Below are 55,979 nucleotides of genomic sequence, written 5' to 3' on the forward strand. Positions count from 1 at the left end.
AACGCTGTGTTACTGCGGGCGCGCGGCCGCCGCGCGATGGCGTCGCGGGCAAGTGGTACGCGTAGCGTTGGCGCCAGCCTGGTAAAAACTACATCGACGTGGGCAGCACGTCCGCCGTCATGTCAGCCGCATATGGCGCGGGAAGCGGACCGCGATGCAAACGCTGACCTTGTCGCTGTCGCAGCCATCGCTCTCCGCGCTCAGCACGGCGCCGTGCATTTCCACCATGCGCCGCGTCAGCAGCAGTGCGCTGCTTTGCCGGGACGGCGTCTCGCCGCCCTGCGGCGGACGGCGGCCGAAGAAGTCGGTCAGCGCCGTCAGCCGGCTGGCGCTGCGCTGCGAATCCAGCGGCGGGCTTTCGGTAATGCGCAGCTTGACGTAGTCGGGCTCGCTGAACAGGTGCACGCTGACCGCGCCGCCCGTCGGTGCGCGCCAGATGCAGTGCACCAGCAGGTGCCGCAGCAACGGCGCCAGCCGCATGGCATCCCCGTCGATCCGGTAGGTGGCGGCGTCCGCCGTGTCCGCAGCGGCGCCCGGCGCGCTCGATGGGGCGGCAGCCTCCGACCATATCGCGGAGCCGTCCGCGCTCAGCGGCGACAGCAGCACGCCGCGCGCCTCGGCCGCATGGCGCCGGTCGGCGATCGCCTGCAGCGCCAGCGTGCGCAGGTCCAGCTGCTGCCAGCGGGGCGGGGCCTCGTCGGCAAGCAGCCGCACCCCCTCTTCCATTTCCTCGATCAACGCCAGCTGCTGCTGCATGCCCGAGCGGATGCCGTCGAGCGCGCGCTGCGCCGGCGCCGGCGTGGTATCGAAAGCGCGGTCCAGCACGTAGGCCCAACTCTGGATGGCGTTCAGCGACGAGCGCAGGTCATGCGCGGACTGCTCGATCAGCGTGCTGACCTCCTGCACGCTGCGCACCGGCTGGGCGCTGCCGCTGCCGGCCAGCTGCGCGTTCGACGCCTGCGGAGCAGGCGACCGCGCGGAATCTGGCTCAGGGGTGCCCGGCAAGCCGGACGGCGGAAATAACTGCGTCATGTGCTAGTCGGCCGCAGGGGGCAGTGGACATGGCAGGCCGGATCGGCCGGGGACGTTGCCCTGCTCGGAAGCAAGAAACGTGCTGCGCGCGTCCCGGCCGGCAGCGCGCACGCCGCGCATGCCCGCCATCCCCGTGGTCCCAAGCACTGGTGCACGCCGTCATCCGGTTGCGGACGGGCCCGAGTCGTTGCGCGAGGCCCGCAGCCACTCTGGCAATTCGCCACGGGCGGCATAATCTTCCAGCCGGTTGTACAAAGTCTTCAGGCTGATGCCGAGGATCTCCGCCGCGTGCTTCTTGACCCCCGCGCACTGCTCGAGCGTAGCGAAGATCAGCTGGCGGTCGGCGTCGGCCAGCGACATGCCCACCGGCACCGACACCACCGCCGCGCCCGGCGCCTGCGTGGCCGCGACCTGCAGCGGCACCTGGGCTTCGGTAATGAGGTCGTCGTCGGCCATGATGAAGGCGCGCTGCACGAAGTTGCGCAGCTCGCGCACGTTGCCGGGCCATGCATGCAGGCGCAGGCTGTCGAGCACATTGGGCGCGAAGCGGCGCTGCAGGCCCTGCTCGGCATTGAGCTGGTCCAGCATCATGTTGGCGATCTGGATCACGTCGTCGCCGCGCGCGCGCAGCGGCGGCAATTCCACCGGAAATACGTTGAGCCGGTGAAACAGGTCGGCACGCAGCTTGCCGTCGGCGACCGCTTCCTCGGGGTTGCGGTTGGTGGCGGCCAGCACGCGCACGTCGGCATGGCATTCGCGGTTGGTGCCCACCCGCATGAAGGTGCCGGTCTCGAGCACCCGCAGCAGCTTGACCTGCAGCTCGGCGGGCATCTCGGTGATCTCGTCCAGGAACAGCGTGCCGCCGTCGGCGCGCTCGAAATAGCCCTTGTGCTGGCGGTCGGCGCCGGTAAAGCTGCCGCGCTCGTGGCCGAACATTTCGCTTTCGATCAGGGTGGGCGAGATCGCGCCGCAGTTGACCGCCAGGAACGGCTGGCGCCGGCGCGCCGACAGCTCGTGCACGGTCTGCGCGGCCAGTTCCTTGCCGGTGCCGCTTTCGCCGATCAGCAGCACGGTGGCCTCGGTGGGCGCCACGCGTGCAAGCTGGTCGTACACCGCCTGCATCACCTCGGAGCTGCCCATCAGGCGCCCGAAGCGGCCGTAGCGGCGCAATTCGCCACGCAGCGAATGGATCTCGGCGCGCAGCTCGCCGGTGGTGGCAAGGCGCTTGAGCACGGTCTGCAGGCGCGCGACGTTGATGGGCTTGACCAGGTAATCGGTGGCGCCGGCGCGCAGCGCTTCCACCGCGCTTTCCACGCTGGCGTAGCCGGTGGTCAGGATCACCTCGACGCCGGAGGCGCCGACCTCCTCGAACAGTTCCATGCCGTTGCCGTCGGGCAGTCGCAGGTCGGCGACGATGGCCTCCGGCATGCGCCAGCCGATCTGCAGCCGCGCTTCACGCAGCGTGCCGGCGGTGGCGGAGGTGAAGCCTTCCATGGCTACGATCTCGGCCAGAGCGGCGCATGCGTTTTCGTCGTCATCGACAATCAGGATGTGGGGCATACGATCCGTCAGTGAGACCTAATGGGAACTCAAGGCAAACCCCCGGGCGCCGCCTTCCGCAACCGCAACGCCGACCGGCATCTGGGTCGGCGGAACTCCGCCGGCGCGCCTCATGCGTGGCGCGTACGGCAGCCATGGCAGGCACAGGAGGGCACGGCCCTGATTGCGGATTCTGGTCCGCGGGGGCGGTTCCACACTGCGTAATGCCAGTCTAAGCCCGGGCAGGCACGGTCGTTGCCGGTGTCCGTCTGACACAGCTGTCGGAAGTTGCCGCGCAGGCGCGCGCCGCTATGGCAAGCCCCCACGCCAAAGGCTAGCATAGGAACTTCTCCCGGCAACCCGCCACCTGCAACCCTCGATCGGCCGATTTCGGGCCAGCGACCCCGTGCCAGTGACCGCCAGCACTTCGCGGCGCAGCAACGCCGCCTCTTCCAGCCACGCCGCCAGCCACGCTGCCGGCACCGCGCCGGCCAGCGAGCCGGCGCCGCGCCGCGCCGTGCCGTCGCAGGTGTCGCTGCTCTGGGAAAGCACCGCGCCCGCGATGCAGCGCCTGCTGGCGCAGATCGAGCGCGTGGCGCCCACCGATGTCACCATGCTGGCCGTCGGGGAAAGCGGCTCGGGCAAGGAAGTCGTGGCGCGCGCGGTGCATGAACGCAGCGCCCGCCGCAACGGCCCCTTCATTGCCGTCAACTGCGGCGCGATCCAGCCCACGCTGATCGAATCCGAACTGTTCGGCCATGAAAAGGGTGGCTTTACCGGCGCCATCGAGCAGAAGGCGGGCTACTTCGAGCAGGCCCAGGGCGGCACGCTGTTTCTCGACGAAGTCACCGAGATGCCGCTGGAGATGCAGATCAAGCTGCTGCGGGTGCTGGAGGGCCGCACCTTCCACCGCGTCGGCGGCGACACGCTGATCGCCACCGACGTGCGCATCCTCGCGGCCACCAACCGCGACCCGGTGGAAGCCGTGCGCGGCGGCCAGCTGCGCGAGGACCTGCTGTACCGGCTGGCGGTGTTCCCCTTGCATATCCCGCCGCTGCGCGAGCGGCCCGACGATATCGTGCCGCTGGCACGCCACTTCCTAGCCGAGTACAACGCCATGGAGCGCACCGACAAGAGCTTCTCGGCGGGTTCGCTGGACCGCCTGGTGCGCTACGACTGGCCCGGCAATGTGCGCGAGCTGAAGAACGCGGTCTACCGCGCCTTTATCCTCGCCGACAAGGTGGTGGAAATCGGCAACCCCAACCTCGCCACGCAGGCGCCGCGGCCGACCACCGTCGACGGCGTGGTCAACGTGCGCGTCGGCACCACGCTTGCCGACACCCAGCGCGAGATCATCATGGCGACGCTGGCGCGCTTCGACGGCGACAAGCGCCAGGCCGCGCGCGCCCTCGGCATCAGCCTGAAGACGCTCTACAACCGCCTCGACGCCTACCGCTCCTTGTGAGGCGGCGGGCCCGCGGGTCGTGCCGGCACCGGCTCGGCCAGGGCACGCGACAGGGTCTCGATCGACAGCGGCTTGGTCAGGTGCGCATCGAAGCCGGCCTGCCGGCTGCGGTGCTGGTCCTCGGCGGTGCCCCGCCCCGACAGCGCAAGGAACCGCACCGTGCGGCCGCGCAGGTCCTTTCGCAGCGCCTCCAGGACTTCATAGCCCGACATGTCAGGCATCTGCAGGTCCAGCAGCACACAGTCGGGCCGGAACGCCACAGCCACGCCCACAGCCTGCTGGCCGCTGTGCACCGCCTGGGCCTCGTGGCCAAGCAGGGTCAGCAGTTCGGCCATGCTGTCGGCCGAGTCGGCATTGTCATCCACCACCAGCACGCGCCGGCGCGGCGCCTTGCCCGGCGCCAGCGTGGCGGGCAAGGCCGGACGCGCGCTGGCGCGCGGCAGGATCACGGTGAAGGTGCTGCCCTTGCCCGCGCCAGCGCTGTCGGCCTGGATCGCGCCGCCATGCGCTTCGAGGATGGCCTTGGCCAGCGCCAGGCCGATGCCCAGCCCGCTGTGGCTGCCGGCATCGCTCTCCTGCGTGAACAGGTTGAAGATCCGGTCCATCGCCGCGGGTTCCAGCCCGCGGCCGGTATCCGACACCGCGGTGATCACGCGCTCCGCCTCCACGCTGACATGCACGCTGACGGTCCCCCCGCGCGGCGTGTACTTGGCCGCATTGCTGAGCAGGTTCAGCAGCACCTGCCCGAGCCGCGCGGCATCGGCCCGCACAAAGGGCGAGACCTCCGGCAGCGCCACCACCAGTTGCTGGCCAGACGCTTCCAGCGTGGGACGGATCGCTTCCAGGCTGGTGGTGACCACGTCGTTGTAGGACGTCGGCGTCAGCTCCATCTTGAGCTTGCCGGCGGTCACGCGGCCCACGTCGAGCAGGTCGTTGACCAGCCGCTCCACCTGGTGCAGCTGGCGGTCGATGATCTCGGCGCAGCGGCGCACGCGCGGGCCGGTGTCGGGGGTCAGCACGATCACTTCGACGGCATTGCGCACCGGCGCCAGCGGGTTGCGCAGCTCATGGGCGAGGATGGCGAGGAAGGACTGCAGGCGGCGGTTGCCGGCATCGAGCATTTCCAGCCGCAGCGCATCGCTGAGGTCGCGCGCGGTCCACAGCAAGCCTTCGGGGCACCCGGCCGCGTCGCGCACCAGCACCATGCGCGTGGCGCAGCGTACCACCGAGCCGTCCTTGCGCGCCAGGCGTTCTTCGCCGGCCCAATGGCCGCAGGCCCGCGCCGCCTCCAGCGCGGCCTGGGGGCGGCCCGCGGCGGCATCCTGGCGGGTATAAAGCCAAGCCAGCGGCTGGCCCGCCGCCTCTTCGGCGGTGTGGCCGGCAAGCGCACGCGCGCCGGCGTTCCAGCTGCGGATGGTGCCGTCGAGCGAGAGTTCGCAGACCGCGGTGCAGGGCAGGTTGTCGACTAACAGGCGCAGCTTGTCGGCGGCCAGGTGCGCATGGTCGGCGGCGGCCTGCTGCACCGTGGTATCGCGGCACGACACGATAAAGCCTGCACCCGATGCGCTGTCGGCTGAGGTGCCCGCAGCGCCCGGCACAGCGGCGGGCAGGCCGGCCGCGTCGATGCGCCGCAGCTCGCAGCTGGCGCGCAGCAGGCTGCCGTCGCGGCGCACGCGCCAGCCTTCGTCGCGCGCCTCGCCGGCCTGCGCGGCCGCATCGAGCCATTGCTGCGGCAGGCCGGCGGCAACATCCTCGGGACGGTGCAGCCGCGACAGATGGCTGCCCGCGATCTCCGCGGCGCTGTAGCCGAACAGCCGGCGCGCCGGTTCGGGCCACGCCACGATCACGCCGCGCGCGTCGAGCTCGAACACCGCGCAGTCCTGTACCGCGTCGAGCAGGCGCCGATACCGTTGCACCTGCGCAGCATCGCCCTGCGGCGGCACGCCGTCGCGGGCTTCCAGGGAGGTCGAGCGAACTTCGCTTGCCGCGTGCAGCCCGGACATGAGGACCTTGGATAGAGGTTGGATCGAAGGGCGACCTGGCCGGTGCGGCACGCCGCCGGCGGCCCGGGCCGCCGCACAGGGCCAAATGCCCGCGAGTGCGGGCATCCCAGTCAATGATAGGCGCTCGCGGCCCATGCGCCACCCGATATGGTGGCGCAGTGCGCGCAGCTCGCGCCCTGGCGGAAGGAGTTTGGCGGCCGGCCGCACGCATGCCGTCTCGGGCAGCGCGCGGCGCGGGCGCGGGTGGGCGCTAGCGGCGGCGCAGCTGGACCATCGCCGCGACCGCGGCCGAGGCCCCGACCACCAGCGCGGTGGTCAGCATGGGGTAGCGCGCGGTGGTGGTGTACGGGCAGGAATGCAGCGCGGCGTGGGCGCCGGTGCGCTCCTGCAGGCCGCTGCCGCTGCCGTAGAGCGCGTTATCCTCGAGCGGGCCGGCCGGATGGCGGGTCTGCTGGGCGCGGCCCATGAAGCGGCGCATGAAGCGGTCGAAGGTGTGCGGCGCATGGTACGCGGCAGCCGAGAAGGCCTTTGCCGCGGCGCCGACGAACAGTTCGCGGCGCGGGTTTTCCGCGGCGAACAGGATCGCGTCGGCAGCCAGGGCCGGGTCATACAGCGGCGGCGGCAGGCGCGGCTCGACGTCGAGGAAGTTCTTGGCGTGCATGGCCAGCGGGGTTTCCAGGCCGGCGGGCTTGATCAGCGTCACGCTCACCGGCGCCTGCTCCTGCTCCAGCTCCAGCCGCAGCGAATCGGTGAAGCCCTTGATCGCATGCTGCGAGGCCGAGTAGGCGCTCTGCAGCGGCATCGGGCCGTCGGCGGCCTCGCTGCCCATGTTGATGATGGCGCCACCATGCTCTCGCAGGTGCGCCGCGGCCGCCAGCGAGCCGTGGACGGTGCCCCAGTAGTTGGTATCGAACAGCCGCCGCTGGTCTTCCAGCGGCACGTCGCAATGGCGCCCGAAGATGGTCACGCCGGCGTTGTTGATCCAGGTGTCGAAGCCGCCGAAGCGCTCGATCGCGGCATGCGCCACCTTGCCGATCTCATCGTGCCGGCCGACGTCAGCGACCACGGTGATCACTTCTGTGCCCTGCTCGCGCAACTCTTCCGCCAACTGGTGCAGCGACCCCTCGCTGCGCGCCACCAGCACCAGGCGTGCGCCCTGCTGCGCCGCCTTGCGCGCGGTGACCAGCCCAACGCCGCTGCTGGCGCCGGTCAGCACAATGACCTGCGAGCTGATTTTCTTCAAGGTGGGTTTCATCTGCCGCTTCCTCCAGTGGGGAGGCCCGGCCCGGCGCCGGGCGTATCGGTGGCAAGTCGCAAGGAGCGTTCCCGTCGCGGACCCGCCCTGACCGCGGCGGCGGGGCATGACGTCCACGGCAGATTTACAACGCCTGGTAAGAACCACATGGCGCCGGGGGCGCATCGCGTCTGGCCTGCCGTGCCGCCCCGGCTGGTGCGGACGATGCGGTATGTAGGACGGGCGCCGATTTCAGCCCGGCCAGGTGCTGCCTAAGCTGGATGCATCCACGCAACCGGCGACCGCCATGGCCAAGACCACTTCGCAGGACTCGCGCGCGCCGCGCGCCGCTGGCAAGCGCGCGGCGAAGCCTGCCGCCAGGACGGGCAGCAAGCCCGCCAAGACGCCCGCGGCAAAGCCCGCGAAGCCGGCAACCCAGCGCGCCGCGAGCGCCCGCCCGGCGGCGCGCGGCTCGACGCCGGCCCCGGGCATGCCCACGGCACTCGAAAAATACCGCCGCATGCGCGACTTCGGCGCCACGCCCGAGCCCAGCGGTGCCGCCGCCCGCACCGCGCCGCGCAAGCGCGCCGCGGCGTTGTCGTTCGTGATCCAGAAGCATGCGGCACGGCGGCTGCACTACGATTTCCGGCTGGAGCTGGGCGGCACGCTGAAGAGCTGGGCAGTGCCCAAGGGACCGAGCCTGGATCCCGCCGACAAGCGCATGGCGGTCCATGTGGAAGACCATCCGATGGACTACGCCGGCTTCGAGGGCGTGATTCCAGCCGGGCACTATGGCGCCGGCACGGTGATCGTCTGGGACCGCGGCACCTGGGTCCCGGTGGGCGACCCCGAGGCAGGCTACCGCAGCGGCAAGCTCAAGTTCGAGTTGCGCGGCGAAAAGCTGCACGGGCACTGGACCCTGGTGCGCATGCACGGCAGCCGGCAGAAGGAGCAGGACGCGTGGCTGCTGATCAAGGAACGCGACGACGCCGCGGTGCCGGCGTCGGAGTTCGACGTGGTCGAGGCCCTGCCCGACAGCGTGCTGGGCGGCACGCAGCGCAAGCCCGCGGCCAAACGCGCCGGCGCCGCCAAGGCCGCCAAGGCCGCCGCCGCGGCCGAAGCGGCTACACCGGCCACGCACGATGCCATTCGCGCGCTGAAGCCGCCGCCCGGCGCAACGCGCGCGGCGCTGCCGCTGGCGCTGGCGCCGCAACTGGCGACGCTGGTCGAAAAACCGCCGCCCGACGCCGCGGCCTGGCGCTACGAAATCAAGTTCGACGGCTACCGGCTGCTGGCGCGCGTCGACGGCAAGGACGTGCGGCTGTTCACGCGCCAGGGCCATGACTGGACCAGCAAGCTGCGCGCACTGGCGCGCGATGTCGGGGCGCTGGGCCTGCCCGACGGCTGGCTCGACGGCGAGATCGTGGTGCTCGGCAAGCATGGCGAGACTGACTTCCAGGCCTTGCAGAACGCGTTCGATACCGCGCGCGTCGAGGCCATCCAGTACTTTGCCTTCGACCTGCCCTACTTCGCCGGCCATGACCTGCGCAAGGTGCCGCTGGTCGAGCGCCGCGCGCTGCTGCGCCGGATCTTCGAGCACAACGCCTCGCCGCGCCTGCAGTTCAGCGAAGACTTTGAAGCCAGCGCGGGCGACATGCTGGACGCGGCGTGCCGCATGAAGCTGGAAGGCGTGATCGGCAAGCGCGTGGACTCGGGCTACATCAGCGCGCGCAGCAATACCTGGATCAAGCTCAAATGCACCCTGCGCCAGGAATTCGTGGTGGCGGGCTTCACCGATCCCAAGGGCAGCCGCAATGGCATCGGCTCGCTGCTGCTGGGCGTGCACGACAGCGGCGGGCGCCTGCGCTATGCGGGCAATGTCGGCACCGGCTTCGACACCCGCACGCTCGACGAGCTGCGCGCGCAACTCGATGCGCTGCGTGCCGATGCGTCGCCCTTCCACACGGTGCCGGCCGGCGTGCGCGGGCATTGGGTCAAGCCCAGGCTGGTGGCCGAGGTTTCGTTCGGCAGCTGGACTCGCGAAGGCCGGGTGCGCCATGCAGTGTTCCATGGCCTGCGCACCGACAAGCCCGCCGCCGCGGTCTCGGTGGAGCAGGCGGCGGCGCCAGCCGGCAAAGGCAAGGCGGCAGCCACGACGCGGGACAAGCCAGCAAGCAGGCCGGCGCCCGGCTCAAAGGCGGGCGCGGCAAAGCGCCAGACCGCGGTGGGCGGCAAGGTCTCGATCAGCAACGCCGAGCGCGTGATCGATGCCGAGTCGGGCCTGACCAAGGGGGAACTGGTGCGCTACTACGAACGCGCCGCGCCGCTGATGCTGCCGCATTTGCGCGGGCGCCCGATCGCGATGGTGCGGGCGCCATCGGGCGTGGGCGGCGAGCAGTTCTTCCAGCGCCACAGCGACACGCTGCGCGTGGACGGGCTCAACGTGCTGGACCCCGGCCTGTGGCCGGGACACCCCGCATTGCTTGAAATCGCCTCGGCCGAGGCGCTGGTCGCGGCCGCGCAACTCAACGTGGTCGAGTTCCATACCTGGAACGCGAGCAAGCGCAGCATCGACCGGCCTAACCGCATCATCTTCGACCTCGACCCCGGCGAGGGCGTGCCGTGGACACAGGTGCAGGAAGCGGCCGCGCTGGTGAAGGCGCTGCTGGACGAACTGGGGCTGGCCAGCTTCCTCAAGACCAGCGGCGGCAAGGGCCTGCACGTGGTGGTGCCGGTGACGCCGCGCGCGGGCTGGGACGAGCTGAAGGATTTCGCGCGCGACGTGGTGCTGCATGTGGCCGCGACGCTGCCGCAGCGCTTTGTCGCCAAGAGCGGCGCGCGCAACCGGGTCGGCAAGATTTTCATCGATTACCTGCGCAACGGCATGGGCGCCACCACGGTGGCGGCGTTCTCGGCGCGCGCGCGGCCCGGGCTGGGCGTATCGATTCCGGTGGCGTGGGAGGAACTGGACACATTGACCAGCGCCGCGCAGTGGACCGTCGCCAACGTCGAAGCGCGGCTGGACGCGCTGGAGGCGGCTGACCCGTGGGCCGACTACGCTGGTACCCGGCAGGCCATCACGCGCGCCGCGGCACGGCTGGCGCGGGCCGGATAGTCCGGCTGGCCCCTGCCCCGCCGGGCTGTCGTGGCCATGGCCGGCGGCACATTTCTTGCCCCTTGGTGGCGAGCGCGTCCCGGCGTTATCCACGTAGCAAACCGCGCAGCACGCACGCCGGGGCGGCAACACCCTACGGAGACAGACCATGCCCCCACTCAAGATTGTCGCGAACCTGCGCGCCGCCGGCACCACCGGCGCGGCCCCGCACAACCGCCGCGGCCTGCGCCGCCTGCTGGTGTCCTGCGCCATGCTTTCCTGCGCGGCAGCACCGGTGCAAGCCAAGCTGCCCCCGCCCACGCCTGAGCAGCAGCAGGCCGCCGAAGCCAAAAAGGCCAAAGAAGCCGAAACCGCCAAGCAGCAAGCCGACGCGCTGGCCGTGGTGCAGGACCGCATCGCCGCGCGCTTTGGCAAGGGCACCGACTACAAGGGCTGGACCGAGCCGGGCAAGATCCCGCAGAAGGCCGCCGAAGCGCCGCGCTCCGCCGGCCCGCAAGGCGGCACCTCGCCCAGCGCCGAGGCCCACAGCGGCGAGGCGGCGCGCCGCTAGCCTCGCACGCCGCCGGTCCGGCGTGCCCTGCCCCGCTGTCCGCGACGTTGCCCAGCCGGCACGCGTCTTGCCACTGCGAAGCGGGACGGCCCGCGTAAAACACCGCGGCCATGCGGATCAACAAGGGGGACGGCGATGATCTGGGGGATGGGGGATTGCAGGATTTTCAAAGGCAGTGCGGGCCACCGTGGTAACTCTTACACGCGTCGGGCGCGGCCCAGCGCGCTTTTACACGGCGCGGCGGCCCTGCACTGCCCGTCAGTGCGGGTGGGCAACGGTGTACCCCGCAAGGTGCAGTCATGAAGCCGCAAGCCAACCGCACCCCGTTGATCCTGAATGTCGAGGATCGCGAAGGACCGCGCTACGTCAAGAGCCGCATACTCCATCGCGGCGGCTTTTCCGTGATCGAGGCCGTCACCGGCCACTCGGCGTTGTCGCTCGTGCGCCAGCACGCGCCATCGCTGGTGCTGCTGTCGGCAAAGCTGCCCGATATCAGCGGCCTGGAAGTGTGCCGCCTGCTGAAAGAGGACCCGCAGACGGCGCGCACGCTGGTGCTGCTGACCTCGCCCGGGCTGGCCCAGTCGCGGCAGCGGGTCGAGGCGTTGAATTGCGGCGCCGATGGCTACCTGGTGGAACCCGCCGAACCCGAGGAGCTGCTGTCCAGCATCCAGGCGCTGCTGCGCCTGCGCGGTGCCGAGGACGCCTACCACCGCACTTCGCGGGCCCTGCACGAGCATGAGGACATGTTCCGCCAGCTCGCCGAATCGCTCGCCGACGTGGTGTGGATCCTGGATCCGGCGACCCGGCGGCTGCTGTTTGCCAGTTCGTCACTGGCGACGGTGTGCGGACACTCCGCCGAGCAACTGATGGAGGACCCGCGCCTGTGCCTGGAGCGTGTGACCCCGGCCGACCGCGCGCGCGTGGAAGCCGCCGTGCAGAATATGCTGCGCGACGGCAGCATGGACATCGAGTTCGGGCTGACCCTGCCCAGCGGCGAGCCGCGTGAAGTGCGCGCGCGTGCCTTTCCCGTGCGCAGCCATGGCAGCGCCGACGGCACCGACAGCGCGCAGGCTGCCGCGGGCAGTCCGCCGCTGCGCATTGCCGGGATCTGCCAGGACGTGACGCTGCAGAACCGCGCCGGGCGCGCGCTGCACGACGAGGAACGGCGCAAGGATCAGTTCCTGGCGATGCTGGCGCATGAACTGCGCAACCCGCTGGCGCCGTTGCGCAGCGCCGCGGACCTGCTGCAGCAGCTCGCGCCCACGCGCGAGGACATGTTCCGCGCGCGCGACATCATCGGCCGGCAAGTCCATCACCTGACCCGCCTGGTCGACGAGTTGCTCGATATCGCGCGCTTCAACCAGGGCCGCATCACGCTGCGGCAAGACCTGGTGGAGCTGCGCACCGCGCTCAATACCGCCGTGGAAGCGGTGCGCCCCGTACTCGATGGCTACCGCCACACGCTGCGGCTGTCGCTGCCCGAACAGCCGCTGCCGGTGCGCGGCGACCTGGTGCGCCTGACGCAGATCTTCAGCAACCTGCTGCAGAACGCGGCCGCCTACACCCCCGCCGGCGGCGTGATCTCGGTCGAAGCCGGCTTCGACGACAGCGCGCCGGAAACCATTCCGGATGCCGTCTCGGGCGGACAGGTCACGGTGCGCGTGCGCGACAACGGCACCGGCCTGTCGGAAGCCCTGCAGCGGCAACTGTTCGATCCGCTTGCCCCGCCTGACCCGGCCGCCCCGGCTGCCCGCACCGGGGAGAGCGACATCGGCGCGCACGCCCGGAGCAGTGCCTTCCCGCACGACGGGCCGGGCATCGGCCTGACGCTGGTGCAAAAGCTGGTGCAGCTGCACGGCGGCACCATCCGCGCCTTCAGCGCCGGCCCCGGCCAGGGCAGCACCTTCACCGTGACGTTGCCGGTCGAGCCGTGGCAGAACTGGCATCCCGGTTCAGGCAAGGCCGGGCCGCGGCGCAGCGTGCCGCGCCGCATCCTGGTGGTGGACGACAACGTCGACGCGCTCGAGGCCATGACGATGGCGCTGCAGGCCATGGGACATACCGTGGTGACCGCGCCCGACGGCCCCAGCGCGCTGGCGCGCGCCATCGATGCGCGCCCGGACCTGGTGCTGCTGGATCTCGGCATGCCGGCCATGGACGGTTTCGAAACCGTGCGCCGGCTGCGCGCGTTGCCCGAACTGCGCGGCGCCAGACTGGTCGCGCTGACCGGATTCGGCCAGCCCGAGGACCGCCGCCGCGCACTGGCCGCGGGATTCGACCAGCACCTGGTCAAGCCCGCCGACCTGGACGCGCTGACGCGGCTGTTGGATGAGCTGGACCAGCAGCAGGCCTAGCGCCCTGCCTGCGCCGGCCGAAGCCTTCACCCAAGCATTCAACAAGGAGCTATCCGTGCATACCACGCCCGATCCCGACATCCCTCCCCGCGACCCCGAAGTCCCGCCGCCGGAGCCGCCGCCGGGCCCGCCCCAACCCGTGGAAGACCCGCCTCCGGGCGACATGCCGCCACCGCCGCCACAACGCGCCGGCGCGCGTGGCAAAGGAGCGATCAAGTGTCTCGCATCATCTGGAAAGGCGCCATTGCCTTCGGCCTCGTCAACATCCCCGTCGTCCTGCGCCCCGCGTCGCGCAGCCAGTCGCTGGACCTGGACCTGCTAGACGTGCGCGACATGGCCCCGGTGGGCTACCAGCGCATCAACAAGAGCACCGGCAAGCCGGTCGACAAGGAGCATATCGTCAAGGGCTACCAGTACGCCAAGGACGAGTATGTGCTGCTCAACGAGGAGGATTTCCGCCGGGCCAATGTCGAGGCCACGCAGACCGTGGACATCGTCAGCTTTGTCGATGCCGAGAGCATTCCGCCGTACTACTTCGACACCCCGTATTACCTTGAGCCCGACAAGCGCGGCGAACGCGGCTATGCGCTGCTGCACGAAACCATGCGCCGCACCGGCAAGGCCGCGCTGGCGCTGGTGGTGCTGCGCGCGCGCCAGCACCTGGCGGCGATGCTGGTGCACGACGATGCGCTGGTGCTGAACACCATGCGCTTCGCCGACGAGGTGCTGCCGATCGCCGAGCTGCGCCTGCCCAAGGCCGCCAGCGGCAAGCCCACCGGCGCGCACGCGCGCGAGCTCGAGATGGCCACCAAGCTGGTCGACGACATGACCGAAGACTGGGCCCCGGAGCAATACCGCGACACCTACCGCGACGACCTGATGGCGCGCATCGAGGAAAAGATCGAATCCGGCAAGACCCACCAGCTGACCCCGCCCGCGCAAGAGGAAGAAGCGCCGCGCCAGGGCGCCAAGGTCATCGACATGGTGGCGCTGTTGCGCCAAAGCCTGGGCAAGCGCGGCAAGGGCAAGCAGGAAGACGAGAGCGAGGCAGAAGCAGAGCCCGCCCCCCGCAAGACCCCTGCGCGGCACGCCGCGGCGCGCAAGCAGCCGGCCGCAAAGCGCGCCAGCGCGACACCGGCCAAGCGCGCGGGCAGCACCGGCGCAAAGACTGCCGGCACCAAACGCGCGCCCGCCAGGCGCGCGTCGCATGCCCCCGCCGCGCGCAAGAGCGCCGGCACGACCGGCAAGAAGCGCGCGGCCTGACCCGTTTTCCCGGGGCGTGGCGACACTGCGGCAAGAAGAATCCCGCCTGGGTACTCCCTCTCCTGCTTGCGGGAGAGGGCCGGGATGAGGGCGGGAGCCTCAACGAAGTGAAGCGTCGAAGATGTCAACGGCTGCCCTCACAGCCGTGAGAGCAATCCCCGCTCACTCACTCACCGCGTCGACACCTTCAGATTGTCATTCACCGACGTCACCCCCTCGACGCTGCGAATCGTCTTCAACGCCAGGTCATGCTGCTGCTGGGTCGGCACCGTGCCGCTGACTTCCACCGCGCCCTGCTGCGTCTTCACATGAATGCCGGTGGACTTGAGGTCCTTGGTGCCGAGCAGCCGGGTCTTGATCTTCGTGGTGATGGCGCTGTCCTCGATGCTTTGCCGGGCCTCGCCGACCCCGGTCACCGCGCTGGTGTCCGGGTCGGGCCGACCGGGCATGCCCGGCGCCGAGTTGACCGGTGCCACCGGCGCATTGTCCGTCGCGGCGAATATCAGTCCGCTCTTGTCGAGTGCCAGCGCGCTACCGGCGGCCGCTGCCAGTGCCGCCGCCAGCCAGGCCCTGCGCAGAGCGCGCGCGGTGGTTAGGGAAAATTGCATGGCGTCCTCCTTGATGGCCCGGCGGGCTCCGCTGCCGGGCTGGCAGCCAGCGCCACGGGTAAGGCATTTTTCAGCAAGCTCCATACCTGCCCTGGCCGCCCTTGCCAAGGCCGCCGCACCGAGCCGGCCGCTGTGTAAAACGGGCCACGCGTTGTAAAAGCGCCGCGGCGCGCGCGTGGCGCTTTGCGCGCATCGAGCCGGCCCAGGCGGCGTGGCGGCGCTGTCGTGCTTGGCATGGCGATTGCGAAGCAAGGTCTGCGGCAGTTCGCCGCGTCAAGGAGCTAGCAATGGGACAGCAGCAACAGCCGGGTCAATCGCAGTCGGGCCAATCGCAATCGGGCCAGAAGCAGCAGGAACAATCGCAAACTGGCCAACGCGGCAGCCAGCAGCAACCGGGACAACAAGGCGGCGGGCAAATGGGTGACAAGGACCGCATGCAGGACCAACAGCAGCAGCAAGACCGCGGCAGCTCGCAGCCTGGCCAGCAAAGCGGCCAGCGCAGCGGCCAGCAAGGCGGCCAGGGTGGTCAGCAGGGTGGACAAGGCGGACAAGGCGGACAACGCCAGCAGTAACACCCAGCCGCGACAACAAGGCAGCTATCCGGGTATGTGCGTGAGCAACATGCGGTGCTGACGCAGGGGCATACGCCGGAGATTGGCAGGCCGGAACCCTGAACGGGGCTCCGGCCCTTTTTACGGGTGGGGTGCGGCGGCGCGTTGCGCGCGCAGGTCGCATCCCGTGTATGCTGGCCCTGACCCCATCCCTTTTCGTTCCAGGCAGTTCCCGCCTTGTCCAGCGTCACTGACCCCGCCCCGGGCAGCGCCACGCCGCAGCGCCGCGGCCCGCTGCATCAGCTCTCCGCAAGACTGCGGGAGCAGGCCGGTGCGCACGTGCGCGCGCTGACCCGCAGCAACTCCGGCCTGCGCCTGGACTATGACAACCCGCCCGGCGACCCTGGCCTGTTCGGTCCGGAAGCGGTCTGCTGGCGTGTACATGCGGATTTCCCGGCGATGCTGGCCGGCGGCGTCAGCGCACTGCTGCTGCAGACCCTGCATCCGCTGGCATTGGCGGGAGTATGGGACCACTCCAGTTTCCGCACCGACATGCAGGGGCGCCTGGGCCGCACCGCGCAGTTCATCGCGGGCACCACCTATGGCAGCCGCGCCGACGCGATGGCGCTGATCGAACGCGTGCGGCGCATCCATACCGGCGTGTCCGGCGTGGCGCCGGACGGACGACCCTACGCGGCATCGGACCCCGCGCTGCTGACCTGGGTGCACGTGGCCGAGGTATCGAGCTTCCTGGCGGGCTACCTGCGCTATGTGGGCCCCCTCGGCGCCGCCGAGCAGGACCGCTATTACGCCGAGGTGGCCCGCATCGCGGAGTTGCTCGGCGCGGCCGAGGTGCCGCGCTCGCGCGCCGAAGTGGACGCCTATCTCGAATCCATGCGGCCCGCGCTGCTGGCCAGCGAGCGCACCCGCGAAGTGGTGCGGCTGGTCAGGAAGATGCCGGTGGCCAATCCCTTGCTGCAGCCGGCGGTCAGCATCATGACCGACGCGGGCATCGCGCTGCTGCCGCCATGGGCGCGCCGCCAGCTCGACCTGGACGGGCCTTCGATCCGCCGCTCCGCGGCGCTGGCCGGCATGCACGTGCTGGCGCCGGCACTGCGCTGGGCGCTTGGCGCCGGCCTGGCGGCTCGGGCCCGGCGGCGCGTAGCGCGCGGCACGGACCCTCAGACGGGTTGAGGGATTCAGGCCGGACAGCCCTGCGAACGACGTGCGCTGCAGCCGATCAGGCCGATCAGGGCCGATCAGCGAACGCTTCCGGCGAGCAAAGCGGAAATAGCACCAGATTCCCCCGCATTTCAGGGAATCGGGCGTCGGTGAAGTGGCGTTAAATGTGGCTCGGCATTCCGAACGGCCGGTCAGGTTATTCGACCGCCCGGCCACTGCGCCGCAGAGCGCGATCCAAACGACGCGGGCAAAAAAGAAGCCCACGCGCGGGGTGCTCGTAGGCTTTCCAGGACTGCTCGAGCCAAACAGCTCTTGTTACGAATATAAACGCGCTTACATGAGGTGTAAATCCCGCTTCTATCAGGGGATTCCCCTAGCGCGAAACGCGCACCTTTGCGCTTTTCTGGCATTTTTGCCCCTGAAATCATTTTCAGGACACTTCTTGCAAAGGCTGGCAAATTCCCGCCAGCCCAATGCCCGCCTGGCCTTGCCGGCCAGGGGCGCGTGTTGCCACGCACCGTCGTGGCGCAACTTCCTACATGAATCTAGAGTAAAAAGCAATCAAATTAGTAGAGCATTGCCTCTAGATCACGAGCGCCGTACCGTCCGTCAACGCTTGTAAAACTTTGTTACTCTCACCCCTGAAGTATTCCCCTTCTCTTCTGGCAGCGCCAACCGCCGGCCATTGCACGACATCGCGGTACCCGCATGCAGGGCCGGGGCTCGACGCAATCCAGGCGGCCAGTCCGGTCGCCGTTACCGAGAGCGGATGTTTCCCCCGCCGCCCAGGCCGTGCCGCACCCCAGGCCGCCGGCCAACGGACCGTTATCAGCCGCCAGAACCCTTGCGGGCTCTTCCGGAGTCGTTGTGAAGAAGAAGGAAATCCGGCCCAGGCAAGCCAGCCGACGGCAACTGCAGTCCCAGCAATTCGCCGCGTACCGCATTACCCAGTCCCCGGTGATCGTGCACCTGTCCAACGGCGCCCGGCTGCACGGGCTGGTGCTGGCCGCCGACGATTTCGTGCTGCTGCTCGGCCGCGGGCCCGACGATATCCAGCCTACCGTGGTCTACAAGCGCGCCATCTGCCTGGTGACGCCGGCCGATGCACCGGAGGTGATCGGGGTCGCGCCGGAAACGATGGCCGCGCCGGATTTCGTGCCGCTTTTTATCCCGCGCACCCGCAAGCGCCGCTAGGCCGGCGACCGGACCGGCACCCGTCCAGACCTCGCCGCCCGTCGCCGTACGGCGCGTCCCACGTCCCGCCACCACCCCGCGAAACTATCGCGGAGATCACTCTAAACCTTTGCCTTGCCCGGTCGATAACCCAAGCAACGGAGGCACTCTACGCCCTGCAAAGCAGGCCGCCAACGTTACGGCACTAGCCGGAATGCCCAAAACTTTGCATATAGGAGTCGTACCATGGCGCAAGTCATTAACACCAATTCGTTGTCTCTGATGACTCAGAACAACATGAACGCTTCGCAATCGTCGCTGAACACGGCGATCCAGCGCCTGTCGTCGGGCCTGCGCATCAACAGCGCCAAGGACGACGCCGCTGGCCAGGCCATTGCGAACCGCTTCACCGCCAACATCCGCGGCCTGACGCAAGCCCAGCGCAACGCCAACGACGGCATCTCGCTGGCGCAGACCACCGAAGGCGCGCTGACCGAAGTCAACAACAACCTGCAGCGTATCCGTGAACTGAGCGTGCAGGCCGCCAACGGCTCGAACTCGGCTTCGGACCTGAAGTCGATCCAGGACGAAATCTCGCAGCGCCTGTCGGAAATCGACCGCACCTCGCAGCAGACCGACTTCAACGGCGTGAAGGTCCTGTCGGGCAACGCCAAGCCGCTGACCATCCAGGTTGGCGCCAACGATGGCGAGACCATCACCATCGACCTGAAGCAGATCGATTCGTCGACGCTGGGCCTGAAGGGCTTCAGCCTGAGCAGCAACGCCCTGAACGTCAGCGAAGCCATCACGCAGACCAACACCGACGGTACGCCGGAAGCTGTCGACCTGTCGTCCGCCGCGACCTCGCTGGGCGTTGCCGCCAGCAGCCTGAGCCTGCACAACGTCAAGGACGCCGCCGGCGCCCCCACCGCCAACTTCGTGGTCAAGTCGGGCGACGACTACTACGCCGCTTCGGTGGACGATGCCACCGGCAACGTCGTACTGAACCGTGCCGACCTCGAGTTCACCGATCCGTCCAACGGCGTGACCACCGCGACCGCGCTGGCTAACCAGCTGGTCAAGGTCGGTGCCGACAGCACCGGCGCCGTGACCGCCTTCGCCACGATCCAGGGCCGCAACTTCGCCGTCGGCGCAGGCGCGCTGGCCAACGGTGGCGCCGCCCCGACCGACTTCGACAACACCGGCACCGACATCGTCCTGAGCGGCGCTGGCGCCACGGCCGAATTCGCCGGCGCGTCGACCGTTGACCCGCTGAAGAAGATCGACGCGGCCCTGAAGATCGTTGACGACCTGCGCAGCTCGCTGGGTGCCGTGCAGAACCGCTTCGACTCGACCATCGCCAACCTGGGCACGACCGTGACCAACCTGTCCTCGTCGCGCTCGCGCATCCAGGACGCTGACTACGCCACGGAAGTGTCGAACATGACCCGCGCGCAGATCCTGCAACAGGCTGGCACCTCGGTCCTGGCACAAGCCAACCAGACCACGCAAAACGTGCTGTCGCTGCTGCGTTAATCCGCACCCGCACACTGGCATACGAGGCTGGGCCGCAAGGCCCGGCCTTTTTGCCAACGCCCAGGAACACGCTGGAGCGTTTCGCAGGCAGACCGCTGCCCGCCAAGCGTTTCAACCTGAACCCGCCACACACCCACGGAGCACAGCATGGCGCTTCTTCCTACCGTGAACCCGACCGCAGTGCGCCTGCCGTCCGAGATGCCGGCCCACGGCACGACGGCAAGCCCCGCACGCGCCGGCCTGCGCGCGCCGGACGAAGACGTCGCCAAGGGCCCGGTACAGTCCGGCGCCGCCTCCGCCGCGATCGGCGAGCTGGTCGAAGCGTTCAAGACCACCTCGATCGGCCTGCGCTTCGAGATCGATGAAGCCACGCACCGCGTCATCACCAAGGTGGTCGACAAGGAAACCGGCGACCTGATCCGGCAGATGCCCACCGAAGAGGTGCTGCGCATCGCCCGCGCGATCGACAAGCTGCAGGGGCTGTTCGTCAGCCAGGCAGCCTGAGACCTGATCATCAGTTGAAGACGAGAACAATCACATGGCAACGATCTCCTCCATCGGTATCGGCTCCAACCTGGACCTGAGCAGCCTGCTGGACCAGCTGCAGAAGGCCGAGCAACTGCCACTGGACGCCATCAACACGCAGGCCAAGAGCTACCAGACCAAGCTGTCCGCCTTCAGCCAGGTGCAGAGCGTGCTCGACGCGTACAAGGCCGCGGCCACGAAGCTGTCGAACGCCGCCACCTTCGGCGCGGTCAAGGCCACGGTCGGCACGCCGGACGTGATGTCGGTCACCACCGCGGCCAATGCCGTGCCGGGCAACTACACCATCACCGTCAACACGCTGGCAACGGCGCAATCGCTGGTGAGCGGCAACGTGGCCGACCAGAAGGCCGCGATCGGCGGCGGCGAGCTGGTGTTCGACTTCGGCGCGGCGCTGGCCACCGGCGGCGCCCCCGCCAGCACCAAGAAGGTCACCATCCCGGCGGGCTCGTCGCTGGAAGGCATGCGCGACGCCATCAACAAGGCCGGCATCGGCGTGACCGCCAGCATCGTCAACGACGGCAGCGCCAGCCCGTATCGCCTGGTGCTGACCTCGGACAAGACCGGCACGCAGGCCACCATGCGCGTGTCGTCGACGGACCCGGCGCTGAACAACGTGGTCGCCTTCGACCCGGCCGCGGCGCCCGCCGCCAACAAGATGGAACAGAAGGTGCCGCCGGCCAACGCGACGCTGAAGATCAACGGCATCGACGTGGTCAGCCAGAGCAACTCGGTGGTGGACGCCGCGCAGGGCGTGACCATGAACCTGTCCAAGACCGGCACCACCTCGCTGGTGGTAACGCGCGACAACGATGCGATCAAGGCCTCGATTCAGGCCTTCGTCACCGCGTACAACAATATCAAGAGCACCGCCAAGTCGCTGACGGCATTCGATGCCGACGCGGGCACCTCGGCGGCGCTGACCGGCGATGGCACGCTGCGCTCGATCCAGTCGAGCCTGCGCTCGATGCTGGGCGGCGCCATGGACGATGGCAACGGCGGCAAGATCACGCTGATCGACGTCGGCATCACGTTCCAGAAGGACGGCACCATGAAGCTGGACGATGCCAAGCTGACCAAGGCGCTGAACGACAACCTCGGCGGCGTCACCTCGCTGTTCTCCAGCACCACCGGCGAGGGCGGCATCGGCAAGCGCGCCACCACCTATATCGAAGGCCTGAGCAAGACCGACGGCGCGCTGAAGGTGGCGCAGGACGGCATCACCAAGACGCTGAAGGACCTGGAAGACGACTATGACCGCGTCCAGGACCGCGTCACCGCCACCATCGACCGCTACAAGGCCCAGTTCACGCAGCTGGATCTGGTGGTGGCGCAGATGAACCGCACCAGCAGCTACCTGACGCAGCAGTTCAACGCGCTCAACAGCAGCATCAAGAAATAACCCGCCGCATCCCACCGCCACGAGGAACCCAGCCATGTTCGCCCGCGCATCCGCCAACGCCTACGCCCAGGTCGGCGTCCAGACCGGTGCCATGAGCGCCAGCCCGCACAAGCTGATCGCCATGCTGTACGACGGCGCCCGCGCCGCGATCGCGCGGGCCAGGTTCCACCTGGAAGGCGGCAACGTCGCCGAGCGCGGCAACGCCATCTCCAAGGCCATCGACATCATCGACAACGGCCTGCGCGCCGTGCTCGACCACGACGCCGGCGGCGAGATCTCGGCCAACCTCGAAGCGCTGTACGAATACATGGTGCGCCGGCTGATGCTGGCCAACCTGCGCAGCGACGCAGCGCTGCTGACCGAGGTCGACGCGCTGCTGGAAAGCCTGGCCTCGGCGTGGGCGCAGATCGATGACGCGGCCGCCGGGGCGGAGCGGCAACCCGCCTTACAGGACAACTGACATGGCTTTCCCTCCAGTGTTTTCGCCGATCGTGGCCTGCTACGAGGAAATCCTCGCCCTGTCCGCGCGCATGCATGAGGCGGCGCAGGGCGCCGACTGGGACACCGTCACCACCCTGCAGCAAGCCTACCTGGCCCAGGTGGAACGCCTGCGCCAGCTCGACCACGACGCTCCCTTCTCCGATGCCGAGCGCATGCGGCGCTACCAGCTGCTGGACCGCATCCTGACCTACGACGCCCGCATCCGCGACCTGGCGCTGCCGCAGCTCAAGCGGCTCGGCGACATGCTGACCAGCTCGCGCCGGCAGTTCGAGCTGAGCGCCGCCTATGGTGCGACGACGGGCGCCACGACCGGCGCCACCACCTGAGGCGGCCTGAAGGCCGCGCTCCTTTCCCACCGGCAGGCCGCACCCGCCGCCGACCCTGATCCATGCGACCCGTATGACCGGCATCCACCTGCCGCCAGGCCTGGCACCCGGTCAGGCCCCCGACCCGCAGGCCCTGCGCACCGCCATCGCCGTCGACCAGGTCGCGGCGCTGCAGCCGGTGGCCGAGGCCACCGAGTCGAACGTCCAGAACGCCACCGGCCAGGCCATCCGCCACAGCGCGCTGGCAAGCGGCCCCAATGCCATGGCAGGCCAGGGCGCCCTGCTGCCGGGCGCGTCGACGCAGGAATCGCTGAGTGCGGCGGCGCGGGCCATCCTGGCCGTGATGGACGGTGCCGAAGCCCAGCCGGTGCGCAGCAATGCCTCGTTGCTGCCGGCGGCGCCGACGGCAGCGTCGGCGCAGGCCACCGCCGCGGCGCTGGCCAATGCGGTCGGCCACAGCGGCCTGTTCTATGAATCGCACCTGGCGCAGTGGGTGGCCGGCGCGCGCGGGCTGGCGAGCCTGCGGCAGGAGCCGCAGGCGCAGGTTCCGGTGCCGGGCCGGCCCTTTGTCCCGGCCGGTGCCAGCCAGGGCGCCGCTGCCGCGCCGCCGTCGCTGCAGCTGGCCTATGCCGGCAGCGGCGCAGGGGCGGAACCGGCGCGGCCGTCCATGCCGCCGCTGTTGCCGGCCTCGCAGGTGCTGGCCGAAGCGCTGGCCTCGGCCGGCAATCCGCGCGTGGCCCACAGCCATGCGGCGGCCGAGCAGGCGTTGCGGCAAGGCACCGCGACCACGGCGGCCTACAGCCGCGGTGCCGCCGCCGAACCGGCCGCGCAGCGCCCGTCAGCGGCAACGCTGGCGACGCAGGCCTACCAATCGACAGCCGAAGCTGGCGCGCGCCTGGCCGCGCTCGACAGCCTGGCCAGCCAACCGGCGCGCGCATCGGATGGCGCTACGCCATCCGCTCCGGCGGATGCCGGCCGGCCAGCGCCGGCCGCCGGCCCGGCCATCCATCCCGCCACCGAAGGCGTGGTCCGCCAGCAGCTGGAGTTGCTCGCCACGCAGCAGTTTCGCTTTGCCGGCGAAGCCTGGCCTGGCGTGCCGATGGAATGGGAACTGCTGCGCGCGGAGGCCGACGCCGCCGCCCACGGCGAAGCCGCGCGGCCGTGGTCGAGCCGCCTGCGGCTGCAGTTGCCCAACCTGGGCGTGGTCGAAGCGGTACTCACCCTCGGCCCTGGCGGTCTCGACGCCCGCGTAGCCACGCCCGAAACCGACGTGGCGGCGCGCTTCATCGCGGCGCGGCCGCAGCTGCGCAGCCAGCTCGAGGCGCATGGCATTGCCGTGCAGCGCCTGAGCGTGCAGACGCAGGACAGCCTGGCGCAAGGCGCAACGCAATGAGCGACGCAGCACACGAACGCGGCGCAGCGATCGCGCTGTCGTAGCAGCACAGCGACAAGGCGCCGCGCGTGGTCGCCAAGGGCTATGGCGTGGTCGCCGAAGCCATCATCGCCCGCGCGCGCGAGGCCAACGTCTACGTCCACGACTCGCCGACGCTGGTGAACCTGCTGATGCAGGTCGACCTCGACAGCCACGTGCCGCCGCAGCTCTATGTGGCGGTGGCCGAACTGCTGGCGTGGATCTATCGACTGGAATCCGGACTGGATCCCGACGCGCCGGGTCCGGCCTGAGCGCGGGCCCGACGGAAAAAGCCCCCGGCCGCTTGCGCGTCCCGGGGGCTTTCTGTTCCAGTCAAGGCATTCGCCTTACACCGGCATATTCATCATCTCCTGATAAGCCGCCACCAGCCGGTTGCGCACCTGCACCCCGGTCTGGAATGACACATTGGCCTTCTGCAGGTCGATCATCACGTCGTTGAGCGCCACGCCGGGCTTGCCCAGTTCGAACGCCTCGGCCTGGCCGTAGGCGCGCTCCTGCGCGGCGTTGATGCGGCCGAGCGAGCGCTGCAGCTCGCCGGCGAAGCCGCCGCCGACCGGCGCCGCGGCCTGCCCGGCTGGGTTGCCGGAGGCAACCTGGGACATCCCGCGCAGTTGCTGCAGCATGCCCTCGATGGAAGAGATAGTGGTCATGGGTCGTGATCGGCCGGATGTCCGGCCCGGTTGGTCGTAGGGCGCGCCGTTGGCGCCGGTTGGCCGGTACCCGGCCTGCCACAGGCCCGCGCCGGGCGGATCCGCAGCCAGTTTCAGCCCTCGCAGCGTACCCGCCGCCCCCCTCGCCCGATGGACCGAAATCGGCCGGAAAACCCGGTCTATTCACCGGATTGTCTCGCTCAAGTCTGGCCGATCATTGCCACCGTGCCGGAAGAGCGCGGGCCGTGGTCCCGTGCGGGTGCCGGCAATCACCAGACAACCATCCATTCGGGAGTACGCGTGTTTTCTCTGCAGCGTAATGTGAGCCGTGCCGTGAGCCGTGCCGACGACCAAGGCGGTCAGCATCGCCCGTGCCGTCGCGAGCGTCGCGGCGCCGGATCCGGAGCACGCGCATGACCGCGGCAGTGGCACTGCCCGGGCGTCCGGCCGAAGTGCTGGAGCGCCTGAAGGCCAACCCGAAGCTGCCGCTGATGCTGGGCGGAGCGGCCCTGGCCGCCGCGATCGCGGTGGGCGTGCTGTGGTCGCGCGGCCCGGACTACAAGGTGCTGTACAGCAACCTGTCCGAGCGCGACGGCGGCGCGGTGCTGCAGTCGCTGCAGCAGATGAACGTGCCGTACAAGTTCGCCGAAGGCGGCGGCGCCGTGATGGTGCCGGCCGAGAAGGTGCACGAGACGCGCCTGCGGCTGGCCTCGCAGGGCCTGCCCAAGAGCGGCACCGCCGGCATGGAGCTGATGGACAACCAGAAGTTCGGCATCAGCCAGTTTGCCGAGCAGGTCAACTACCAGCGCGGGCTGGAGGGCGAACTGGCGCGCTCGATCGAATCGATCGCCGCGGTGCAGTCCGCGCGCGTGCACCTGGCGATTCCCAAGCCGACGCTGTTCGTGCGCGAGCGCCAGAAGCCGACCGCCTCGATCGTGCTGCAGCTGTACCCGGGCCGCGCCATCGATGAAGGCCAGGTGGCTGCGATCAGCCACCTGGTGTCGTCGAGCGTGCCGGAGCTGACGCCCAAGTCGATCTCGATCGTCGACCAGCACGGCAACCTGCTGTCGAACACCGGCAACGAGCGCATGCTCGACGCCACCCAGCTCAAGTATGTACAGGCGCTGGAGCAGAACTACCTGAAGCGCATCGAGGCGATCCTGACGCCGATCGTCGGCAAGGACAACGTGCGCGCGCAGGTCACCGCCGACGTCGACTTCTCCATCGTCGAGCACACCGACGAAAGCTACAAGCCCAACCAGGACCCGACCCGCTCGGCGATCCGCAGCCAGCAGACCAGCGAATCGACCCAGCAGGGCGCAACCCCGCCGGGCGGCGTGCCCGGCGCGCTGTCGAACCAGCCGCCCGCTGCCGCCGCCGCGCCCGTGACCACGCCGCAGACGCCGCGCGCGGGCCAGGCGCCGGGCCAGGCCGGCGCACCGGCAGCGGGGCAACCCGGCCAGCCTGGCCAGCCTGGCCAGGCGGCGCAGGGCGCCACCGCCACCGCGTCCAGCGGCCCGAGCAGCAATCGCCGCGACTCTACCGTCAACTATGAACTGGACCGCTCGGTGCGCCACGTGCAGCAGGCCCCGGGCGGCGTGCGCCGGCTGTCGGTGGCGGTGGTGGTCAACTACCGCCAGCAGGCCGATGCCAAGGGCAAGCTCGTGGCCGAGCCGCTGCCGCCGGCGCTGCTGGCGCAGATCCAGAACCTGACCAAGGAAGCGATGGGGTTCTCGGCCGACCGCGGCGACTCCATCAACGTGGTCAACAGCCCCTTCACCGCCGAGCGCGAGAAGGCCGAGCCCGAACTGCCGCTGTGGAAGCAGCCCGACATGATTGCACTGGGCAAGAGCCTGGCCGGCTACCTGCTGCTGGCACTGCTGGCGCTGTTCGTGTGGTTCAAGGTGGCGCGCCCGATCCTGCGCCGCTACACCGCGCCGCCGTTGCCGGCACCGGAGCCCAGGGACGAGACCGAGGCGGTGCTGCTGCCGCCGGAAGAGCCGGCCAATCCGGAAGTCCTGCGGCTTGCCGCGAAGTATGAAAGCGACCTCGCGCTGGTGCGCGACGCCGCCCAGCGCGACCCCCGCCTGGTCGCCAGCGTGATCAAGAACTGGATTAGCAATGACAACCGCTAAGGGCATCTCTGAATCCGGCCTGCAGAAGAGCGCGGTGCTGATGATGGCGATCGGCGAGGATGCCGCGGCCGAGGTGTTCAAGCACCTGTCGCAGCGCGAAGTGCAGGAGCTGGGTTCGGCCATGGCCACGCTCAGCTCGGTCACCCGCGAGGAAATGGCCGAGGTGCTGGGCGAGTTCCGCGCCGAGACCGAGCAGTACCTGGCGCTGAACGTCGACTCCAGCGCGTTTATCCGCAGCGTGCTGAACAAGGCGCTGGGCGAGGAGCGCGCGCAGTCGGTGATCGAGGACATCCTGGAATCGCGCGATCCGGGCGGCGGCATCGACTCGCTGAACTGGATGGATGCCACCGCCATCGCCGAGCTGATCCGCGACGAGCATCCGCAGATCATCGCCACCATCCTGATCCACCTGGACCGCCAGAAGTCGTCCGAAGTGCTGGGGCTGTTCACCGACCGCCTGCGCAACGACGTGATCCTGCGCATCGCCACCTTCGGCGGCGTGCAGCCGGGCGCGCTGCAGGAACTGACCGACGTGCTGACCAAGCTGCTGGCGGGCCAGAGCCTGAAGCGCAGCCGCATGGGCGGCGTGCGCACCGCGGCCGAGATCATCAACCTGATGAGCACCGCGCACGAGGAAGCGGTCATCGACGGCGTGCGCCTGCACGACGGCGACCTCGCGCAGAAGATCATCGACGAGATGTTCCTGTTCGAGAACCTGCTCGAGGTCGACGACCGCGGCATCCAGCGCGTGCTCAAGGAAATCGCCACCGAATCGCTTATCGTCGCGCTCAAGGGCGCGCCGCAGGAGCTGCGCGACAAGTTCATCCGCAACATGTCCACCCGCGCCGGCGAGATGCTGCGCGAGGACCTGGAGGCGCTGGGCCCGGTGCGCGTGTCGCAGGTCGAGGCCGAGCAGAAGGCCATCCTGCAGGTGGTAAGGCGCCTGGCGGATGCGGGCGAAGTGCAGATCGGCGGAGGCGACGATGCCTATGTCTGAGGCTGACCCCGAGCGCGGGGCCGGGCGCCGCGGCCTGGGCGCCGACCCGTTTTCGTCGCTGGGCGGCAACGGCGCCGCCGGCGCCGGCGCCTTCGCGCCGTTCGAGCCGCCGCGCCGCGCGCGTGGCGGTGCGGCCGGCTGGCAGCGCTGGCAGATGGGCTCGCTCGATCCCCGGCATGCCGAACCGCTCGAGACGCTGGCCGCCGTGCCGGCCGAACCCGCGCCGCCGCCGATCGACTTCGCCGCCCTCGACGCGATGCGCGAAGGCGCGCGCAAGGAAGGCTACGCCCAGGGCTACACCCAGGGCCAGACCCAGGGCTACGGCGACGGCCATCGCGAAGGCTATGCGCGCGGCCTGGAAGCCGCCCGCAACGAGGCCGCGCAGCTGCAAGCGCTGGCAGGCAACCTGCGCGGCGCGCTCGGCAGCGTCGATGAGCAGGTCGCGCGCGCGCTGGTGTCGCTGGCGCTGGACGTGGCGCGACAACTGGTGCGCTCGACGCTGGCGCAAGACCCCGCGGCCTTGCTGCCGGCGGTGCGCGAACTGCTGACCAGCGAACCCGCGCTGTCCGGATCGCCCAGCCTGCTGCTGCACCCCGACGACGTGGTGCTGGTCGAGACCCACCTGCATGGGGAACTCGCCGCCGCCGGCTGGACCGTGCGCGCCGATCCGTCCGTGGCGCGCGGCGGCTGCATCGCCAGCGCCGCCAGCGGCGAGCGCGACGCCACGCTGCCCACCCGCTGGACCCGCGTGGTGCGGGCGCTGGGCCGCGACGACCCGTGGGAGCCGCCGCATGCCTGACACCGCGCAGGACACCCGCGCCGCCGCGCCCGCGCCCGACGCGGCGCACGACCACGCGCAGCGCTGGATCGATGCGCTGAACGGCGCCGCGGCCGGCATCGCCGGGCTCGACAGCAAGCGCAGCTGTGGCCGCCTGACGCGCGCGGCGGGGCTGGTGCTGGAAGCCGTGGGCCTGCGCTTGCCGGTGGGCAGCGATTGCCTGATCGAGCTGCCCGCCGGACAGTTCACCACCGACAGCAACGCCCCGCGCACCGCCGAAGCCGAAGTGGTCGGCTTTGGCGCCGACCGCCTCTACCTGATGCCGCAGTCCGACGTGGTCGGGCTGCTGCCCGGCGCGCGTGTCTATCCCCTGGAGCCGTCGCCGCAACCGGCCGGTGCCACCGCGCCGCGCGAGCCGGGCTCCAAGCGCCTGCCGGTCGGCCCGGGCCTGCTGGGCCGCGTGCTGGATGCGGCCGGCCGCCCGCTGGACGGGCTCGGCCCGCTTGCCGCGGCGATGGAAGTGCCGCTGGCCGGCGAGCAGATCAACCCGCTGATGCGCGCGCCGATCGAAACCGTGCTCGACACCGGCGTGCGCGCCATCAACGGCATGCTGACCGTCGGCCGGGGCCAGCGCATGGGTCTGTTCGCGGGCTCGGGCGTCGGCAAGAGCGTGCTGCTGGGCATGATGGCGCGCTACACCAGCGCCGACGTGATCGTGGTCGGCCTGATCGGCGAACGCGGCCGCGAAGTGAAGGAATTCATCGAGAACATCCTGGGGCCGGAGGGCCGCCGCCGCTCGGTGGTGGTGGCCGCGCCGGCCGACTGCTCGCCGCTGCTGCGCATGCAGGGCGCCGCCTATGCGACGCGGCTGGCCGAGTATTTCCGCGACCAGGGCCAGCACGTGCTGCTGATCATGGACTCGCTGACGCGCTACGCCATGGCCCAGCGCGAGATCGCGCTGGCAATCGGCGAGCCGCCCGCCACCAAGGGCTATCCGCCCTCGGTCTTCGCCAAGCTGCCGACGCTGGTCGAGCGCACCGGCAACGGCCCCGAAGGCGGCGGCTCGATCACCGCGTTCTACACCGTGCTGACCGAGGGCGACGACCAGCAGGACCCGATCGCCGATTCCGCGCGCGCCATCCTGGACGGCCATATCGTGCTGTCGCGCAGCCTGGCCGAAGCCGGCCACTATCCGGCCATCGACGTCGAGGCCTCGATCAGCCGCGCCATGACCGCGCTGATCCCGCACGAGCAGTTCGGCTCGGTGCGCCGCTTCAAGCAGCTGATGTCGCGCTACCAGCGCAACCGCGACCTGATCAGCGTGGGCGCCTACGTGCCCGGCAACGACCCGGAACTGGACCTGGCGATCCAGCTGCATCCGCGCATGGAAGCCTTCCTGCAGCAGGACATCCACGAACGCGCCGGCTACGCCGACGCCATCGCCGCGCTGCACAGCCTCTTCGACAGGAGTGAACATGCTCAAGCATTCACCGCTCAACACGCTGGCTGACCTGGCCCAGACCGACACCGATGCCGCCGCGCGCGAGCTCGGCCGGCTGCAGGGCTTGCGCACGCAGGCGGAGCTGCAGCTCAACCAGCTCACGCAATACCGCCAGGAATACCGCGAGCGCATGCAGGTGGTGGCGGCGCAGGGCATCACCTCCAGCCGCTGGCAGGACTTTTCGCGCTTCCTCGATTCGCTGGACCAGGCCATCCGCCAGCAGGGCGCGGCCCTGGCCAAGGCCGAGGCCGACCTGCTGGCCGGCCGCAACCGCTGGCAGCACCAGAAGCGCCGCCTGAACTCCTTCGACACGCTGATCGCGCGCGCGGAAGCGAAGCAAGAGCAGGTGGCCGCGCGCCGCGAGCAGCGCGCCAACGACGAATACGCCGCCCGCCTGGCCCGCACCGCGGCCAGCCGCCTGAGCGAAGCCTGAACGATGCCTGGGCGGTAACAACCCGCCGGGCCATACCGTAGCGAATCCCCATGATCGATATCAGCCAGATTGTCAGCAGCGCCGCCAACGCGGTGGAAGGCGCCCGGCGCGCGAGCGCCGACGCCGCCACCAACGGCTTCCGCGACGCGCTCTCGCAGGCCCGCGACAGCCACAAGGCCGCCGCTCCGGCGCCCGCCGCCAAGGAGCCGGCCGCGCGCGACAAGCCCGCGGCGCGGCCGGCGGCGGCACAGGCCGACGCCGGCAAGCCGCAACACACCGCCGCCACCGGCAAGAAGGCCGCTGCCGGCGAGAAGGATCAGGACAAGGAAGACGACGCCGCCGCAACACCGACGGATGCCGCCGCCGCGGCGGCCGCATTGGCGCTGATGCTTCCCGCCGCAGCGCCAGCGAACCCCACGACCATGCCAGCCGGCGCGGCAGGCGCCGCTGTCGCCGGTATGGCCGACACCGGCAGTGCCGCGGCCTTGCAGGCGGCGCTCAGCAACACCGTGCCGAACGCCACCGCGCAAACCCAGGTCGCAACCGGCACCGCGGCAAGCCCTGCCGACGGCACCGCATTGGCCGACCCGTTGCAGGCGGTCACCGCCGAAGCGCGACCGGCGCAGCCGTCGGCCGCCGACACGCTGGCCACCATCGCCTCGCAACGCGCGGCGATGCAGCCCGGCGGCAGCGCCGGCACCGATGCAAAAGCCGGTGCCACACCGGCGGTTGCGGGCGACGTGCTGGCAGTCCGCCAAGCGGATCTGCCAGGCCAGGATACCGGCGCCTCCGCGGGCGGATCGGGGCATCGCCCTGACAGCGGTCTCGGCCAGCATCGCGCCGATCCCCTCGCCGCCAATCCTGCCGCGCCCGATGCCCGGCCCGCCGCCGGCCAGTTCGCTGCCGCGCAAGCTGCCGCGCGCGCCGGCGAGACCGCAGCGGCCACTCCCGACAGCACCCCTGCCGTGGCCGCCACGCTGGCCGGACAACCCACTCCGGCCGCTGCCGCCGCTGCAGCCAGCCGGCCCGTGGTCGCCCCGCCGCTGTACGATAGCCAGTGGCCCCAGGCCCTGAGCCAGCAGATGATCCGCCTGGGCACGCAAGGCCAGCAAAGCGCCGAACTGCAGCTGAACCCGCCTGACCTGGGGCCGCTGAAGGTGGTGCTCAACGTGGTCAACGACCAGGCCCAGGCGCAATTCGTCTCGCCCCACCAGGCCGTGCGCGCCGCGGTCGAAGCCGCGCTGCCGCACCTGCGCACCGCGCTGTCGGAAAACGGCATCCAGCTGGGCCACACCTCGGTCGGCGCCGATGGCTTTGCCAGCCAGGCCGGCAACGGCAATGGGCAGCAACAGCAGGGGCCTGGGCACGGGCGCACACAAGCCGGCTTTGGTGGCGCTGCGGTGGCGGCGGCAGATCCGGTGCCAACGGCCAGTGCAGCGGTACGGTCCGCGCGCGTGCTGGGGCTGGGGGAGATTGATACGTTTGCTTGAAGGACTCCGCCGCGCGGACTCGACCGCGCCCGGACAAGAGATCAAGGCCGCCTCAAGGGCGGCCTTGTCATGTCCGCATAGGACCGCGCACGGAAGCCGGACACCTTGCTGCAACAAGATTGGCCGTTTTACTGCTAGAATACGTAAACATTTTTGCTTACCCTATTCACCACTGAGCGGCAGGAGAGTTTGGGTGAAGCAGAGTGAATTTCGGCGATGGCTCGCAGGACAAGGCGCGACCTTCATTGAAGGCGCGAAGCATGTCAGGGTGTATCTCAACGGCAGGCAATCGACCTTGCCCCGTCATCCCAGCCATGAGATCGGTGAGGGACTGCGCAAGGCGATCCTCAAGCAACTTGGCTTGGGGTGAGCTGCAAGTCTGGACGTATCCTGCCCTCGTCGCCAAAAGGAGTTCAAATATGCTGCGTTTTCCCGCCAACATCGTCCCCGACGGCGACGGCTTTGCGGTCTCGTTTCCCGATATCCCGGAAGCCCTGACCAGCGGCGATACTATCGAGCACGCCCAGGAGATGGCCGCTGATGCGCTGGCCACGGCCATGGAGTTCTATTTCGAAGACGGCCGCCCGGTGCCGCTGCCGTCGAAGGCCGTGCGCGGCCAACACCTGGTCGAACTGCCGGCAAGCATGTCGGCAAAGGTGCTGCTGCTCAACGAGATGATCGCGCAGGGTGTGACGCAGGCCGAGCTGGCACGCCGGCTGCATACCCGCAAGCAAGAAGTCCAGCGCATCGTCAACCTCGATCATGCGACCAAGATCGACACGATCGAGGCCGCGTTCCGGGCGCTGGGAAAGCGCCTGGAACTGAAGGTCGCCTGAGCACACCAGGCCATGGCGGCACCCTCCCCACCATGACGTTCGACCTGTTCGACGACCTGCCCGAAGACAGCGCCGCCACCCCCGCCATCGAACCCCTCGCGGACGGCGCCGTCGTCCTGCGTGGCGTAGCGCGGGCAGATGCCGAAGTGCTGCTCGCCGACGTGCAGGCCATCGTCGCACGGGCCCCCTGGCGGCACATGGTCACCCCCGGCGGCCTGAAGATGTCGGTGGCAATGACCAACTGCGGCGCCTGCGGCTGGGTCTCCGACGCGCGTGGCTATCGCTATGACGCGGCCGATCCGCTGAGCGGACAAGCGTGGCCCGACATGCCCGCGAGTTTCCGCGAGCTGGCCGCCAGCGCGGCGGAGCAGGCGGGCTTTGCCGGCTTCGCGCCGGATGCCTGCCTGATCAACCGCTATGTGCCGGGCACCCGCCTGTCGCTGCACCAGGACCGCGACGAGCGCGATTTCACCGCGCCGATCGTCTCGGTGTCGCTGGGGCTGCCGGCGGTGTTCCTGTTCGGCGGCATGCGCCGTGCCGACAAGCCGCAGCGCGTACGGCTGGCGCACGGCGACGTGGTGGTGTGGGGCGGGCCGTCGCGGCTGGCGTTCCACGGCGTGGCGCCGCTGGCCGATGGCGATCATCCGCTGCTGGGGCCGCTGCGCATCAACCTGACGTTTCGCAAGGCGCGGTAGGCGCCTGCCCGGGCTTGGCACTTTGCCGGCTGTTTTCTACAGTCTATGGACTGTCCCGAACGCCACCGTGCAAAGGTCCTTCCCATGCATCTCGACGGCTCCTGCCATTGCGGCGCGGTCCACTTCTCGCTCGAGTCCGATTCGCCCTGCCCTTACATGCATTGCCATTGCTCGATCTGCCGCAAGACGGCGGGCGGTGGCGGCTATGCCATCAACATCGGCGGCGATGCCGCCACGCTGCGCGTACGCGGGCGCAAGCACCTGGGCGTCTACCATGCCGTGCTGCGCGAGCCTGGCAAGCGCGCGCGGAGATCGCCGGCGCAGCGGCATTTCTGCGTGAAGTGCGGCAGCGCGTTGTGGCTGTGGGACCCGCGCTGGCCAGAGATGCTGTATCCCCATGCCTCGGCCATCGACACGCCGCTGCCGCGCCCGCCCGAGGTGGTGGAAGCCTCGCTGGATTCCGTCGCGCCGTGGGTCGACGTGCCGCGCGGCAAGGGCCATTTGCACTGCGACACATGGCCGGAGGAATCGCTGGCCGACTGGCACAAGCGGCACGGCCTGCTGTCGCGCTGAACCGGGCGCGCGCGATATGAACGTTCCGGCTTCGGCCGGCGCACGCGCGGCGCCTGCTTCCAGATCAACGAAGCGTTCTGAGCGCGCGGGCCGGGGCGCTCAGAACGCCGCCGTCCCTTACGCCGGCAGGAAGCCTTCGACCGTCAGGTAGCGCTCGCCGGTGTCGTAGTTGAAGCCCAGCACGCGCGCGTTGGCGGGCAGCTCAGGCAGCTTCTGCGCGATCGCCGCCAGGGTGGCGCCCGACGAGATCCCGACCAGGATGCCTTCCTCGCGTGCGCAGCGGCGCGCCATCTCGCGCGCGGGCTCGGCGTCGACCTGGATCACGCCATCGAGCAAGGCGGTGTCGAGGTTCTTCGGGATAAATCCTGCGCCGATGCCCTGGATCGGGTGCGGCGCCGGCGCGCCGCCGGAGATCACCGGCGAGGCCACCGGCTCGACCCCGAACACCTTCAGCCCCGGCCATTTTTCCTTCAGCACCCGTGCGCAACCGGTCAGGTGGCCGCCGGTGCCGACGCCGGTGATCAGCGCGTCGAGCCCCTCGGGGAAATCGTTCAGGATTTCCTGCGCGGTGGTGCGCGCATGCACGTCGGCGTTGGCCGGATTCTCGAACTGCTGCGGCATCCACGCGCCGGGGGTGGCCGCGACCAGTTCTTCGGCGCGCGCGATCGCGCCCTTCATGCCCTTCTCGCGCGGGGTCAGGTCGAAGGTGGCGCCATAGGCCAGCATCAGGCGGCGGCGCTCCACCGACATGCTGTCCGGCATCACCAGCACCAGCTTGTAGCCCTTGACCGCGGCCACCATGGCCAGGCCGATGCCGGTGTTGCCCGAGGTCGGCTCGATGATGGTGCCGCCGGGCTTGAGCACGCCGCGGCGTTCGGCGTCTTCCACCATCGCCAGCGCGATGCGGTCCTTGATCGAGGCGCCCGGGTTGCTGCGTTCGGACTTGATCCAGACCTCGTGGCCGTTGCCGAACAGCCGGTTGATGCGGATATGCGGGGTATTGCCGATCGTCTGCAGGATGTTCTGTACCTTCATCGTGTTCTCCGTGGCGGGGTGCGATGCGGCAAGCCGGCAGGCCGCGCAGCGCGGGGATCGAATGACCTCGCCGATTCTAGTGCAAAGCGCCCGCCGGGCCGCTCGCGTATGATTGAGGCCGCCGCGCCTTGCCCCCGCTTTCTCCGGAATCCGGCCTCAAATCCCCGCATTGCCCCCCTTGCACCGATGCCTGACCACCTGCTGCTGTCCTCCCTGCTGATCTTCGGACTCGGTGGTTTGCTCGGCGCGGTCGGCGGGCTGTTCGGCATCGGCGGCGGGCTGATCGCGATTCCGGCGCTGGGCCTGCTGTTCGGCATGGACCAGCAGCTGGCGCAAGGCACCGCGCTGGTGATGATCGCGCCCAACGTGCTGATCGGCTTCTGGCAATACCGCAAGCGCGCCGACATTGCGCTGCGCACGGCGGTGGTGCTGGGCTTGTCCGCGGTGCTGGCGACCTGGCTGTCGGCGCGCGCGGCCACCGCAATGGATGCGCAGCTGCTGCGGCGGAGCTTCGCGCTGTTCATGATCGGCATGGCGCTGTACTTCCTGTGGCGGCTGCTGCCGGGGCGCGCGGTGACGGCGCCGCAGGCGCGTGTGTCGGCGCGCTGGATCCCGCTGGTGGGCGTGGTCGGCGGCTTGTTCTCGGGCTTCTTCAGCGTGGGCGGCGGCGTGGTCGCCGCGCCGGCGCTGGTCGGCCTGTTCGGGCTGCGCCAGGCCGCCGCGCAGGGCCTGGCGCTGGCGCTGGTCACGCCCGGCGCCGTGGTGGCGCTGGCCACCTATGCCCATGCCGGCCAGGTCGACTGGGCCAGCGGCATTCCGCTGTCGCTGGGCGGCATGCTGACCATCTCGTGGGGCGTGGCGCTGGCGCACCGGATGCCCGAGCGCCGCCTGCGCGCATTGTTTGCGGTGTGCCTGATCGCCACCGCAGTGGTGATGCTGGTGCGCGGCTGAATCGGCGAATCCTGCCGGATCCTGCGTAGCGCGCACGCGGCGTCCTACTTGCGCAGCACCAGGCAGAAGTTGTTGGCCGGCATCGGCACCGGCTCGTCGCAGCGCAGGCCCTGCGCCGCGCCCAGTGCGATCACGGCCTCCATGTCGCGCACGCCCCAGTCAGCGTCGGCGGCGCGCAGCTGCGCGTCGAAGGCGGCGTTGCTGGGCGCGGTGTGCGCGCCGCCGCGACGGTAAGGGCCGTACAGGAACAGCACGCCACCAGGCCCCAGCAGCTTGCCGGCGCCCGCGAACAGCGCCTCGGCCGCGGCCCACGGGGCGATATGGATCATGTTGATGCAGACCACCGCATCGGCGGCATCGATACCCCACGGCTGGTGGCAGACATCCAGCGCCAGCGGCGCACGCACATTGGCCAGGCCCGCGTGCGCGGTCCAGGCCGCGATCGACGCGCGCGCGGCGGGGTCCGGATCGCTCGGCTGCCAGGTCAGCCCCGGCAGCGCCGCGGCAAAGTGCACCGCGTGCTGGCCGGTGCCGCTGGCGATTTCCAGCACCGTGCCGCTGGCGGGCAGTACCTGGCGCAGCACGGCGAGAATGGGCTCGCGGTTGCGCTCGGTGGCGGGCGCCATGCGGCGCGCGTCGGGGTCGTGGGTCGAGCCGGTCATGATGGATGTGCAGGCGCAGGCAAGGGAACAGGCCTAGCGTAGCAGAATCGGCGCGCGGACCGCGCGCCGATCAGCCCAACCAGCCCAACCAGCCCAACTGGCTCGACTAGCCCAACGCGCCGATCAGCCCGGCGCGCACGGGAACGCCTGCGCCACCGACGGCCGCAGCGCCGCCGTGGTCGGGCTTTCGTCGCCGCTCGCCAGCGTGTTGTCGGTGAACTTGCAGCCGTAGGCCGGGCTGGCCACGGTGGCGGCGTCCAGTACCTCGTCGCCGGCCGGCTTTACGCCGTTCTGTTCCCAGTTGACCATGTCGTCGAAGGCCCGGGCCTGTTCGGCCACGGTGAAGTCGCAATGGCTGACGCCGCGGATGGCGCGCTGCACCAGCCATTGCGCGGTGCCGTTGGCATCGGCGCGGCGCTTGTAGATCTGCTCCATGCTGAACGGCACGTACATGTCGCCCAGCGTATGCAGCGTCACCACCGGCACGCCGATGCGCGCATTGGTCCTGGGGATCCAGCGCAGGCCGTCGCTGCGCGCGCGGTTGGCCTCGGCGCTGCCGGTAACGCGGAAGATGCCCGCGTTGAACGACTGCTCCGCCACCGACTGCGCCGGGTCGTTGTCGAACTGGAAGGTGATGCCGGTGGTGTTGACCACGTTCTGCGTCAGGATGCCGTTGACCGAGCCATCCTGGCCAAAGGTGCTCCACACCGCGTCCTGCAGCCCCTGCGCGCCCGGGCCGCCGAAGCCCCAGTCGAACAGCGGCCGCTGCCCGCCGGTCAGGTTGCGCACGATCGCCTTGAGGGTATCGCCCTGCGCCGTGGTCTGGCCGGGGTAGGTGGTGAACAGCGCCGCGCGCACCGCCGGCGCGATCTGCGCCCAGTTGGCCGCCGGCCACGCCGTCACCGGAAAGCCGGCGAGCTGCTGCGCGGCGGTCTGATAGGCGCCGAAGTAGTTGAACAGCTCGGTATCGCCGAGCACGCCGCACATCGGCACCGCGCCGTGGTAGCGCACCTTGTGGTTGGCGGCCTGGATGTTCTCTTCATCGACCGCCGCGGCCGAGACATGGCCGCCCATGGAATGGCCGACGATATACAGCCGCGCCGGCGCCGCCAGCGTGCGCCCGTTCTGCGCGGCAATGCGGGTGAAGGCCAGCGCCAGGGCATTGGTGTCTTCCAGGCCGGCGCGCACGTCATAGTAGTTCCTGGCATAGCTGGACGCGGCCCAGGCGTAGCCGTTCGCCAGCAGATGCCGGCGGATGCTGGGCAGGGTGACCGACAGTGCCGCGCCGGTGCCGGCATAGCCGTGGGCATACATCACCAGCCGGCCGTTCCAGTTCTTCGGCACCTCGATGCGGTAGCCGGCGCCATCCTGCACGCCCCACCAGCGGTCGGCCTCGGGCGCGCCGGCCAGCGCCGCGAACGGCAGCGTGGCGGCGTCCATGGTGAAGGTGCGGTCGTCCTGCGGGCGCTTTTCTTCGGCCTGCGGCGGCGGGGTCTGCGCCGGTTCGTCGTCGTCACCGCCGCAGCCGTACAGCAGCGTGGCGGCGAGGCACAGCATCGCGGCTTTCCCGACAGCTCGTTTCATGCCTGGTCTCCTTTGTTATGCGGATCTTGTTGTCCTGGGCGGATGGCGCGCCGGCGAAGTGCCGTGGCGGGCGCCCCCACCACTGTAGGACACGGTGGCGCAAGCCGCATGGAGGCCATCCTCGACGCGCTGGGGCCGTTGCAACGGATGCGGGTTAGCCCCGGCTCGCCTGAACCGTTCGTGCGTGCTAGCGGATCCGCAGGCGATCACAGACAGCCACGCCCCAATGCAAACGGCGGGCCGAAGCCCGCCGTCTGCATTACCGCGCGTCGCCGCGCGTCAGGCCTTGGCCAGCCTGACGCCGGTCGGATCGCCGGTCAGGTAGCCGACCGCCGCGCCGAAACGGTCCTTGTAGTTGGCGCGCACCAGCGGATCGAGCTGCGCCTTCACCTTGTCGTGCAGCGGGGATTCCCAGTCGCCGACATGCTGGAAGTTGCTCATCACGTAGGTCCAGCCGTTGATCTCGTCCACCGCATGCAGGCCGGTGGACTCGGCGCCGGCCGGGCACGACAGCACGCGGCTGAGCACCTTGGTGTCGACGTTGTACGCCCACAGGAAATTGTTGACGTGGGTGTTGCTGTCCTCGCCGACGAACAGCGTGCGCAGCTTTTCCGAGAACTTCAGGTTGTCCGGCGTGGCGACCTTGTCGGGGTTGGCAAAGTTGCCCAGCGCATCCTGCTGCTTCATCTTGCCGCCGCCGAGGTCTTCGCTGACCAGCGCCGGCACCGCGGCCATGTCGACCGGCACCCATTCGCTCGCCATCGCCGTGCCGGTCTTGTCGGCCTGGCCGCCCTTCAGGTTGAGCTCATAGACCGCGCCGGAATACGGGCCTTCCACCTGGATGTCGCCGGCATTGGCGGCGTTGCCCGCCAGCATGCTCGACTCGATGCGCGACATCGCCGAATAGGCCTTCTTGTCCTTGATGTTGACGGTGGTGCCTTCCATCTTGGTAAAGCCCAGGCTGCCGCCGACCAGCGCGGCATAGCGGTGGGTTTCCAGGAACGCCGCGGCCTTTTCCATGCCGGGCACCAGCTTCACCCAGTTGGGCTTGCCGTTGTAGATGATGCGGGTGTAGCTGGCATCGGCCGGGTCGGCGGTCTTGACGTCCATGATGTCGGCCAGCCGGATGCCGCCGTCGACCAGCGCGCGGACCTCGGCGCTGGTGGCCCTGCCCAGGCGGATCCACGACAGCGTCGCGCTGCCGGGGCCCGTGCCCGAGGTCTGGTGCCACTTGGCCACGTACAGCGTGCCGGCGGACAGGTCGCGCGCCTGGTCGGCGATAAACAGGAACAGGCCGCCGTTGGTGGCATCGTCGCCCATCAGCACGGTGCGTTCGTCCGGCATGACCTGCACCAGCTCGTGCGAGATGCGGCCCAGGCAGTAGTGCTTCTTGATGGTGCCGGTGCCGTCCGGGTGCACCGTGACTTCCGGCAGGTGGCCGTAGTTGTAGGCATTGGCGCGGGCCGGGTCGCCGTACAGGTTGCGGCTGTAGCCCTGCAGCTGCGTGACCGCATTGGCGTCCATCAGGTCGGTCTCGTACTCCTCGCTCGACAGGTGCGTGTTCCACGGCGACAGGCTGGCGCCGCAGGTGATCCACAGGCCGTTGACGCCGGAGGTGTCGACGTTGTGGTACTTGACCGGGGTCAGCTTGCCGGTGGCCGGGTCCTGGTCCAGCGTCAGCACCGCGATCGGCGACGGCAGCAGCCCGTACATGCTGGCATTGCCCTGGTTGCGCGTGGTGTATTCGAACTGCACCACCGCGAACACGGTGTTGCCCTTGACGCCCGGCACGGTCGGGTTGGCCAGCGTCAGCAGCGAGCTGCCGTCCGGTGCGTCGGAAAAGAACTGGCGTTCCTTGCCGGCAACCGAGGTATCGATGATCGGCTGGTTGTTGATGTCGTAATAGCCGCCCGCCACGACGGTGCCGCCCTTGCCGTCGGGCAGCGTGTCGCCGGTGACGAAGAAGGGCTGGTAGGCCAGCTTGTAGGTCTGGCTGCTGCCGTCGCTGAAGGAAACCTTGAGGCTGGAGCCGACCGTGGTGGTTGCCATGGCCTCGGGCGTGGCCAGCGTCGGCGCGCTCATCGGCACGAACTCGGCGGTGGTGAAGGTGGCGGCCGGGCCGGGCGCGGGCGCCGGAGCCGGCGCAACGGCGGCGTCATCGCCGCCGCCGCAGCCTGCCAGCAGGCCGGTGGAGGCGAAGCCGAGCGGCAACATGGGCGCGCCGGCCAATAGCTTCAGGGCCTTGCGACGGCCAGCATTGGGTTGTTCAAGCATGTTTTCGATCCGGGGAAAGGAAAGGGATGGTTCACTGCATGTTTGCGCCAGTCCCGGGGGCGGGACCAGGCACCTGTTGCACAGGCGGCGGCGGGCGTCATCGCGCACGTCCGGGGCGGATCGTAGGCGCCGTTTGTGACACCAAGTTGACGATGCAACACAAAGCGTTGCGGCCTTCGGGCCAGCCAGGCCCGCTGCGGTACACTGCCGCCTTGATTCCGCGGCCCGGCCGGCGCGGATTCCCGTACCCGTTCCGCGCTGCCTGCCCTTGCCCACCTACACGCTAGCCACGCCCGTCCACGCCGAGATCGAGATCCGCAAGAGCCGCTTCCTGGCGCTGGCGCTGCCGGTCGCCGACCGCGACGCCGCCATGGCCGCGCTGCAGGCATTGCGCGCCGAACACCCCACTGCCACCCACGTGTGCTGGGCGCTGCTGGCCGGCGGCGCCTCGGGCATGTCCGACGACGGCGAGCCCTCCGGCACCGCCGGCCGGCCGATCCTGGAAGTGCTGCGCCACCACGACCTCGACGGCGTGCTGGCGGCGGTGGTGCGTTACTACGGTGGCGTCAAGCTGGGGGCCGGCGGGTTGGTGCGCGCTTACACCGATGCCATCGCCGCGGCCCTGAAAGCCGCCGAACGGGTCGAGCGCATCGCCTATGGCACGCTGGCCGTCGCTGTCGACTATGCCGACGAGCCGCGCGTGCGCCGCTGGCTGGACTACGAAGCGCCCCCCGGCTGCACGCTCGCCGAGACCGCCTACGGCGCGCTCGCCACGCTGGTGCTGCGCATGCCCGCAACCCAGCGCGACGCCGCACGCGACGCGTTGCGCGACGCCACCCATGGGCGCGCGCAGTTTCCCCAGGCCGAGGATGACGCCCATGGCTGATCCGGGCGCCCCGGACGAAAGCGCCGAGTTCACCGCACAAGTATTGCCGGGATCTGTCCGCTTCCCGGCGCCGGCGACGCTGAGCCTGCTGGAAGCGGCGCTGCTCGAAGGCGTCGCGCTGCCCAGCTCCTGCCGCAATGGCACCTGCCGCGCCTGCGCCAGCCGGCTGCATGCCGGCACCGTCCGCTACCGGGTGCAATGGCCAGGACTGAGTCCGGACGAGAAGGACGAGGGGTGGATCTTGCCGTGCGTGGCTTGCCCGGCGAGTGATGTGGTGTTTGAGCCTGCCAGTCTGGGGTAGGGCTCAGAAGGGACTAGTCGACACTTTTATCCGGCTTGGTCGCCGCCATCAGCGGTTTCATGAAGCCGAGGTGGCGCTTGGCCGGCTGTGCGCTCGGGGCCCGCCTTGGCAATGATGAATGAATTGCCGTGCGCAGCCTCCTCGACCAGTCGTTCAAGATGCTTTTTCACCTCTTCGATATCGATGATTCGCATGGCCAGACACCGCACAAACTGTGCGTTCACCGGATGACAACGCGATCGCCCTAAGGCGTCAAGCCCGCCTTACCCCCCAACCGCCAGAAAAAACCCCAACGCCAGCTTCAACCCGTCCGGCCCCGCCGGATCCGAGAAGGCATGCCCGCCGGCGCCGCCGCTCCAGGCGTGGCCCAGGCCTTCCACGCGCACCAGCCGCAGGTAGGGCGACCTGCCCTCGTACCAGTCGAATACATCGATGGCGTGGCGCATGCCGCGCTGGATGCGCCGGGACGGCACGCCTGCCAGCGGCGGGGTACCTTCGGGCTGCAGGTGCATCCACATGCCGGCGGCGGCGGTGGCGTTGCTGAAGTCGACCACGTGGTCGGCATCGCCATGCAGCAGCAGCAACGGTGGCGGGCGGCGCCCCGCCAGGCCGAAGCGCAGCGCCTGCATGGTCTTGGCGTCGGGCCCGCGCTGTCCGCGCATGGCGCGCGTGGCCTGCGCGGCGTTGCCGGCACTCCAGGGCACCGCGCCGGAGTGCGAGCCCACCGCGGCGAAGCGCGACGGATAGCGCAGCCCCAGCGTCAGCGCCATCGCACCGCCGGCGGACAGGCCGAATACGCTGATGCGGTCCGCCGCCACCGGATGGCGGCGGCAGGCCTGGTCGATCAGCGTCATCAGCAGCCCGGCTTCGATGGCGCCCTGCGCGGCGGGCCGGAACCAGTTCCAGCAACGCTGCGCATTGGCCTGCGAACTCTGCTCGGGCAGCAACACCACCCAGCCGGATTCGCGCGCCACCGCGGCCGCGCGCGTGACCGCGGCAAAGCTGGCGGCGTCCTGGCCGCAGCCGTGCAGCAGCACCAGCATCGGCGCGCGCCGCGACGCGGTGGCGCCGGCCGGCACGAACACACGGTAGCGGCGCGGCGCCAGCGGCGCGCCCCACGCGCCCTCTTCCCAGCGCCCGCTGCCACGGCTCTGCGGCGCCGCCACCGGCGACACCACGCCGGACAAGGCGCGCTGCGTGGCCGCCGTGACTGCAGCGGATTGCTTCACCGCGTTGCGCACGATGGCCTCGGTCATCGGCTTGGTGAGGTTCTTGTTGACGGCGCGCTGCATCTGGCGCGCATGTCGGGACGCGGTCTTGTTCAGCGTGGACCAGAGTTTCGCGCCGGGTGAGCGGGGCATGCGGCTTCCTGTGCAAGGGATCACCGCCACATGATATGCGCTGCGGCCGGCGCGACTTGCATGCAACGCGCGCCTGATGTCTGCCTACAATGCAAGGACCGTGTCGTTCCCAGACACGAACCGGAGGCAAGCATGAGTGATGTGACCAGCGAGTTCAGGCCCCTGGATCCGGGCCGCGTCAACCTGACGGATCCGCTCGAAGTGCAGTACTGGTGCAGGGAGCTTGGCTGCAGCACCAGCGACCTGGAAAACGCCATCGACCAGGCCGGCGATCATATCTCGGCGGTGCGCGCGCAGCTGGAACGGCAGCACGCGGGCGCCCGCTCCCGCTGACATCCCCACCCTGGCGGGGATGCCAGCGCGCAGCGTCTTGCGCAGCCTGGCGTCCTAGCCGCCAAGGTTGAGCGCCTTGGGCAGCCGGATCTGGATGAACTCGCTGTCATCCGGCATCTTGCTGCCGACATGCCGCCCCACGCTGAACGGGAAGTTGTTGTCGTCGATCACCAGCAGCGTGGTCGCATCCAGCACCAGCACGTCTTCGATGGTGTTGAACGGCATGCCGAACGGATCGCCCAGCGCCACGTCGCCCGGGGCACCGCCGGCGCTGATGCCGGACGGGTCGCGCAGCGCCATCAGGTTGGCCAGTTCTGACTTGGCGACGTAGTCGCCCGGCTTGCCCAGCGTCACCTGGAACAGCTTCTTGAAGCCGTTCAGGTCGCCCTGCGAGCCGTCGCGCTCGATGATAATGCCCTCGCTGGCGTTGAACAGGATGAAATCGCCGATATTGGTGCCCTTGTCGTCGAGCCGGTACTTGTATTGCACCCCGGTGTACCGGCGCGTGGCGATGTCGAACTCCGAGATCAGCAGCGTCTTGCCGTCGTGGCCGGCCAGCGGCAGTTCCAAGAGCGGATAGAGCTTCTTGCCATCCGGGCTGATCGCCATGCCCTCGAAGCCGCCCGAGCGCTTCGCGCGCAGCGGGTTCGACGTCACGGTGGCGCGGTACGGCCAGTACAGGCCCGCCATCCACGGCGTGTTGGCGCCGGCCTCGTCCTGCATGTTGGTGCCGTCGTCGCTGTTGGCCGGGTCGCCATAGATCGGGAAGTCGCCGAACAGGTACACCGTGCGGATCGCCGGGAACTTCTCCTGCACGCGCAGCAGCGTGCGGAAATCGAAGCTCTGGATATCGGCGCGCTGGGCCATGCCGGCGGCACTGATCACGCCCGCCAGCGTGTCGGCCATCTGCTCGGCGCCGACGGTGCGGTCCTTGTAGACGTTGCCCTTGCCGTCCTTGTCGCTGCGCGGGTTGAGCTTGGTCTCGAGATTGAAGCGCACCGCCTGCGCGTTCTTCACGCGCTGCGCCGCCTGCGGATGGCCCTGGCCGGCGCCGGTGCTGTAGTACGCGACATAGGCGCTGACCAGGTCGAACACGTCCTGCGCGCGCGGCACCACGTACGGGCTGGCGTAGCCCTTGCCGGCCGCCACCGCCGCCGACACTGGCGACAGCGCGGCATCGTTGCGCTGGCTCGGGCCGCGGAACAGCTTGTCACAGATGTAGGTGGACTGGATCTGCGCCGCGGTCAGGTTCTTGATCAGCACTTCGTCGGCGGTGCCGTAGGGCGCGCCATCGGCGCGGCGGCACTTGACCGACTCGATATAGGGATCGTGCTTGAGCACCGCGACGCCGTCGGCGGTAATGCCGACATCGGTCTCCAGCGTGGTCATCAGGTTGTCCAGCGCGGCCTCCATCGCCGGCAGGGTGTTCTCCGGGCGCAGGTCGCGCGCGCCGCGGTGGCCCTGGGCGTCGAACCTGGCGGCATCGATCAGGCCGTCGGCGGTCAGGTAGTCGCCGGCCTTGCCGTCGCCGTTGGCATCGTAGGCGGCGACGGCCGCGTAGAGCAGGTCGGGACGGTCCGAGATGATGCCGTTGACGCCGGCCTTCAGCAGCTCGGTCATCTTCGCGCTGTCGTTGACGGTCCAGGTCACCACGCTGTAGCCGGCGGCCTTGACCGAGGCCACGTCGAGCGTGTCGGACGCAGCCGGCACCAGCCCCGGCTGCGGGTTGCTGCCGCGCGCGTAGTGCGCGTCGGGGCTCGACTTGACACCGTTGACGTCGTACTTGAGCTGCACGTAATACGGCGCGAACACCGGCGCGCGGGTGCCGCCGTGCGCGAAGGCATGCGCGCGCACCGCGTTCATGATGCGCACCGGCGTGGCCTCTTCGTTGAACGGGTTCTGCGGCGAGCGGATCTCCTTGCCGGCATTCTCGAAATCCGGCAGCGGGATCGGCGCTTCCAGCAGCACGCCGTTGGCATCGGTATGCAGCAGGAACGGGCCGAACTCATCGCCAAACCACAGCGTGCCGTCGCTGGCGCGCTGCATGCTCTCGATATCGAAGTCGGCGCCGGTCAGCACGCGCTCGGTGGTGAACTGGTTCGCGATCGCGAACTTGACATGCCGGTTCGGGTCCTTCAGCTCGATAAAGCTGCGCACCGCGACGCTGCCCGCGCCGCCGGTCGCGGTCTTGAACGTGGGCGCCACCGTGTAGACGCGCAGGTTGAAGTCAGCCGAGTTCTCCAGCGAACCGTAGCCGTTGTCGGCCATCACCATGAAGCTGCCGTCCGGGTTGCGCAGCACCGCCGAGAAGCCCTGCACCGGCTGCGAAGCGAACGGCGCGGTCTGCCCGTTGAGATCGCCGGTGACGTAGCGCCCCGACTGCGGCCCGCTGGCAAAAGTGGCGGCGGGCAGCACGGCGCGGCCCACCAGCGTGGGCGCGGTGACCGCGGGCGTGCCGTTGTCGCTGTCGTTATCGTCGCCGCCGCATGCCGCCAGCAGCGATGCCGCCACCGCGGCGCTGGCCAGTGCCGCGCGGGTCCGGCGCGAAGGGAAGACGCTCAGGCGCATTGCAGGTTCCTGGAGTTGGGCAATGCGCCATGGTGGTAGGCCGATATGTCGGCTTGATGTCGCTTGCGTGACAGCATGAGCAACACGCATCAATCGCGCACCGGCATGCAGCCCTTACTCGCGTTAAGCGCAGTGCAGACCGGAATTCAGCAATGCCTTATTCGCCGGCCGGCAGTTTTGCTGCATGATTTCCGGCCCGGGCCCGGACCCGGCACTCAAGACTGGGACAGATCGATAACACCACGTCGGAAAACAAGGGGTTTACCAACACGAGGACGCATCGACACATGAACACCAAGCTGCCGCTTTTCACCCTCTGCGCCGCCTTGCTCGCACCGGCCGCATGGGCCGGCAACGAACCGCACTGGAGCTACACCGGCCCCACCGGCACCAGCCACTGGGCCAAGCTGGACCAGGCCTACCAGACCTGCGCGCTGGGCAAGCACCAGTCGCCCATCGACATCCGCACCGGCAAGGCGCGCCCCGCCGACCTGAAGCCGATCGGCTTCGGCTACGCCGCGGCGACCGGCACCGTGGTCAACAACGGCCATACCGTGCAGGTCAACCTGCCGGCGGCGGGACAGATGGAACTGGACGGCGTGCCCTACAAGCTGTTGCAGTTCCACTTCCATACGCCCAGCGAAGAGAAGGTCAACGGCAAGACCTATCCGCTGGTGGCGCACCTGGTGCACCAGAATGCCGAAGGCAAGCTGGCGGTGGTGGCCGTGCTGTTCAAGTCGGGCCGCGAGAACGCCGCGCTCAAGCCGGTCTTTGCCAGCCTGCCGGCCAGCGCCGGGGAGTCGCGCGAACTCGCCGCGCCGCTGGACGTGGCGGCCATGCTGCCCGCGCAGCAGGCCTACTGGTCCTTCACCGGTTCGCTGACGACGCCGCCATGCAGTGAGGACGTGCGCTGGCAGGTGCTCAAGACCCCCGTGGAAGTCTCGCCGGCGCAGCTGGCGGCATTCCGCCGGCTGTACCCGATGAATGCGCGGCCGGTGCAGCCGCTGAATGGCCGGACGGTACAGGCGAGCCGCTGAGGGATCTTGTAGAGCTGAAAGACTCTCAACCCCGCTTGGGTACTCCCTCTCCCGCTCGCGGGAGAGGGGAGAAAACCGACCGCAAGCAAAGAAACTCAACGCCCCTCACCCCAACCCCCGCATCGCCAGTTCCCCACCCAACACCAGCAGCCCGCAAAAAAACAACTTCCGAAAGCGCTCCGCACTGATCCGGTGGCGCAGCCACTGGCCCAGGAACATCCCGCCCAGCGCAGGCACCAGCGCCAGGGCCGACGCGCCCAGCACCGGCAGATGCAGCAGCGCCCCGCCCAGCGCCAGGCTGACCGCCAGCGCGATGGTCGACACCGTGAACGACAGGCCCAGCGCCTGCACCAGGCTTTCCTTGTCCAGCCCCAGTCCCTGCAGGTAGGGCACGGCCGGAATCACGAACACGCCCGTGACCGCGGTGATGCCGCCGGTGACCAGCCCGACCAGCGGCCCGAGCCAGCGCTCCGCGCCGGCGGGCACCGTCAGCTTTACCGCCGCCAGCCCCACCACCGCGTACAGCACCAGCGCCACGCCCAGCGCGGAAGTCGCGTGCGTCATCATGCCGGCCGGCACCAGTGCCGCGCACAGCCAGGTGCCGGCGCAGATCGCCGCCAGCATCGGCCACAGCCGCCGCACCAGCAGGCCGAAGCGCGGGCCGCTGAACAGCTGCACCACGTTGGTCACCATCGACGGCGCCACCAGCAGCGCCGCCGCCTGCGCGGGCGGCATCACCAGCCCCAGCATGCCCACCGCGACCGTGGGCAAGCCCAGCCCGACCACGCCCTTGACAAAGCCCGCCAGCAGGAAGGTCAGGCCGATAAACGCGGCCTGCGCGCCGATCGATTCCATCGTCATCGCCGCGCCTTCAGTCCGCGGCGCGGTCGTGCACCGCGCGGCTGTCCGCCGGCGCCTCATCGCGCGCATCGAGCCCGTAGTCGCGCAGCACCTGCGCCACGCGCAGCCGGTAGCCGGCAAACACGCCGCCGCGCCCGGCCGCCTGCGCCTGGCGATGCGCCAGCGTATTGCGCCACGCGATCACCGCGGCCTCGTCGCGGAAGAACGACAGCGACAGCAGCTTGCCGGGGTTGGTCAGGCTCTGGAATCGCTCCACCGAGATAAAGCCATCGATGGCCTCGAGTTGCGGACGCAGGTGCGCGGCGATGTCGAGGTAGGTGTCCTGCCGGCCCGGCGCGGGCTCGACTTCGAAGATGACGGCGATCATGGTTGTCTCCGTGAGATCAAAGGAAATGCGCAATGCGCGCGTTCAGCGACGGACGATAGCGGAAGGCGCGCGCCAGCGCAGCCGGCTCGGCGCCACGCGCACGCAGCGCCGCCACCGTGGCGGCGGCCAGCGCCTGCGCCAGCCGGTCGCCGGGGCAGGCATGGCGGCCATGGCCGAAGGTCCAGGCCCGCGCATCGTCGGCAAGGCCGCTGCATGAGGCCGCGGCCAGCAGCACCAGCACCGTGTCGCCGGCCTTGACGGCATGGCCGCAAAGCTCGGTATCCGCGGCAAGAAATCGGCGCGTATTCTGCACCGGCGGATCGTCCTGCGCGACACGCGCCACCACGCCTTGCAACGGCATACCGCCGGAGGATGGATCGCGGCCCAGCCACAGCAGAGTATTGCCCGCGAGCCCCGCTGTCGCTTCGCAGGCCTGGACCAGCAAGCCGATGATATTGGCGGCGACCGCCTGCGCCTCGATGCCGGCGGCAAGTGCCGCATGTTGCAGCGCCGGCAGCGGGCCATCAGCCGCTACGCCGCAGGCGAGCGACGAGGCCAGCCACGTGCCCAGCCACCGCGCAGCCTCGGCGCCGGCGTGCACGGTGTCCGTGTCCGCCAGCGGCGACTGGGCGGCGGCAAACGCGGCAACCTGTTGCGCGACCTCGACCGCGGTGTCGCGATCGCGCGCCACCGGCAGGCCGAGCACGGATGCCAACGCAACGACCGGCAAGGCAAAGAGCCAGCGGTTGACCGACGCGGCCGGCATGGCAGTGCGCGCGCCGTCGCCGGCATCCAGCACCTGCGCCATCGCGGCGGCCTGCTGCGCGGCCTGGACCGGATCCACCGCCGCCAGCATCGGCACCAGCAGCGCCTTCAGCGGCGCATGCGCGGCGCCATCGTTCATCCGGACCAGCCGGCCAAACAGGTCACCGGCAGCGGTGCCGGCCAGCGCGGGTGGCACCGGCTGCGCGGGCGGCCGCACGCGGCAGTCGGCGTGTGCCAGCACGGCCGCGACTTCACGCGGGCCGGCCGCAACCCACAAGCCCAGCCGGGCATCGCGGAAGAACGGCCGGCTGGCGGCCAGTTCCCGGTAATACGGGTACGGATCGGGATGGGTGACGGCGCTGAGCGGGTCGATCCCGGCGGTCTCTGCCAGCGCTGCAATGCGAGTCTGGTTCATGGTGGCGCGAACGGTAGGTGCCGCGGCAGCGGCGATCTGCGCGCCGCGATGTCCGGCGCACATGCGCATCATGCCGCGCGCCGGCCTGGCAAAGATTCATGGCGGCGTGAACTGTCGAATGCGTGCCGGCAAATGGTTGTATGCTTCAGGCACGGCGTGCCACGCCCACGGGCGGCGACGCTGGCACCATGGCCTCCCCCACGTTGTCAGACCACGCCGGACCAAGTACGGCGGTGGCGACATGAAGCGGGTTCACGCACTGGTTGTGGCTGGCATCCTGTTGTCGGCATGCGTGTCGACGGGCGTCGACGTGAAGCCCGAGCACCTGTCGAACTTCCTGCCCGGCTTCTCCACCCTCGACGAAGTCACCGCGCAGCTGGGCCCCCCGTCGTCGCACGCGACGCTGCGCGACGGGTCCACCATCCTGGTCTATTCGTTTGCCACGTCCCAGCCCCATCCGGAAAGCTTCATTCCGTTCATCGGGCCGCTGTTTGCCGGCGGCGCGATCCGGTCTTCGACGGTGTTGTTCGAATTCGACCAGAACAGTGTCCTCAGAAGCCAGAGCCGGAGCACCTCGAGCGGGGTCTCGGGATGGAGCATGCTGACACCCGGCGCGCTGCCCGGTGCGCCGGCGGGTGCGCAGCCGAGTGGGCCAGCGGGTGGGCCACACTAGGCCGCCGGCAGCGCTGGTCCCGCAGCCACTCACACCACCTGGCCTTCGCCGCGCACCGCCGCCGCCAGCGGCGCGTCATTGCGATGCGCCAGCCGGTACAGCACCGGCAGCACCAGCAGCGTCAGCGCCGTCGACGACAGGATGCCGCCGATCACCACCGTCGCCAGCGGCCGCTGCACCTCGGCACCGGTGCCGGTGGCCAGCGCCATCGGCACGAAGCCGAGCGAGGCCACCAGCGCTGTCATCAGCACCGGGCGCAGGCGCGTCAGCGCGCCCTCGCGGATGGCATGGTCCAGGCCGTGGCCGGCCTCGCGCAGCGAGCGGATGAACGAGAGCATCACCAGCCCGTTGAGCACCGCGACGCCGCACAGCGCGATAAAGCCCACCGCCGCCGAGATCGACAAAGGAATGCCGCGCAGCCACAGCGCCAGGATGCCGCCGGTCAGCGCGAACGGAACGCCGGTGAAGACCAGCAGCCCATCCTTGACGTTGCCGAACATGGCGAACAGCAGCACGAACACCAGCCCCAGCGCCAGCGGCACCACCACGCGCAGCCGCGCGGTGGCGGACTGCAATTGCTCGAAGGTGCCGCCCCAGCTGGTCCAGTAGCCGGCGGGAATCGCCACGCGCGCGCGGATGGCGGCCTCGGCCTCGGGCACGAAGCTGCCGATATCGCGCCCGCGCACATTGGCGCTGATCACGATGCGGCGCTTGCCGTTCTCGCGCGAAACCTGGTTGGGGCCCGGTGCCATCTCCACGCTGGCGACTTCGCTCAGCGGGATATAGCTGGTGCGTGCGCCGGCGTCTTTGGGAAGCGCCACCGGCAGGCGCCGCAGCGCGTCGACGTCGGCACGCACGGCCTCGGGCAGGCGCACCACGATATCGAAGCGCCGGTCGCCGCTGAAGAACGTGCCGGACACCTTGCCGCCGATGCCGATCGACACCGCGTCCTGGATCTCGCTCAGGTTCAGGCCGTAGCGCGCGGCCTGGTTGCGGTCGATCTGCACCGTCAGCATCGGCAGCCCGGTGGTCTGCTCGACCTTGACCTCGGCCGCGCCGGGAATGCCCTGCAGCACCGCGGCGATGCGGTTGGCGGTCTGCTCCAGCACGGCGTTGTCGTCGCCGAACACCTTGACCGCCACGTCCGAGCGCACCCCCGAGATCAGCTCGTTGAAGCGCAGCTGGATCGGTTGCGAGAACTCATAGTTGTTGCCCGGCAGCTTGCCTACTTCGGCGCGGATCGCGGCGATCAGCGCGTCGCGCGTGCGGCGCGGCTCGGGCCATTGCGACTCGGGCTTGAGCATGATGTAGCCGTCGGAGATATTCGGCGGCATCGGATCCGAGGCAATCTCCGCGGTGCCGGTGCGGGCAAAGATGCGCTCGATCTCCGGGAACCTGGCCTTCAGCGCGGTTTCCACCTGCTGCTGCATCGCCACCGATTGCGTCAGGCTGGTGCCGGGGATGCGCAGCGCCTGCACCGCGAGGTCGCCTTCGTTGAGGCTGGGCACGAATTCGCTGCCCAGGCGCGTGGCAATCGCCAGGCACAACACCACGGCCACGCCGGCACCGGCCAGCACCACCGGCGTCGAAGCCAGCACGCGCTCCAGCAGCACCGCGTAGCGGCGGCGCGCCCACGCCATCAACCGGCTCTCGCGCTCGGCCACGCGGTTGCCGATAAACAGCGCCACCGCCGCGGGCACGAAGGTCACCGACAGCACCATCGCCCCCAGCAGCGCCAGCACCACGGTAAAGGCCATCGGATGGAACATCTTGCCCTCGACGCCAGTGAGCGCAAAGATCGGCAGGTACACCACCATGATGATCAGCTGGCCGTACAGCAGCGGCCGGCGCGCCTCGCGCGCGGCGGCAAAGACTTCCTGCAGGCGCTCGTCGCGCGTCAGCGCGCGTCCCTGGCTGGCCTGCGCATGCGCCAGCCGGCGCACGCAGTTCTCGACGATCACCACCGCGCCGTCGACGATGATGCCGAAGTCCAGCGCGCCCAGGCTCATCAGGTTGGCGCTGATGCGGTAGTGCACCATCCCCGTGAACGTGAACAGCATCGACAGCGGGATCACCAGCGCGGTGATCAGCGCCGCGCGCAGGTTGCCCAGGAACAGGAACAGGATGGCGATCACCAGCACCGCCCCCTCCAGCAGGTTCTTCTTGACCGTGGCGATGGCCTTGTCGACCAGCGTGGTGCGGTCGTACACGGTGACGGCCTTCACCCCCGCCGGCAGCGTGCGGTTGATCTCGGCCATCTTGCGGTCGACCGCCTGCGACACCGCGCGGCTGTTCTCGCCGATCAGCATGAACACCGTGCCCAGCACCACCTCGCGGCCGTTCTCGGTGGCCGCGCCGGTGCGCAGCTCGCCGCCGGTCTGCACCGTGGCCACGTCGCGCACGCGGATCGGCTGGCCCTGCGCGCTGCCGACGATCACGTCGCCGATTTCGTCGAGCGAGCGCACCTGGCCCGGCACGCGCACCAGGTACTGCTCGCCGCGGCGCTCGATATAGCCCGCGCCGACGTTGTCGTTGTTCTTCTCCAGCGCGCCCACCACATCGGCCAGCGCCAGCCCGTACGAGGCCATGCGTTCCAGGTCGGGCGCCACCACGTAGGCGCGCGCATGGCCGCCGATGGCATTGACCTCGGTCACGCCCGGCACGTTGCGCAGCTGCGGCCGGATCACCCAGTCCTGGATCTCGCGCAGGTCGGACAGCGTGTAAGCGGTGCCATCGGGCTTGCGCGCGCCGGGGTCGGCTTCGACGGTCCACAGGTAGATCTCGCCCAGCCCGGTCGAAATCGGTCCCATCGCGGGCGTGATGCCGGGGGGCAGCTGGTCGCGCGCCTCCTGGATGCGCTGGTTGACCAGCTGGCGCGCAAAGTGGATATCGGTGCCGTCGCGGAAGATCACCGTCACCTGCGACAGCCCGTAGCGCGACAGCGAGCGGGTCTGCTCCAGCCCGGGCAGGCCCGCCATCACGGTCTCGACGGGATACGTGATGCGCTGCTCGGTCTCCAGCGGCGAATAGCCCGGCGCGGCGGTGTTGATCTGCACCTGCACGTTGGTGATGTCGGGCACCGCGTCGATCGGCAGCCGGGTGTAGCTATACAGGCCCAGCGCGGCCATGCCCAGCACCGCCAGCAGCACCAGCCAGCGTTGCGCAATGGCAAAGCGGATCAGGCGTTCGAACATGCGCGCCTCCCGCTCAGTGCTCATGTCCGGCGCTGGCTTTGCCCAGCTCGGACTTGAGGATAAAGCTGTTGGCCGCGGCGTAGCGCGCGCCGGCCTGCAGGCCCTGGGTCACCTCCACCAGCTTGCCGTCGGTACGCCCGGTCTTGACCGGCTGCACCGCAAACCCGTCCGGCACCGCGACGAACACCACGCTCTGGCCATCGACCTGCTGTAGCGCGTCGGCCGCTACCGTCACCGGCACCTGCACCGGCGCGCCCAGCACGCTGACCGTGACGAACAGCCCCGGGCGCCATGCCGTACCCGGGTTGGCCAGCGTCACGCGCGCCTTGGCGGTGCGGGTCTGCTCGCCCAGCAAGGCGCCGACGTAGGACACCTTGCCTTCGGCCTGCGTGGCGGAGGCGCTGGAGCGCACCGTGACCGCCTCGCCCACGCGCACGCGGTCCAGGTCGCGCGCGGACACCACGAACTCGGCCCACACCGAACTCAGGTCCGAGACCGTGAAGACGCTGGCGTCTTCCTTGACCGCTTCGCCCAGCGACAGGTGCTTCTCGACCACGATGCCGTCGAACGGCGCGCGCAGCGCGAACTGGTTCAGCGCGCCGCCGGCGGCCCCGCCGCGCTCGGCCGCGCCGATCGCGGTGAGCTTCTGGCGCGCGTTCTGCACCGCGATCTGCGCCTCTTCCAGCGCGGTGCGCGCCTGCTGGTAGTCCTGCTCGGCGGAGATCTTCTCCTGCCACAGCGTCTTCTCGCGCGCATAGGTGGCCCGCGCCAGTGCCTCGCGCTTCTGCGCGGCCAGCAGTTCGCTGCGCTGCTCCGCCACAGTGGTGCTGGCAATCAGCGCCAGCACCTCGCCCTTGCGCACCGCCTGGCCGAGGTTGGCCGGCACCGCCTGCGCCACGCCCGCGACGCGCGGCACCACGTGCGCGGTGCGGTCGTCGTTGAAGCGGATCTCGCCGGGGAAATCGACGCTGCTGCGCAGCGCCGCGGCGGCGGCGGTAGCCATGCCGATGCCCGCCTGTTCGATCTGCGCGGGCGTCAGCGCGATCACGTGCGGCTTGCCCTCGGCTTGCGGTTGCGCCGCCGGCGCGCTCGCGTCGGCATGCGCCCCCGCCTTGTCCCCTTCCTTGCCGTGCTCGTGCCCGTGCTCGTCGCCATGTTCGGCATGCCCGTGCGCGGCCTCGCCGGTGGCGCTGCCACCCTTGCCGGTGAACAGGATCGCCGCGCCGCCCAGCAGCCCCGCGACCAGGATGGCCACCACGGCGGCCCGTTGTTGCTTGCTCATTGCCATGTTGGAGCTTCCGTATCAGTGTCCGAGAATGCGGTCGATGCTGGCCGCCGCGTCATAGGTGCGGGCCAGCACGTCCAGGTAGCGGATGCGCGCCTGGAACAGCGTGCGCTGGGCGTCCAGCACGTCGAGGAAATTGAACTTGCCGGCCTCGAACCCGCGCGAGGCGGCGGCGTAGGCCTGCTCGGCCGCGGGCAGCACCGAGGCCTGCAGCGTCTGCGCCGCGGCGCGCGACACCGACAACTGCGTCGACGCCTGCTGCAGTTCGCCCTGCAAACGCACGCGCGTGGCGGCATGCGCATCCTGCGCGCCGTCGGCACGGCGCAGCGCCGCGTACAGGTTGCCCTGGTTGCGGTCGAACAGCGGCAGCGGAATCGCCACGCCCAGCACCGCCATGTTGCGGTTGGCCTCGTTGTCGCGCTTGGCGCCCAGGCTCACGGTCACGTCGGGATACTGGCGGCTGCGCTGCACCGCCACTTCGGCACGGCTGCGCTCCGCCGCCAGTCGGCTTGCCGCCAGCAGCGGCGAGTCTTCCAGCGCCGCCTGCAACGCGGCCGGCGCGGGCCGCGACGGCAACGCATCGAGATCGCCCTGCGCCTGCGCAAAGCGCGGCACGCTGTCGCCCCACAGCGCCGCCAGCGACTGCCGCGCGGACTGCAGCGCGCCGGTGGCCTCGGCCAGCTCCAGCTCGGCGTTGGCCTGCTCCACCCTGGCGCGCGTGGCTTCAAGCGGTGCGACCTTGCCGGCCGCCACGCGCCGCCCGGCGGCGTCGGCGGCCTGGCTGGCAATGCCGACCGAGCCCTCGGCCAGCCGGACGCGCTCCTGCGCCACCAGTACGCCGAAGAAGCGCGCGATCACCGCGGCGCGCAGCTCGGCGCGGGTGCTGCCCAGCTCGGCCTGCGCCAGCTCGCGCCCGCGCTCGGCCAGGCCGATGCGCGCGGCGCGCTTGCCGCCCAGCTCGATCGGCAGGTTGACCTGGCCGGTGGTCGAGCGCGAGGCCTTGCGCGTGTCCTCCATCGACACCGCCAGCTCCGGGTTGGGCAGCACGCGCGACTGGATCAGGTCGCCTGCGGTGGCGTCAAGCTCCTTGCCGGCGGCGGACAGCGTGAAGCTGCCGGCTTCCGCGAGCGCCAGCGCGGCATCGAGGGTCAGGGTCTGGGTCGGTGTCCCGGCCTGCTGTGGTGCGCCGGCCGGCGCGGCAGCCGGTGGCAGCGCCACGGCGGCGGGCGGCGTCTGCGCAACGCCGGGGAAAGGGCTGGAGAGCACGGCCGCCAGCCCGAGCGGCAGCAAAAGTCTTCGCATCGAATTGCACCAGAAGAAAACCGGGGAAATTCGGCGAGACGCGCGGCGTCATGCGGTCATGACGCCAGGAGGCGATCGCAAGGGATCGGGATAGCGGGGAAGCGTCGTCTCGCCGGCTAAGCGAGACGCGGCCACTGCGGGCGGTCGGGCGCCCGCGCGCTGTGCGAGGAGAAGCTGGACTGCGGCACCGGCGGCGCCAGCTCCACCCGGCGCAGCGCAGGCACCTCC

At 69.9% G+C, this 55,979-nt stretch carries 50 protein-coding genes and 1 pseudogene (1 of these 51 cut by a window edge); 30 read left to right on the forward strand and 21 right to left on the reverse strand.

Features of this window, described 5'->3' with window-relative positions:
* Window positions 1-117: 117 nt before the first annotated feature.
* Both GA0116996_RS18425 and GA0116996_RS18430 read right to left on the reverse strand, forming a co-directional pair.
* Window positions 118-1,032 carry a sensor histidine kinase gene (locus GA0116996_RS18425; protein ID WP_092314493.1) on the reverse strand — a complete coding sequence of 305 codons (915 nt, stop codon included), beginning with the start codon at window positions 1,030-1,032 and terminating at the stop codon, window positions 118-120.
* 159 nt (window positions 1,033-1,191) lie between these two features.
* On the reverse strand, window positions 1,192-2,592 hold the full coding sequence (locus GA0116996_RS18430; RefSeq protein WP_092314495.1) for a sigma-54-dependent transcriptional regulator: 1,401 nt from the start codon (window positions 2,590-2,592) through the stop codon (window positions 1,192-1,194).
* A 385-nt stretch (window positions 2,593-2,977) separates the two neighbouring features.
* Here GA0116996_RS18430 and GA0116996_RS18435 point away from each other — a divergent pair, with 385 nt between their 5' ends.
* Window positions 2,978-4,036 carry a sigma-54 interaction domain-containing protein gene (locus GA0116996_RS18435; RefSeq protein ID WP_092314497.1) on the forward strand — a complete coding sequence of 353 codons (1,059 nt, stop codon included), beginning with the start codon at window positions 2,978-2,980 and terminating at the stop codon, window positions 4,034-4,036.
* On the opposite strand, the gene GA0116996_RS18440 is transcribed toward GA0116996_RS18435, so the two are convergent.
* The gene (locus GA0116996_RS18440; protein ID WP_092314499.1) at window positions 4,021-6,039 is read right to left on the reverse strand and encodes a hybrid sensor histidine kinase/response regulator; all 2,019 of its coding nucleotides are present in this window, start codon (window positions 6,037-6,039) and stop codon (window positions 4,021-4,023) included. The two genes, GA0116996_RS18435 and GA0116996_RS18440, sit on opposite strands and share 16 nt — an antisense overlap.
* A gap of 250 nt (window positions 6,040-6,289) precedes the next feature.
* The gene (locus tag GA0116996_RS18445) at window positions 6,290-7,294 is read right to left on the reverse strand and encodes an SDR family oxidoreductase (RefSeq protein WP_092314501.1); all 1,005 of its coding nucleotides are present in this window, start codon (window positions 7,292-7,294) and stop codon (window positions 6,290-6,292) included.
* A 286-nt stretch (window positions 7,295-7,580) separates the two neighbouring features.
* Between GA0116996_RS18445 and ligD the strand changes: the two genes are divergently transcribed.
* The 4 genes from ligD (at window position 7,581) to ku (ending at window position 14,555) form a co-directional block, all read left to right on the forward strand.
* On the forward strand, window positions 7,581-10,388 hold the full coding sequence (gene ligD / locus GA0116996_RS18450) for a DNA ligase D (RefSeq protein WP_092314503.1): 2,808 nt from the start codon (window positions 7,581-7,583) through the stop codon (window positions 10,386-10,388).
* Window positions 10,389-10,536: 148 nt separating this feature from the next.
* The gene (locus GA0116996_RS18455) at window positions 10,537-10,938 is read left to right on the forward strand and encodes a hypothetical protein (RefSeq protein WP_092314505.1); all 402 of its coding nucleotides are present in this window, start codon (window positions 10,537-10,539) and stop codon (window positions 10,936-10,938) included.
* Window positions 10,939-11,237: 299 nt separating this feature from the next.
* Window positions 11,238-13,292, forward strand: coding sequence for a hybrid sensor histidine kinase/response regulator (locus tag GA0116996_RS18460; protein ID WP_092314507.1), 2,055 nt, complete (start codon window positions 11,238-11,240; stop codon window positions 13,290-13,292).
* Between the two features lie 216 nt (window positions 13,293-13,508).
* Complete coding sequence (ku, locus tag GA0116996_RS18465) at window positions 13,509-14,555, forward strand: non-homologous end joining protein Ku (protein ID WP_092314509.1); 1,047 nt, start codon at window positions 13,509-13,511, stop codon at window positions 14,553-14,555.
* A 170-nt stretch (window positions 14,556-14,725) separates the two neighbouring features.
* Here the strand turns inward: ku and GA0116996_RS18470 are convergent, their stop codons facing one another.
* Entirely contained in the window at window positions 14,726-15,247 is a 522-nt protein-coding gene (locus GA0116996_RS18470; protein WP_243419701.1) for a BON domain-containing protein, read from the reverse strand.
* A gap of 197 nt (window positions 15,248-15,444) precedes the next feature.
* The gene (locus GA0116996_RS18475; protein ID WP_181487021.1) at window positions 15,445-15,705 is read right to left on the reverse strand and encodes a hypothetical protein; all 261 of its coding nucleotides are present in this window, start codon (window positions 15,703-15,705) and stop codon (window positions 15,445-15,447) included.
* A gap of 246 nt (window positions 15,706-15,951) precedes the next feature.
* Here GA0116996_RS18475 and GA0116996_RS18480 point away from each other — a divergent pair, with 246 nt between their 5' ends.
* The 9 genes and pseudogenes from GA0116996_RS18480 to GA0116996_RS18520 all read left to right on the forward strand — a co-directional run bounded on the left by GA0116996_RS18480 (window position 15,952) and on the right by GA0116996_RS18520 (window position 24,060).
* Window positions 15,952-16,908: an oxygenase MpaB family protein gene (locus GA0116996_RS18480; RefSeq protein WP_092314515.1), complete on the forward strand. Its 957-nt coding sequence runs from the start codon at window positions 15,952-15,954 to the stop codon at window positions 16,906-16,908.
* 855 nt (window positions 16,909-17,763) lie between these two features.
* A complete protein-coding gene (locus GA0116996_RS18485; RefSeq protein WP_092314517.1) occupies window positions 17,764-18,090 on the forward strand; it encodes an RNA chaperone Hfq in 327 nt (108 codons plus the stop codon).
* Between the two features lie 225 nt (window positions 18,091-18,315).
* Window positions 18,316-19,605: a FliC/FljB family flagellin gene (locus tag GA0116996_RS18490; RefSeq protein ID WP_092314519.1), complete on the forward strand. Its 1,290-nt coding sequence runs from the start codon at window positions 18,316-18,318 to the stop codon at window positions 19,603-19,605.
* A gap of 147 nt (window positions 19,606-19,752) precedes the next feature.
* The gene (locus GA0116996_RS18495; RefSeq protein ID WP_092314521.1) at window positions 19,753-20,109 is read left to right on the forward strand and encodes a flagellar protein FlaG; all 357 of its coding nucleotides are present in this window, start codon (window positions 19,753-19,755) and stop codon (window positions 20,107-20,109) included.
* Window positions 20,110-20,143: 34 nt separating this feature from the next.
* The gene (gene fliD, locus GA0116996_RS18500; protein WP_092314523.1) at window positions 20,144-21,550 is read left to right on the forward strand and encodes a flagellar filament capping protein FliD; all 1,407 of its coding nucleotides are present in this window, start codon (window positions 20,144-20,146) and stop codon (window positions 21,548-21,550) included.
* A gap of 34 nt (window positions 21,551-21,584) precedes the next feature.
* A complete protein-coding gene (gene fliS / locus GA0116996_RS18505; RefSeq protein ID WP_092314525.1) occupies window positions 21,585-22,010 on the forward strand; it encodes a flagellar export chaperone FliS in 426 nt (141 codons plus the stop codon).
* A 1-nt stretch (window position 22,011) separates the two neighbouring features.
* On the forward strand, window positions 22,012-22,377 hold the full coding sequence (locus tag GA0116996_RS18510) for a flagellar protein FliT (protein ID WP_092314527.1): 366 nt from the start codon (window positions 22,012-22,014) through the stop codon (window positions 22,375-22,377).
* A 73-nt stretch (window positions 22,378-22,450) separates the two neighbouring features.
* The gene (gene fliK / locus GA0116996_RS18515) at window positions 22,451-23,770 is read left to right on the forward strand and encodes a flagellar hook-length control protein FliK (protein ID WP_092314529.1); all 1,320 of its coding nucleotides are present in this window, start codon (window positions 22,451-22,453) and stop codon (window positions 23,768-23,770) included.
* A pseudogene (locus GA0116996_RS18520) lies at window positions 23,767-24,060 on the forward strand (EscU/YscU/HrcU family type III secretion system export apparatus switch protein). The gene fliK and the pseudogene GA0116996_RS18520 overlap by 4 nt, the downstream one beginning before the upstream one ends.
* 75 nt (window positions 24,061-24,135) lie before the next feature.
* Here the strand turns inward: GA0116996_RS18520 and fliE are convergent.
* Window positions 24,136-24,459, reverse strand: coding sequence for a flagellar hook-basal body complex protein FliE (gene fliE / locus GA0116996_RS18525; protein WP_092314531.1), 324 nt, complete (start codon window positions 24,457-24,459; stop codon window positions 24,136-24,138).
* Window positions 24,460-24,872: 413 nt separating this feature from the next.
* Here fliE and fliF point away from each other — a divergent pair, with 413 nt between their 5' ends.
* The 10 genes from fliF to GA0116996_RS18575 all read left to right on the forward strand — a co-directional run bounded on the left by fliF (window position 24,873) and on the right by GA0116996_RS18575 (window position 33,897).
* Entirely contained in the window at window positions 24,873-26,594 is a 1,722-nt protein-coding gene (fliF, locus tag GA0116996_RS18530) for a flagellar basal-body MS-ring/collar protein FliF (protein ID WP_092314533.1), read from the forward strand.
* Complete coding sequence (gene fliG / locus GA0116996_RS18535; RefSeq protein WP_018005565.1) at window positions 26,581-27,591, forward strand: flagellar motor switch protein FliG; 1,011 nt, start codon at window positions 26,581-26,583, stop codon at window positions 27,589-27,591. The genes fliF and fliG overlap by 14 nt, the downstream gene beginning before the upstream one ends.
* Window positions 27,578-28,390 carry a flagellar assembly protein FliH gene (fliH, locus tag GA0116996_RS18540; protein ID WP_092314535.1) on the forward strand — a complete coding sequence of 271 codons (813 nt, stop codon included), beginning with the start codon at window positions 27,578-27,580 and terminating at the stop codon, window positions 28,388-28,390. The genes fliG and fliH overlap by 14 nt, the downstream gene beginning before the upstream one ends.
* On the forward strand, window positions 28,383-29,879 hold the full coding sequence (gene fliI / locus GA0116996_RS18545; RefSeq protein WP_092314537.1) for a flagellar protein export ATPase FliI: 1,497 nt from the start codon (window positions 28,383-28,385) through the stop codon (window positions 29,877-29,879). Before fliH ends, fliI begins: the two co-directional genes overlap by 8 nt.
* Window positions 29,845-30,303 (forward strand): flagellar export protein FliJ, encoded by a 459-nt coding sequence (gene fliJ, locus GA0116996_RS18550; RefSeq protein WP_092314539.1) that lies wholly within the window; start codon window positions 29,845-29,847, stop codon window positions 30,301-30,303. Before fliI ends, fliJ begins: the two co-directional genes overlap by 35 nt.
* A gap of 50 nt (window positions 30,304-30,353) precedes the next feature.
* Complete coding sequence (locus GA0116996_RS18555; RefSeq protein ID WP_092314541.1) at window positions 30,354-31,793, forward strand: flagellar hook-length control protein FliK; 1,440 nt, start codon at window positions 30,354-30,356, stop codon at window positions 31,791-31,793.
* 193 nt (window positions 31,794-31,986) lie between these two features.
* Window positions 31,987-32,163, forward strand: coding sequence for a type II toxin-antitoxin system HicA family toxin (locus GA0116996_RS18560; RefSeq protein ID WP_092314543.1), 177 nt, complete (start codon window positions 31,987-31,989; stop codon window positions 32,161-32,163).
* Between the two features lie 49 nt (window positions 32,164-32,212).
* A complete protein-coding gene (locus tag GA0116996_RS18565; protein ID WP_092314545.1) occupies window positions 32,213-32,629 on the forward strand; it encodes a type II toxin-antitoxin system HicB family antitoxin in 417 nt (138 codons plus the stop codon).
* A gap of 32 nt (window positions 32,630-32,661) precedes the next feature.
* The gene (alkB, locus tag GA0116996_RS18570; protein WP_092314547.1) at window positions 32,662-33,324 is read left to right on the forward strand and encodes a DNA oxidative demethylase AlkB; all 663 of its coding nucleotides are present in this window, start codon (window positions 32,662-32,664) and stop codon (window positions 33,322-33,324) included.
* Window positions 33,325-33,408: 84 nt separating this feature from the next.
* The gene (locus GA0116996_RS18575) at window positions 33,409-33,897 is read left to right on the forward strand and encodes a GFA family protein (protein WP_092314549.1); all 489 of its coding nucleotides are present in this window, start codon (window positions 33,409-33,411) and stop codon (window positions 33,895-33,897) included.
* Window positions 33,898-34,014: 117 nt separating this feature from the next.
* Here the strand turns inward: GA0116996_RS18575 and cysK are convergent, their stop codons facing one another.
* Window positions 34,015-34,932 (reverse strand): cysteine synthase A, encoded by a 918-nt coding sequence (gene cysK, locus GA0116996_RS18580; protein WP_092314550.1) that lies wholly within the window; start codon window positions 34,930-34,932, stop codon window positions 34,015-34,017.
* Between the two features lie 186 nt (window positions 34,933-35,118).
* Between cysK and GA0116996_RS18585 the strand changes: the two genes are divergently transcribed.
* Complete coding sequence (locus tag GA0116996_RS18585) at window positions 35,119-35,883, forward strand: sulfite exporter TauE/SafE family protein (RefSeq protein ID WP_092314552.1); 765 nt, start codon at window positions 35,119-35,121, stop codon at window positions 35,881-35,883.
* Between the two features lie 44 nt (window positions 35,884-35,927).
* On the opposite strand, the gene GA0116996_RS18590 is transcribed toward GA0116996_RS18585, so the two are convergent.
* The 3 genes from GA0116996_RS18590 to GA0116996_RS18600 form a co-directional block, all read right to left on the reverse strand.
* A complete protein-coding gene (locus GA0116996_RS18590) occupies window positions 35,928-36,545 on the reverse strand; it encodes a DUF938 domain-containing protein (protein ID WP_092314554.1) in 618 nt (205 codons plus the stop codon).
* Window positions 36,546-36,668: 123 nt separating this feature from the next.
* Window positions 36,669-38,129: an alpha/beta hydrolase family protein gene (locus tag GA0116996_RS18595; protein WP_092314556.1), complete on the reverse strand. Its 1,461-nt coding sequence runs from the start codon at window positions 38,127-38,129 to the stop codon at window positions 36,669-36,671.
* Between the two features lie 279 nt (window positions 38,130-38,408).
* Complete coding sequence (locus GA0116996_RS18600) at window positions 38,409-40,403, reverse strand: PhoX family protein (RefSeq protein ID WP_092314558.1); 1,995 nt, start codon at window positions 40,401-40,403, stop codon at window positions 38,409-38,411.
* Between the two features lie 268 nt (window positions 40,404-40,671).
* On the opposite strand from GA0116996_RS18600, the gene GA0116996_RS18605 reads away from it, so the two are divergent.
* Both GA0116996_RS18605 and GA0116996_RS18610 read left to right on the forward strand, forming a co-directional pair.
* Window positions 40,672-41,289 carry an IMPACT family protein gene (locus GA0116996_RS18605; protein ID WP_092314560.1) on the forward strand — a complete coding sequence of 206 codons (618 nt, stop codon included), beginning with the start codon at window positions 40,672-40,674 and terminating at the stop codon, window positions 41,287-41,289.
* Window positions 41,282-41,590: a 2Fe-2S iron-sulfur cluster-binding protein gene (locus GA0116996_RS18610; RefSeq protein WP_092314562.1), complete on the forward strand. Its 309-nt coding sequence runs from the start codon at window positions 41,282-41,284 to the stop codon at window positions 41,588-41,590. Before GA0116996_RS18605 ends, GA0116996_RS18610 begins: the two co-directional genes overlap by 8 nt.
* 26 nt (window positions 41,591-41,616) lie before the next feature.
* On the opposite strand, the gene GA0116996_RS28300 is transcribed toward GA0116996_RS18610, so the two are convergent.
* Together GA0116996_RS28300 and GA0116996_RS18615 are read right to left on the reverse strand one after the other, a co-directional pair.
* Window positions 41,617-41,784 (reverse strand): hypothetical protein, encoded by a 168-nt coding sequence (locus tag GA0116996_RS28300; RefSeq protein WP_167355525.1) that lies wholly within the window; start codon window positions 41,782-41,784, stop codon window positions 41,617-41,619.
* 69 nt (window positions 41,785-41,853) lie between these two features.
* Entirely contained in the window at window positions 41,854-42,951 is a 1,098-nt protein-coding gene (locus GA0116996_RS18615) for an extracellular catalytic domain type 1 short-chain-length polyhydroxyalkanoate depolymerase (RefSeq protein ID WP_092314563.1), read from the reverse strand.
* Between the two features lie 132 nt (window positions 42,952-43,083).
* On the opposite strand from GA0116996_RS18615, the gene GA0116996_RS18620 reads away from it, so the two are divergent.
* Complete coding sequence (locus GA0116996_RS18620) at window positions 43,084-43,284, forward strand: DUF3606 domain-containing protein (RefSeq protein WP_092314565.1); 201 nt, start codon at window positions 43,084-43,086, stop codon at window positions 43,282-43,284.
* A 54-nt stretch (window positions 43,285-43,338) separates the two neighbouring features.
* Here GA0116996_RS18620 and GA0116996_RS18625 read toward each other — a convergent pair whose 3' ends face one another.
* Window positions 43,339-45,852 carry an esterase-like activity of phytase family protein gene (locus GA0116996_RS18625; protein WP_092314567.1) on the reverse strand — a complete coding sequence of 838 codons (2,514 nt, stop codon included), beginning with the start codon at window positions 45,850-45,852 and terminating at the stop codon, window positions 43,339-43,341.
* Window positions 45,853-46,139: 287 nt separating this feature from the next.
* Here GA0116996_RS18625 and GA0116996_RS18630 point away from each other — a divergent pair, with 287 nt between their 5' ends.
* Window positions 46,140-46,889 (forward strand): carbonic anhydrase, encoded by a 750-nt coding sequence (locus GA0116996_RS18630; RefSeq protein WP_092314569.1) that lies wholly within the window; start codon window positions 46,140-46,142, stop codon window positions 46,887-46,889.
* Between the two features lie 105 nt (window positions 46,890-46,994).
* Here the strand turns inward: GA0116996_RS18630 and GA0116996_RS18635 are convergent, their stop codons facing one another.
* The 3 genes from GA0116996_RS18635 to GA0116996_RS18645 are packed head-to-tail and all read right to left on the reverse strand — an operon-like array spanning window position 46,995 to window position 49,297.
* A complete protein-coding gene (locus GA0116996_RS18635; protein WP_092314571.1) occupies window positions 46,995-47,750 on the reverse strand; it encodes a sulfite exporter TauE/SafE family protein in 756 nt (251 codons plus the stop codon).
* 10 nt (window positions 47,751-47,760) lie between these two features.
* Window positions 47,761-48,117 carry an antibiotic biosynthesis monooxygenase family protein gene (locus GA0116996_RS18640; RefSeq protein WP_092314573.1) on the reverse strand — a complete coding sequence of 119 codons (357 nt, stop codon included), beginning with the start codon at window positions 48,115-48,117 and terminating at the stop codon, window positions 47,761-47,763.
* A gap of 16 nt (window positions 48,118-48,133) precedes the next feature.
* Window positions 48,134-49,297: a cytochrome P450 family protein gene (locus GA0116996_RS18645; protein ID WP_092314660.1), complete on the reverse strand. Its 1,164-nt coding sequence runs from the start codon at window positions 49,295-49,297 to the stop codon at window positions 48,134-48,136.
* Between the two features lie 241 nt (window positions 49,298-49,538).
* Here GA0116996_RS18645 and GA0116996_RS18650 point away from each other — a divergent pair, with 241 nt between their 5' ends.
* Window positions 49,539-49,970 carry a hypothetical protein gene (locus tag GA0116996_RS18650; protein WP_092314575.1) on the forward strand — a complete coding sequence of 144 codons (432 nt, stop codon included), beginning with the start codon at window positions 49,539-49,541 and terminating at the stop codon, window positions 49,968-49,970.
* A 29-nt stretch (window positions 49,971-49,999) separates the two neighbouring features.
* On the opposite strand, the gene GA0116996_RS18655 is transcribed toward GA0116996_RS18650, so the two are convergent.
* The 4 genes from GA0116996_RS18655 to czcI form a co-directional block, all read right to left on the reverse strand.
* Window positions 50,000-53,164, reverse strand: a complete 3,165-nt coding sequence (locus GA0116996_RS18655; protein ID WP_092314577.1) for a CusA/CzcA family heavy metal efflux RND transporter — start codon at window positions 53,162-53,164, stop codon at window positions 50,000-50,002.
* 13 nt (window positions 53,165-53,177) lie between these two features.
* Window positions 53,178-54,452: an efflux RND transporter periplasmic adaptor subunit gene (locus tag GA0116996_RS18660; protein ID WP_092314579.1), complete on the reverse strand. Its 1,275-nt coding sequence runs from the start codon at window positions 54,450-54,452 to the stop codon at window positions 53,178-53,180.
* A 15-nt stretch (window positions 54,453-54,467) separates the two neighbouring features.
* Entirely contained in the window at window positions 54,468-55,751 is a 1,284-nt protein-coding gene (locus tag GA0116996_RS18665) for a TolC family protein (RefSeq protein WP_092314581.1), read from the reverse strand.
* 116 nt (window positions 55,752-55,867) lie between these two features.
* Window positions 55,868-55,979, reverse strand: the end of a protein-coding gene (gene czcI / locus GA0116996_RS18670; protein WP_092314583.1) for a cation efflux protein, CzcI family. The gene runs 263 nt beyond the window's last position; only the last 112 of its 375 coding nucleotides appear in the window; its start codon lies beyond the right edge, outside the window; the stop codon is at window positions 55,868-55,870.

Origin of the sequence: Cupriavidus alkaliphilus, from assembly GCF_900094595.1 — a bacterium.
GTDB classification, from domain to species: Bacteria; Pseudomonadota; Gammaproteobacteria; order Burkholderiales; family Burkholderiaceae; genus Cupriavidus; species Cupriavidus alkaliphilus.

Excerpts from the sequence above, each read along its gene's own strand:
- GA0116996_RS18455 (WP_092314505.1), top strand. The coding sequence starts at position 10,537 with ATGCCCCCACTCAAGATTGTCGCGAACCTGCGCGCCGCCGGCACCACC.
- fliH (WP_092314535.1), top strand. The coding sequence starts at position 27,578 with ATGCCTATGTCTGAGGCTGACCCCGAGCGCGGGGCCGGGCGCCGCGGC.
- cysK (WP_092314550.1), bottom strand. The coding sequence starts at position 34,932 with ATGAAGGTACAGAACATCCTGCAGACGATCGGCAATACCCCGCATATC.
- fliG (WP_018005565.1), top strand. The coding sequence starts at position 26,581 with ATGACAACCGCTAAGGGCATCTCTGAATCCGGCCTGCAGAAGAGCGCG.
- fliF (WP_092314533.1), top strand. The coding sequence starts at position 24,873 with ATGACCGCGGCAGTGGCACTGCCCGGGCGTCCGGCCGAAGTGCTGGAG.
- fliK (WP_092314529.1), top strand. The coding sequence starts at position 22,451 with ATGACCGGCATCCACCTGCCGCCAGGCCTGGCACCCGGTCAGGCCCCC.
- ligD (WP_092314503.1), top strand. The coding sequence starts at position 7,581 with ATGGCCAAGACCACTTCGCAGGACTCGCGCGCGCCGCGCGCCGCTGGC.
- GA0116996_RS18585 (WP_092314552.1), top strand. The coding sequence starts at position 35,119 with ATGCCTGACCACCTGCTGCTGTCCTCCCTGCTGATCTTCGGACTCGGT.
- fliE (WP_092314531.1), bottom strand. The coding sequence starts at position 24,459 with ATGACCACTATCTCTTCCATCGAGGGCATGCTGCAGCAACTGCGCGGG.
- GA0116996_RS18645 (WP_092314660.1), bottom strand. The coding sequence starts at position 49,297 with ATGAACCAGACTCGCATTGCAGCGCTGGCAGAGACCGCCGGGATCGAC.
- GA0116996_RS18590 (WP_092314554.1), bottom strand. The coding sequence starts at position 36,545 with ATGACCGGCTCGACCCACGACCCCGACGCGCGCCGCATGGCGCCCGCC.
- GA0116996_RS18565 (WP_092314545.1), top strand. The coding sequence starts at position 32,213 with ATGCTGCGTTTTCCCGCCAACATCGTCCCCGACGGCGACGGCTTTGCG.
- GA0116996_RS18445 (WP_092314501.1), bottom strand. The coding sequence starts at position 7,294 with ATGAAACCCACCTTGAAGAAAATCAGCTCGCAGGTCATTGTGCTGACC.
- GA0116996_RS18640 (WP_092314573.1), bottom strand. The coding sequence starts at position 48,117 with ATGATCGCCGTCATCTTCGAAGTCGAGCCCGCGCCGGGCCGGCAGGAC.
- fliD (WP_092314523.1), top strand. The coding sequence starts at position 20,144 with ATGGCAACGATCTCCTCCATCGGTATCGGCTCCAACCTGGACCTGAGC.
- fliS (WP_092314525.1), top strand. The coding sequence starts at position 21,585 with ATGTTCGCCCGCGCATCCGCCAACGCCTACGCCCAGGTCGGCGTCCAG.
- fliJ (WP_092314539.1), top strand. The coding sequence starts at position 29,845 with ATGCTCAAGCATTCACCGCTCAACACGCTGGCTGACCTGGCCCAGACC.
- GA0116996_RS18600 (WP_092314558.1), bottom strand. The coding sequence starts at position 40,403 with ATGCTTGAACAACCCAATGCTGGCCGTCGCAAGGCCCTGAAGCTATTG.
- GA0116996_RS18635 (WP_092314571.1), bottom strand. The coding sequence starts at position 47,750 with ATGACGATGGAATCGATCGGCGCGCAGGCCGCGTTTATCGGCCTGACC.
- alkB (WP_092314547.1), top strand. The coding sequence starts at position 32,662 with ATGACGTTCGACCTGTTCGACGACCTGCCCGAAGACAGCGCCGCCACC.
- GA0116996_RS18620 (WP_092314565.1), top strand. The coding sequence starts at position 43,084 with ATGAGTGATGTGACCAGCGAGTTCAGGCCCCTGGATCCGGGCCGCGTC.
- GA0116996_RS18425 (WP_092314493.1), bottom strand. The coding sequence starts at position 1,032 with ATGACGCAGTTATTTCCGCCGTCCGGCTTGCCGGGCACCCCTGAGCCA.
- GA0116996_RS18660 (WP_092314579.1), bottom strand. The coding sequence starts at position 54,452 with ATGGCAATGAGCAAGCAACAACGGGCCGCCGTGGTGGCCATCCTGGTC.
- GA0116996_RS18625 (WP_092314567.1), bottom strand. The coding sequence starts at position 45,852 with ATGCGCCTGAGCGTCTTCCCTTCGCGCCGGACCCGCGCGGCACTGGCC.
- GA0116996_RS28300 (WP_167355525.1), bottom strand. The coding sequence starts at position 41,784 with ATGCGAATCATCGATATCGAAGAGGTGAAAAAGCATCTTGAACGACTG.
- GA0116996_RS18665 (WP_092314581.1), bottom strand. The coding sequence starts at position 55,751 with ATGCGAAGACTTTTGCTGCCGCTCGGGCTGGCGGCCGTGCTCTCCAGC.
- GA0116996_RS18555 (WP_092314541.1), top strand. The coding sequence starts at position 30,354 with ATGATCGATATCAGCCAGATTGTCAGCAGCGCCGCCAACGCGGTGGAA.
- GA0116996_RS18630 (WP_092314569.1), top strand. The coding sequence starts at position 46,140 with ATGAACACCAAGCTGCCGCTTTTCACCCTCTGCGCCGCCTTGCTCGCA.
- GA0116996_RS18495 (WP_092314521.1), top strand. The coding sequence starts at position 19,753 with ATGGCGCTTCTTCCTACCGTGAACCCGACCGCAGTGCGCCTGCCGTCC.
- GA0116996_RS18610 (WP_092314562.1), top strand. The coding sequence starts at position 41,282 with ATGGCTGATCCGGGCGCCCCGGACGAAAGCGCCGAGTTCACCGCACAA.
- GA0116996_RS18510 (WP_092314527.1), top strand. The coding sequence starts at position 22,012 with ATGGCTTTCCCTCCAGTGTTTTCGCCGATCGTGGCCTGCTACGAGGAA.
- GA0116996_RS18615 (WP_092314563.1), bottom strand. The coding sequence starts at position 42,951 with ATGCCCCGCTCACCCGGCGCGAAACTCTGGTCCACGCTGAACAAGACC.
- GA0116996_RS18655 (WP_092314577.1), bottom strand. The coding sequence starts at position 53,164 with ATGTTCGAACGCCTGATCCGCTTTGCCATTGCGCAACGCTGGCTGGTG.
- GA0116996_RS18460 (WP_092314507.1), top strand. The coding sequence starts at position 11,238 with ATGAAGCCGCAAGCCAACCGCACCCCGTTGATCCTGAATGTCGAGGAT.
- GA0116996_RS18575 (WP_092314549.1), top strand. The coding sequence starts at position 33,409 with ATGCATCTCGACGGCTCCTGCCATTGCGGCGCGGTCCACTTCTCGCTC.
- GA0116996_RS18595 (WP_092314556.1), bottom strand. The coding sequence starts at position 38,129 with ATGAAACGAGCTGTCGGGAAAGCCGCGATGCTGTGCCTCGCCGCCACG.
- GA0116996_RS18430 (WP_092314495.1), bottom strand. The coding sequence starts at position 2,592 with ATGCCCCACATCCTGATTGTCGATGACGACGAAAACGCATGCGCCGCT.
- GA0116996_RS18440 (WP_092314499.1), bottom strand. The coding sequence starts at position 6,039 with ATGTCCGGGCTGCACGCGGCAAGCGAAGTTCGCTCGACCTCCCTGGAA.
- GA0116996_RS18470 (WP_243419701.1), bottom strand. The coding sequence starts at position 15,247 with ATGGAGCTTGCTGAAAAATGCCTTACCCGTGGCGCTGGCTGCCAGCCC.
- GA0116996_RS18490 (WP_092314519.1), top strand. The coding sequence starts at position 18,316 with ATGGCGCAAGTCATTAACACCAATTCGTTGTCTCTGATGACTCAGAAC.
- GA0116996_RS18650 (WP_092314575.1), top strand. The coding sequence starts at position 49,539 with ATGAAGCGGGTTCACGCACTGGTTGTGGCTGGCATCCTGTTGTCGGCA.
- fliI (WP_092314537.1), top strand. The coding sequence starts at position 28,383 with ATGCCTGACACCGCGCAGGACACCCGCGCCGCCGCGCCCGCGCCCGAC.